Raw genomic sequence first — 55,584 nt, 5'->3', positions numbered from 1 at the left:
TCCTGAGAAGAGCGGTTGTGGCTTTACCTTTGGTGATGGCTGCCACGGTTCGGACAGTAAATTCAACCTGTTCAACAGCCGTCGCATTGATGCCATTGATGTTTCAGTGAAAACGGAGCCGCACCCATGATTGAGCTGGTCGTTATTTCCCGTCTGTTGGAATACCCGGATGCTGCTCTGTGGCAGCATCAGCAGGAGTTGATCGAGGCGCTGCAATCGTCAACGCACTTCACGGCGTCTCAGTCACAAGGTGTTATCGATTTTCTGCAGCAGTTGACCTCGCAGGATCTGCTGGATGCCCAGGCAAACTACAGCGAACTGTTTGATCGGGGGCGCGCCACCTCATTGCTCCTCTTCGAGCACGTACACGGCGAGTCCCGCGACCGTGGACAGGCGATGGTCGATCTGCTGGCGCAATACGCCCGGCAAGGTCTGGAGTTGGACAGCCGCGAGTTGCCGGATCACCTGCCGCTCTATCTGGAGTATCTGGCGCAACTGCCGCCGGCGGAAGCGTTGGGCGGATTGCAGGACATTGCGCCGATCCTGGCGCTGCTGAGCGCTCGTCTGCAACAGCGCGACAGTCACTACGCGATGCTGTTTACACCGCTGATCGAACTGGCGAATACCGCTATCGATCAACAAAAAGTGGCTGAAAAAATCGCTGATGAAGCGCGTGATGATACCCCGCAGGCGCTGGATGCCGTCTGGGAAGAAGAGCAGGTGAAATTCTTTGCCGAACAGGGGTGTGGCGAATCTGACATTGCTGCGCATCAACATCGCTTCGCTGGCGCTGTCGCACCGCAGTACCTGAATATCACAACCGGAGGACAGCAATAATGCACTTCCTGAATATGTTCTTCTTTGATATGTACCCGTACATTGCCGGGACGGTGTTTCTGGTGGGGAGCTGGCTGCGTTATGACTACGGCCAGTACAGTTGGCGTGCCGGTTCCAGCCAGATGCTGGACCGCAAAGGAATGGTGATTTGGTCAAACTTGTTCCATCTGGGGATCCTCGGCATCTTCGCCGGGCACTTCCTGGGGATGCTGACGCCGCACTGGATGTACGAATCCTTCCTGCCCATCGAAGTGAAACAAAAAATGGCGATGATTGGCGGTGGGGCCAGCGGTGTGATGTGCCTGGTGGGCGGTATCATGCTGCTGAAACGCCGACTGTTCAATCCGCGGATCCGCGCGACATCCACGGCGGCCGATATTCTGATCATGACTTTGCTGATGGTGCAGTGTGCGTTGGGGCTGTTAACAATTCCTTTCTCCGCACAGCATATGGATGGCAGCGAAATGATGAAGCTGGTGGGCTGGGCCCAGGCCGTGGTGACGTTCCACGGCGGGGCTTCCGCGCATCTTGACGGGGTAGCGTTCATCTATCGTGTGCATCTGGTGCTGGGGATGACGCTGTTTGTGCTGTTCCCGTTCTCGCGGCTGGTGCATATCTGGAGCGCGCCCGTTGAATATCTGACGCGCAAATATCAGATTGTCCGCGCACGCCGCTAACTGGACCGTGTTTTGATTCCAACCCCGCACTCGCGGGGTTTTTTTTCACCCCAACCCTGGTTGTTACCTGCGGCGGCAAAAAGAATCAATACGCCGCCCATCAGTTGTGTGGCATTGAGCGTATGACCAAAGACCAGTTTATCGACCACAATCGCAATCACGGGATAAATGAAGGAGAGCGATCCTGTGATGGGAGTTGGCAGCTTCTGGATCGCGCTGTAGAGCAACTGGTACATCACGCCGGTGTGTACGATCCCAAGAGTAAATAGGATAAGCCACGGATAGTCGGCGGAAAACACAGGTCTGCCGGTCAGTGGCAACAGGAGAACAACCCCGGTTAACACCTGGATAAAGGCAATATGCTGCGGCGCTATCCCGGTGAGTTTGCGGGTGATGATTGCAGTTAGCGCATAAAAAAAAGCGGCGCTCAGGGCCAGCACAATACCAGAAAACCACTGTGCGGAGTGGCCGGACGTGAGCTCGCCGGAGAGCAGAATCACCACCCCTGCGAAGGCCAGAAAAAGCCATCCCCATTTGACCAGGCTGACCCGCTCACCCAGCGCCATCCCCATTAAGACCAGCATGAACGGCTGCGTATTGTAGACCACTGTCGACAGGCCAATCGAGATACGACTATAGGCGGCGAACAGCAATAGCCAGTTGACGACCAGGGCGATACCGCCCGCAATGGCTAATGCCAGCGTGACTTTAGTCAGCGGACTAAAGGGCTGTTTACTGGCGCGTATAAAGATAAACAGTGTGAGTGCGCCGATCAGGCATCGCCAGAAAACCACTTCCGTGACCGGTAATCCCGACAGCAAAACGAATGCGCCAATGGAACCGGAAATCAACATCGCCAGGCTCATCTGCCAGACGCCTTTTTGCCTGTTATTCATAAATCACCTCCTGAATGATGGCCCATATTGTCGAAAATGGCAGGCCACTTTTACAGAGATGATGTAAGGTGAAATTTGCGTATGACGTTTATTAATTAGGTAAAACCAATGGAAAACCTTATCGATGAGATCGACCGACAAATTCTGGCGTGTCTGGTGGAAGATGCGCGGATGTCGCTAAAAGTATTAAGTGGTCGCGTCGGGCTGTCGTCACCCAGCACGGCAGAAAGACTCAAGCGCCTGGAAGAAAGGGGGGTGATTGAGGGGTACGCGGCGCAGGTGAATCTGGCGGCGTTAGGGTATACCTTGCAGGCGCTGGTACGTGTTCGGCCATTGCCGGGGTTATTACAGAAGGTGGATAAGTACATTCAGGCGATGCCCGAATGTATCGAGAGCGATAAGGTCACCGGGGAGGATTGTTTTGTTATCCGGCTGGTGGTGCGCTCCATCGAACAACTGGATACATTGCTGGATGGTTTAGCGGAATACGCACAGTGCAACACCTCGATTGTGAAAAGCTCGCCGGTCAAACGCCGGTTGCCGCCCGTGTAATGATTTTAAAGCCTCGATGCGTTGCGTTTATTCGACCTGCGGGCGGCTAGCCCTGATAAGCGCAGCGGATCAGGGAAATGTTTGTTTGCGCTGCTCCACGCCCTTCGGGTCGTTGCCTGCGGCAACGCTTTCTCGCTGCGCTCGAATCGAACCTTAGTCGAAGCTTCTCATCCTTCCCTGCATGGGGAGGATATGTGCATTGAGGATTTGATTTGGCAGCGTGCTAGATGAAGTGATGGTGGTGGGGGAAGGATTCGAACCTTCGAAGTCGATGACGGCAGATTTACAGTCTGCTCCCTTTGGCCGCTCGGGAACCCCACCAGGGGTAATTCATATTGTCTGGAACTGCTTTGAAGATGGTGGTGGGGGAAGGATTATTCGTCGCTTCGCTCCTCACCCTTCGGGCCGTTGCCTTTGGCAACGTTGTCTCGCCTTCGCTCGACTCGAACCTTAATCGAAGGTTCTCACCCTTCCCGATAAGTGCAAACTTCGCAAACTCTCACCGGTGTTACCACATTGCAGTGGTCAATAATGGTGGTGGGGGAAGGATTCGAACCTTCGAAGTCGATGACGGCAGATTTACAGTCTGCTCCCTTTGGCCGCTCGGGAACCCCACCACGGGGCAATGCTTATACTGGCCTGCCTCCGTTTCAGGAAGCGGGGCGCATCATACCAAATGACGCGCCGCTGTAAAGCTTTCCTTCAACGAAACTGAACCGTTTGCGTACTTTTCATCCGTAACGGATTAAAGCTAATCAATTCATTCCGTTAGCGATTAAAGAATAATCGTTCTGTTACCGTAAACGAAGACACGTTGCGCCAGCACCTGATACAGCGCACGGCTCAGCACATTCTTTTCAACATCGCGGCCCGCACGCATCATATCTTCGGCAGTGTAAGTATGATCGACGTGAATGACGTCCTGCATAATGATTGGACCTTCGTCCAGATTATCGTTTACATAGTGTGCCGTCGCGCCGATGATTTTTACACCGCGCTCATAAGCCTGGTGGTAAGGACGCGCGCCGATAAATGCCGGCAGGAACGAATGGTGAATATTGATAATTTTATTCGGAAAACGGGAGACAAAGCCCGGCGTCAGTACACGCATGTACTTCGCTAACACCACATAATCCGGTTGATGTGCTTCAATGGCTTGCGCCATCTGCTCATCGTGCTCTTCGCGGGTTAACCCTTCATGGCTGACCAGTTCAAACGGAATATCAAAGCGCTCAACCAGCGAACGCAGCGTTTCATGGTTGCCGATGACCGCTGCAATATCAATATCCAGCCCGCCGTAGTTGGCTTTCATTAATAAGTCGCCAAGGCAATGTGCTTCTTTGGTCACCAGAATGACCACGCGACGCTGTCCCGCGGGGTTCAGTTCACGGACAGAACCTTCCGGCAGCGCGCTGTCCAGGTCGGCCAGCAGGGTAGAGTCGTTAAAAATACCTTCCAGCTCGGTACGCATGAAAAAGCGACCGGTGCGGTGATCAACAAACTCGTTGTTTTGCACGATATTGAGTTCGTGTTTGTAACAAATGTTAGTAATCCGCGCGATGAGACCTTTTTGGTCAGGGCAAATGGTGCGTAATACTTTACGTTGTAATGAATGCATTGCCGGGTAAATCCTGTTGATGGTGTTTGCTATGAGTTATCGCTGGGCGTATTGCCCGCAGCACTTTTTGAATTTCTTACCGGACCCGCATGGACACGGATCGTTACGGCCAAATTGCGGACGTGTGCCGTCAATATAATACCACCGGCCGTTCTCCTTTAAGAATCTGGAACGCTCAATAATTGCTCCCGCTTTGCCATCTTCATTGAAACGGGCAATAAAACTGACGTAACCTTCTGTGTCGTTTTTTCCGCTGGCATGTTCGAACACCGTCAAACCCAGCCACTGGGTACGGTTGAAACCGGCTTCAATGTCTGGACGAAACGTGGCGGCATGGCAAGTCGGGTGCCAGGTGCTAATTAAATAGTCGACGTCTTTCATCACAAATGCGCTATAACGGGAGCGCATAAGATGTGATGGATCTGGCGCAACCTGTGAGCCAGACAGATAAGGCTGGCAACATAGGCTATACTCGACTGCGCTACCGCAGGGACAGAGTTGAGACAAAATCGGCTTCCTGTACAAAAATAACGGCACTATAAGCCAGAGTAGCGTTATGTTAACTGAGCTGTAGCTTCGTGGCTACGCCAGTCGTTCCGGGGGACAAAAATCCAGGTAATGAGAACGGTTAAAATTGGGTTGGCGCTGGGATCAGGGGCCGCCAGAGGCTGGTCACACATTGGTGTGATAAACGCATTGCAACACGCAGGGATCAAGATTGATGTCGTGGCGGGGTGCTCTATTGGTTCCCTTGTGGGCGCCGCGTACGCCTGCAATAAACTCCCCAGACTGGAAGCGTGGGTACGCTCTTTCAGTTACTGGGACGTCCTCAAACTTATGGATCCGTCGTGGCGACGCGGTGGATTATTACGCGGCGAACGTGTTTTCAACCACTATCGGCAAGTCCTGCCCGAAACGCTGTTCACTGATTGTCAGTTGAAATTCGGTGCTGTAGCAACCAACCTCAGCACCGGGCGAGAGCTATGGTTTACCGAAGGCGATCTTCATCTGGCGGTGCGCGCATCGTGCAGTATGCCAGGTCTTATGTCGCCCGTTGCCCATAATGGCTATTGGCTGGTCGATGGCGCGGTGGTGAATCCCGTTCCTGTCTCCCTGACACGCGCGCTGGGGGCGGATATCGTTATTGCCGTCGACCTGCAGCATGACGCGCATTTGATGCAGCAGGATTTAGTGTCGACGACGTTGATGGAAGAGGCGCAAGAAGGCGATGAGAGTGACGAGTTGCGCTGGCATGAACGTCTTCGGGACAGGCTAAGTAAAATGAAGGCCCGGCGCACTGTTATTGCACCGACGGCAATGGAAATCATGACCACCTCCATTCAGGTGCTTGAGAATCGACTTAAGCGCAACCGAATGGCCGGCGATCCCCCTGATATTTTAATACAGCCACTTTGCCCGCAAATTTCGACCCTTGATTTTCATCGGGCAGAGGCGGCAATCGCTGCGGGGCAACTTGCTGTTGAAAAGAAAATCGATGAACTACTACCGTTGGTAAGGACAATAGACTAAGTATGTTTTTTTTATTCGAGTTCAGCAAATTCTGACAGGCGATTATTGATAGATCATGCCACTATTTATTTATCGTCGGGCAGGGGAGATAAGATGACGCAGCCGTTAGCAGGAAAACAGATACTGATCGTTGAAGACGAACCCGTCTTCCGCTCGCTGCTGGATTCCTGGCTCTCATCTCTGGGAGCGGAAACACTGGTCGCGGATGACGGTGTCTCAGCGCTCGAACAACTGGACAGGGCTTCCCCTGATCTCATGATTTGCGACATCGCCATGCCGAGAATGAATGGCCTTAAGCTTGTCGAACATTTGCGCAATAAAGGCGATCAAATGCCGGTGCTCGTCATTTCTGCAACCGATAACATGGCAGATATTGCGAAGGCGCTGCGTTTAGGGGTGCAAGACGTTTTACTTAAGCCGGTTAAAGATCTTAATCGTCTAAAAGAGACCGTGTTCGCCTGCCTCTATCCCAATATGTTTAATTCGCGTGTCGAAGAAGAAGAACGTTTGTTCCAGGATTGGGATGCACTGGTTGAAAATCCCCAGGCTGCCGCCAAACTTTTACAGGAATTACAGCCGCCGGTTCAGCAGAAGATGTCGGGTTGCCGGGTTAATTACCGCCAGCTAGTGTCTGCCGATCAACCCGGTCTGGTGCTTGATATTGCGCCAATCTCGTCACACGATCTGGCTTTTTATTGCCTTGATGTGACACGCGCAGGCAATAATGGTGTTCTGGCAGCATTATTACTGCGTGCATTGTTCAACGGCTTACTTCAGGAACAGTTATCACATCAAAATCAAAAACTCCCTGAAATGGGCAGCTTGCTTAAGCAGGTGAACCAGTTGCTGCGCCAGGCAAATTTGCCCGGACAGTTCCCTTTGCTGGTTGGGTATTATCACAGCGAATTAAAAAACCTTATTTTAGTGTCGGCAGGCCTTAATGCGACATTAAATACTGGCGAACACCAAATTCAAATCAGTAACGGCGTACCGTTGGGTACTTTAGGAAATACGTATCTGAACCAATTGAGTCAACGGTGCGATGCCTGGCAATGTCAGGTATGGGGTGCCGGTGGCCGTCTGCGTTTAATGTTGTCTGCGGAATGAGCAATCGCAACGTATTACGCAGATAGCTTTACCTCCTTTTTAAAGCGAGTGGTACTATCCCCACAGTTTTGCGTATTAATCCTAATTAAACGTTATAGCGTCCTTTTCAGACCAGGTCATTACGATGGTACTGATATACTCAGATGCGAATTAATTCATGAACATGCTCAAAGCGTGAACAGACCAGGAGATTTTCAATGGCTGCCATAAATTCGAGAGTGACTAAAGCAGTTATCCCGGTTGCGGGATTGGGAACCAGGATGCTGCCGGCGACAAAGGCGATTCCTAAAGAAATGTTACCGTTGGTTGATAAGCCATTAATTCAGTATGTCGTGAATGAGTGTATCGCTGCGGGTATTACCGAAATTGTTCTGGTTACGCATTCGTCGAAAAATTCTATCGAAAACCATTTCGATACCAGCTTTGAGCTTGAGGCCATGCTGGAAAAACGTGTGAAACGTCAGCTACTGGAAGAAGTTCAGGCTATTTGCCCGCCGCACGTCACCATTATGCAGGTCCGTCAGGGACTGGCTAAGGGGCTTGGACACGCGGTGCTGTGCGCGCATCCGGTTGTAGGAAATGAACCGGTGGCGGTTATTCTTCCTGACGTTATTCTGGACGAATTCGAATCCGATCTTTCCCAGGATAACCTGGCGGAAATGATCAAGCGTTTCGACGAAACCGGAGCCAGCCAGATTATGGTTGAGCCGGTTGCCGATGTGACTGCATACGGTGTTGTTGACTGTAAAGGCGCTGAACTCAAACCGGGTGACAGCGTACCGATGGTCGGTGTGGTTGAAAAACCGAAAGCGAATGTCGCGCCGTCTAATCTCGCTGTTGTAGGCCGTTACGTCCTCAGCGAAGAGATTTGGCCGCTGCTGGCGAAAACGCCTCCGGGAGCAGGTGATGAGATTCAGTTGACCGACGCCATCGATATGCTTATCGAGAAAGAAACCGTCGAAGCTTATCACATGAAAGGCAAAAGCCATGACTGCGGTAATAAGCTGGGTTATATGCAGGCTTTCGTAGAATATGGTATTCGCCATAATGTACTTGGCGAAGAATTTAAAGCCTGGCTGGAAGACGTTGTCGGTGTCGCTAAAGCGTAACCTGATTTAGTCCCAGAGAATAAAGCCGGATTGATGATTATCACTCCGGCTTTTTTATTGCCTGCAGACACCTTTGGAGTGACCGACCAGAAGCCTGGAGAAATCTTTGTACAAAGTGGGAATATCGATACGGGACATTGGTGAGCAAATAGTATCAGCAATGCACGTTTATCTTCATCGTTACAGAATATTGCTCAGCAAGAATGGCTAAAAAAGTGGTCAAAAAAAATCCCGCCATTGGCGGGATTCTTCATAAAGGCTTAGGATTATTCCTGGATCAGGAAGTCTTCCAGTTGTTTACCTTGTTCGTCCATCGCTTTTTTGATTACTGCTGGAGTACGGCCCTGACCAGTCCAGGTTTTAGTTTCACCGTTTTCATCAACGTAGCTATATTTAGCCGGACGTGCAGCGCGTTTAGCTTTAGTTCCGGTTTTAGCTGCGACCATGCTGTTCAGCAGTTCATTCGGATCAATACCATCAGCAATCAGCATTTCGCGATATTGTTGCAGTTTGCGAGTGCGTTCTTCGATTTCAGCAGCTGCAGCGCTTTCTTCTTCACGACGCTCGTTAACTACGACTTCTAATTTTTCCAGCATTTCTTCGAGCGTTTCCAGAGTGCATTCTCTTGCCTGCGCACGAAGAGTACGGATGTTGTTCAAAATTTTAAGTGCTTCGCTCATTGTAGTAATCTCAAACTTATATTGGGGTGGTTTGTTGGGCTAATAATAGAGCGTTAATTTGAGTAGTGCAATAGGTGAGAATGTAAGGAATTCAAATTTCCTCTTTATTTACCTCATTTTTAAAAAACGCTAACTTAAATTTTCCTTGAACAACCGCACAAAAAAACCATATAGAAAGCATTATCACCCGAACGGCTCAGGTGTTTAATCAGCGCTTTTAACTGATTAATCTCATACGAATTATAGTTTCGATGGATAAATATCAACCTTTTTTATTAGGGTTCACAACAGCGTCGTTTCGCATAAAACATTAATAATTTCTTGAGCCTGGCGCAGAGGCTTCTTCTTTTTTATGCCCTTGTGAGGCACGGTGTGCTTATTGTCTGTTTCTTTGTCAGCAACAGCTTATGAGAGAAAAATAGCGTGAAGTATATCGCTGAAATCATGTCTGGCAGGTAAGTAAAGTGTACGTCCGGCGTTCCGGGTAGCATGTTAAAATATGATACAATCCTGCCGAGGAATATCACACTTTGATTGGGGTCTTGCGGGCGATGGCTCAACTTTATTTCTACTACTCAGCGATGAATGCCGGAAAATCCACGGCTTTATTGCAGTCTTCCTACAATTATCAGGAGCGTGGCATGCGCACGCTGGTCTATACCGCGGAAATTGATGACCGCTTTGGGGCAGGGAAGGTAAGTTCACGTATTGGCTTATCGTCGCCGGCGCGTCTTTTTAACCAAAATACATCCCTTAAAGATGAAATTAATGCGGAGCACCAGCGCGAGCCTGTCCACTGCGTTTTAGTTGATGAAAGTCAATTTCTAACCCGTCAGCAGGTATATCAGTTGTCCGATGTTGTCGATGAACTTGATATTCCCGTGCTCTGTTATGGATTAAGAACGGATTTCCGTGGTGAGTTGTTTATCGGTAGCCAATATCTCCTGGCGTGGTCAGATAAACTGGTTGAACTAAAAACGATCTGTTTCTGCGGACGTAAAGCCAGTATGGTGCTGAGACTTGATCAGGCGGGTCGGCCTTATAATGAGGGTGAGCAAGTCGTTATTGGCGGTAATGAGCGCTATGTGTCCGTTTGCCGTAAACATTATAAAGAGGCACTCACAGAAGGCTCTCTGTCTGCTATTCAGTCGCGCGTAAGAGGATAGCCCAACTATAGCTATGCGTGCTGCTGATTGAATACAGGCATAAAAACAGCGCTCACAAGCCTCAGGCTTTGCGCCTGGGACAATTAAGAGCGTCGTGTAGTGCATATCACCTTTGTGCGGTACTAATCGCTTGTACAGCGATATCAGGGCACATGGTCTGGCTGTTGGGTAGTTAGTCAGTGTGCCTGTCCGAACTCTCTCTATCTCACCCCGCCTCCTGTCTGCTCAGGCGTATCTGTGCGTGCGAAAATACTCGCATAGCCAATATCAGCCAGCCAATGACGTCTGTGGGATGTTTACACCTACGGCTGTGGACTTAAGTCGATTCGACAGAAATAGTCTGCTGGTAGCAGGAGAATGAGGCGGGTAGAGCGCGGTTAGAGATTACATCAAGGCATGTTGAAAATGTAAAAAAGCCCCATCAAAGAAATGATGGGGCTTTTGTCGTTTACCCGCCGGATCGTTCAACTGATCATCTTGCTTAACTGACAGGTGTTAGCCATCAGGCAGGTTATCGTAGCCGGGACAATTAAGCGGTTTTCTTCGCTTTTTTGTCTGCTTTATCCGCTTTTACTGCTTCGACTTTCACTTCTGCTGGCGCGCCTTCTTTGAACTCGCGTCCGTAGTAGGTATCCAGCAGGATTTGTTTCAGCTCGGAGATCAGCGGGTAACGCGGGTTAGCACCGGTACACTGGTCATCGAACGCATCTTCGGACAGTTTGTCAACGTGAGCAAGGAAGTCAGCTTCCTGAACGCCTGCTTCACGGATTGACTTAGGAATGCCCAGTTCAGCTTTGATGGTTTCCAGCCATGCCAGCAGTTTCTCAATTTTCGCAGCAGTACGGTCACCAACAGAAGTCAAACCCAGATGGTCAGCGATTTCTGCATAACGACGACGAGCCTGCGGACGGTCGTATTGGCTGAATGCAGTCTGTTTAGTCGGGTTGTCATTCGCGTTATAACGGATAACGTTGGAGATCAACAGGGCGTTCGCCAGACCGTGCGGAATATGGAACTGTGAACCCAGTTTATGCGCCATGGAGTGGCACACACCCAGGAAGGCGTTCGCAAACGCGATACCCGCGATGGTAGCAGCACTGTGTACACGCTCACGTGCAATCGGGTTTTTAGAACCTTCATGGTAAGACGCTGGCAGGTTTTCTTTCAGCAGTTTCAGAGCCTGCAGAGCCTGACCATCGGAGAACTCAGACGCCAGTACAGAAACGTAAGCTTCCAGCGCGTGGGTTACCGCATCCAGACCACCGAATGCACACAGTGATTTCGGCATGTCCATGACCAGGTTCGCGTCAACAACCGCCATATCCGGGGTCAGAGCATAGTCTGCCAGCGGATATTTCTGGCCAGTGGCATCGTCAGTGACAACTGCGAACGGCGTCACTTCTGAACCTGTACCGGAAGTGGTGGTGATAGCAACCATTTTCGCTTTCACACCCATTTTCGGGAACTTGTAGATACGTTTACGGATATCCATAAAGCGCAGCGCCAGTTCTTCGAAGTGAGTTTCCGGATGTTCGTACATGACCCACATGATTTTCGCGGCATCCATCGGGGAACCACCACCCAGCGCGATGATCACGTCAGGTTTGAAGGAGTTCGCCAGCTCTGCGCCTTTACGTACGATAGTCAGTGTCGGGTCAGCTTCAACTTCGAAGAAGACTTCTGTTTCTACGCCAGCCGCTTTCAGAACAGAGGTGATCTGGTCTGCATAACCGTTGTTGAACAGGAAGCGGTCAGTCACGATCAGCGCGCGTTTGTGACCATCAGTAATCACTTCATCCAGCGCGATTGGCAGAGAGCCACGGCGGAAGTAGATAGATTTCGGAAGTTTATGCCACAACATGTTTTCAGCTCGCTTAGCAACGGTTTTCTTGTTGATCAGGTGTTTCGGACCAACGTTTTCAGAGATGGAGTTACCACCCCAGGAACCACAACCCAGAGTCAGGGAAGGTGCGAGCTTGAAGTTATAAAGGTCACCGATACCACCCTGAGAAGCCGGGGTATTGATCAGGATACGTGCGGTTTTCATTTCCGCGCCGAATTTCTGCACGCGAGCCGGCTGGTTATCCTGGTCGGTGTACAGGCAAGAGGTGTGACCGATACCGCCCATGGCAACCAGTTTCTCTGCTTTGACTACCGCATCGTCAAAATCTTTCGCACGGTACATTGCCAGAGTCGGAGACAGTTTTTCGTGAGCGAACGGCTCGCTTTCGTCAACAACAGTCACTTCACCGATCAAAATTTTGGTCGTTGCAGGAACAGTGAAACCTGCCAGTTCAGCAATTTTGTATGCCGGTTGGCCAACGATGGCGGCATTCAGCGCGCCATTTTTCAGGATAATGTCCTGAACGGCTTTCAACTCTTTACCCTGCAGCAGGTAGCCGCCGTGGGTAGCAAAACGTTCGCGAACAGCGTCGTAAACAGAATCAACAACCACTACTGACTGTTCGGAAGCACAGATAACACCATTGTCGAAGGTTTTAGACATCAGAACAGAAGCGACAGCACGTTTGATATCAGCGGTTTCGTCGATAACAACAGGTGTGTTGCCTGCGCCTACGCCGATAGCCGGTTTACCGGAGCTGTATGCTGCTTTCACCATGCCCGGGCCGCCAGTTGCGAGGATCAGGTTGATGTCAGGGTGATGCATTAATGCGTTAGACAGTTCAACAGATGGTTGATCAATCCAGCCAATCAGATCTTTTGGCGCGCCTGCAGCGATAGCAGCCTGCAGAACGATATCAGCCGCTTTGTTTGTTGCATCTTTAGCGCGCGGATGTGGAGAGAAGATGATTGCGTTACGAGTCTTCAGACTGATCAGCGACTTGAAGATTGCAGTAGAAGTTGGGTTAGTTGTTGGAACGATACCGCAGATGATACCGATAGGTTCAGCGATGGTGATGGTACCAAAAGTGTCATCTTCCTCAAGGACACCACAGGTCTTCTCATCTTTATAAGCGTTGTAGATATATTCAGAAGCAAAGTGGTTTTTGATCACTTTATCTTCGACGATACCCATGCCGGATTCGGCAACGGCCATTTTAGCGAGAGGGATACGGGCATCAGCGGCAGCCAGGGCGGCGGCGCGGAAAATCTTGTCAACTTGCTCTTGAGTAAAGTTGGCATATTCACGCTGGGCTTTCTTCACGCGTTCAACGAGTGCGTTAAGTTCAGCGACATTAGTAACAGCCATAATGCTCTCCTGATAATGTTAAACTCTTTTAGTAAACCAGCTGTCCGAAACGACAGTATAGACAGACCGGGTGCAGGTTGCGTAAATTACAGAAAAACAAGTAGTTAACGCCTTGCCCAACCTAACTGATTTACTGAAAGAGCCTCAACGAAACATCATTCAAACTGATGGTTCTACTCCCTGACGACGTCTCCAAGAGTACTCACTTCTGAGTACCGATTACGTGATCTAAATCAAGTTACAGCAAAGCTGACACCTTTCAGCAGGCTGTTTTTGGGCATTTGTATCAAATGTTAATGATAAAAGGGCGGCGCCAACTAACATTATCATAATTAGTACAAATGCATAACATGCCGGGATGTAAGGAAGATGACAGGATTTAGGGTGAGTTGTGCTGCAAATAATCGTATATTTAGCAGGGGCTTATTGTTTCTATACTTTCTTCTTTGCCTTGCACTGCTGCGGAGCACTCTGTGACTCAAACATTGTTTGACTTTCCAACCTGGTCTAAGTTTTTCATCGGCCTGTTCGCGCTGGTAAATCCCATCGGTATTATTCCAGTCTTTATTAGTATGACCAGTTATCAAACGGCTGGGGCGAGGAACAAAACTAATCTTACCGCTAACCTTTCCGTTGCCATCATTCTCTGGACGTCGCTTTTTCTGGGGGACGGGATTCTTCAGTTATTTGGTATTTCGATTGACTCGTTTCGTATCGCCGGGGGGATCCTGGTGGTAACCATAGCGATGTCGATGATCAGCGGTAAACTGGGTGAGGACAAACAAAACAAGCAAGAGAAATCAGAAACGGCGATCAGAGAGAGTATCGGCGTTGTGCCGCTGGCTTTACCCTTAATGGCAGGGCCGGGGGCCATCAGCTCGACTATTGTCTGGGGGACGCGCTACCACAGCGTGGAGTACCTTGCTGGATTTTCAGTGGCAATAGCCCTTTTTGCTTTTTGTTCCTGGGGCGTGTTCCGCATCGCACCCTGGCTGGTGCGCCTGCTTGGGCAAACCGGGATTAACGTGATTACCCGTATCATGGGTTTATTGCTGATGGCACTCGGTATTGAATTCATCGTTGCAGGCGTTAAAGGGATATTCCCGGGTTTACTACACTGACTTGCTTCCTGGTCAAATAATGCTGCGCAGGGCGTTGGAAACGCAGCATTATCAGGAAATCATATAACTAAAGTCAGAAAAAACCATAAATATAATAAATCAACATGATTTAAATAAGTGCTTTTATTTCAGTGGATTACATTCCGTTACATTGCCAGGTGATGATAAATTAATCCACCGACACTGTTATTTCCCTCACACGATACTCTGGGGCTTGCTGTCAGATAATTGAAATGATATTAGTAATTTCGTCGCTCAGGCAGACAAATGTGCTAGATAATAATCGAATGTTGATTTTTTGTGCAAAAAACGCGCAATCGTATTACGAATGTAACAACAGCGACGAATCACTATCTATCTGCATGATTGAAAAGACTAATTTTTTACCAGAGCACGGCTGTGCGTTCTTACAACGCTGATGAAAGCGCGAATAAAAGAGAATTAGTTAACAAATTTGCAAATTGTATTGGCGACGTAATGGGCCATTTGGTACTTTCCGGCCCTGTATTTATCTTAAGAATCTTCGCAGATGAGAATTATTTTCAAATACAAATCTCGTCCTGCAAAAGTAACAGGCGTCTCGACAGGGGAGACGTATAACGATATCGACGTAAGGGCGCCATCCGAGCGGCTCGTAAGAAATAAAGTCGGTGATAGCAAGCAGTAAAACGATGCCTGACAGCAGCCAAAAGCTCCTGCGCTGTACAGGCCCCCTTTAGGGGACAAAACAGGCTGGCATTAATGTCAGTAATTATAATGAGTGGAGTATCAACACAATGTCCATCATCACAAAAAAAAGTCTCGTAGCGGCGGGCGTTCTCTCCGCGCTAATTGCAGGTAACGTAGCCATGGCGGCGGATGTTCCTGCAGGCGTTCAACTGGCAGAGAAGCAAACGCTGGTTCGTAATAACGGTTCGGAAGTACAGTCTCTTGATCCGCATAAAATTGAAGGCGTGCCGGAATCAAACATCAGCCGCGATCTGTTTGAAGGTCTGTTAGTCACAGACGTTGAAGGCCATCCGAGTGCCGGCGTCGCTGAAAAGTGGGAAAACAAAGATTTCAAAGTCTGGACCTTCCATCTGCGTAAAGACGCGAAATGGTCCGACGGCTCGCCGGTTACGGCACACGACTTCGTTTATAGCTGGCAGCGTCTGGCAGATCCAAAAACTGCATCCCCTTACGCCAGCTACCTGCAATATGGTCACATTGCGAATATCGATGATATCATTGCCGGTAAAAAACCGACCTCAGACCTGGGCGTAAAAGCGCTTGATGACAATACCTTTGAAGTGACGCTGAGCGAACCGGTTCCTTATTTCTACAAACTACTGGTACACGCCTCTGTATCGCCCGTTCCTAAAGCCGTTGTCGAGAAATTCGGTGATAAATGGACGCAGCCCGCGAATATCGTGACTAACGGTGCGTACAAACTGAAAGATTGGGTTGTCAACGAACGTATCGTGCTTGAGCGTAATACCAATTACTGGGATAACGCGAAAACGGTAATTAACCAGGTAACTTACCTGCCTATTTCCTCAGAAGTGACTGACGTTAACCGCTACCGCAGCGGTGAAATCGACATGACCTATAACAACATGCCGATTGAACTGTTCCAGAAACTGAAACAAGAAATTCCAAAAGAAGTCCACGTCGACCCGTACCTGTGTACTTATTATTACGAAATCAATAACCAGAAAGCGCCGTTCACTGACGTTCGTGTTCGTACCGCGCTGAAACTGGCTCTGGATCGTGACATCATCGTCAATAAAGTGAAGAACCAGGGCGATTTGCCAGCCTACAGCTACACCCCGCCATACACTGACGGTGCAAAACTGGTTGAGCCGGAATGGTTCAAATGGTCACAAGACAAACGTAACGCAGAAGCGAAAAAACTGCTGGCAGAAGCAGGCTACACGGCTGACAAGCCGCTGACTTTCAACCTGCTGTACAACACCTCTGACCTGCATAAAAAACTGGCTATCGCGGTTGCTTCTATCTGGAAGAAAAACCTGGGCGTAGACGTCAAGCTGGAGAACCAGGAGTGGAAAACCTTCCTCGACAGCCGCCATCAGGGCACCTTTGACGTGGCGCGTGCAGGCTGGTGTGCGGACTATAACGAACCGACATCCTTCCTGAATACCATGCTGTCTGACAGCTCCAACAACACCGCGCACTATAAGAGCCCGGCCTTTGATAAGCTGATTACCGACACGCTGCAAGTCACCGACGAAGCGCAACGTACGGAGCTTTACACCAAGGCTGAACAGCAGCTCGATAAAGACTCTGCGATTGTCCCGGTGTATTACTATGTGAACGCCCGTCTGGTGAAACCGTGGGTGGGTGGTTATACCGGTAAAGACCCGATGGATAATATCTACGTTAAAAACTTGTATATTATCAAGCATTAATGGCAATGAGTGGGGCAGGGTAATCCTGCCCCACAGTGTCTTATTTCATCGCACTACAAAGGCACAGGCCAGAAGGTACGGGCAATGTTGAAATTTATCCTACGTCGCTGTCTGGAAGCGATTCCGACGCTATTTATTCTTATTACTATCTCATTCTTTATGATGCGTCTTGCGCCGGGTAGTCCTTTTACCGGTGAGCGTACGCTGCCGCCAGAAGTCATGGCGAATATCGAAGCGAAATATCATCTGAACGATCCGATTCTGACCCAGTACGCCAGCTATCTGAAACAGCTCGCGCACGGTGATTTTGGGCCGTCATTTAAATACAAAGATTACACGGTGAATGATCTGGTCGCGGCCAGCTTCCCTGTTTCTGCGAAATTAGGCGCTGCGGCGTTTTTACTGGCGGTGATTTTTGGCGTGAGTGCGGGCGTCATTGCCGCGCTGAAACAAAATACCAGATGGGACTATTCCGTGATGGGGCTGGCGATGACCGGGGTTGTGATACCGAGCTTCGTTGTCGCTCCGCTGCTGGTGATGATTTTCGCCATCACGCTTAAATGGTTACCCGCCGGGGGATGGAATGGCGGCGCGCCAAAATTCATGATCCTGCCGATGGTCGCATTATCTCTGGCCTATATCGCCAGTATTGCGCGCATAACGCGTGGCTCGATGATTGAAGTACTGCATTCAAACTTTATCCGTACCGCACGAGCGAAAGGCTTACCGATGCGCCGCATTATTTTCCGCCATGCGCTGAAACCCGCATTGTTGCCCGTGCTTTCCTATATGGGGCCTGCTTTCGTCGGTATTATCACAGGCTCAATGGTTATCGAAACGATTTACGGTTTACCTGGTATCGGCCAGTTGTTTGTGAATGGCGCATTGAACCGCGATTACTCGCTGGTATTAAGTTTGACCATACTGGTAGGGACGTTAACTATTGTATTTAACGCGATTGTCGATGTGCTGTATGCCGTTATCGATCCGAAAATTCGTTATTAACACTGGAGTACGCCATGATGTTAAGTAAAAAAAACAGCGAGGCGCTGGAAAACTTCAGTGAAAAACTGGAAGTAGAAGGTCGCAGTCTGTGGCAGGATGCACGACGTCGCTTTATGCACAACCGTGCAGCGGTCGCCAGCCTTGTCGTCTTGTTCTTTATCGCGCTTTTCGTGACCCTGGCGCCGATGCTATCGCAGTTTAGCTATTTCGATACGGACTGGGGCATGATGTCCAGTGCGCCTGATACAACCTCCGGGCACTATTTCGGGACGGATTCATCCGGCCGCGATCTCCTGGTGCGCGTAGCCATTGGTGGGCGTATTTCGCTTATGGTCGGTATCGCTGCCGCGCTGGTTGCGGTTATCCTGGGAACACTTTACGGATCACTGTCCGGTTACCTCGGGGGTAAAGTGGACTCTGTGATGATGCGTCTGCTTGAGATCCTCAACTCATTCCCGTTTATGTTCTTCGTTATCCTGCTGGTGACTTTCTTCGGGCAAAACATCCTGCTCATTTTTGTCGCTATCGGTATGGTTTCCTGGCTGGATATGGCGCGTATCGTCCGTGGTCAAACGCTGAGTCTCAAACGTAAAGAGTTTATCGAAGCGGCTCAGGTAGGCGGTGTATCGACGGGCAATATTGTCATTCGCCATATTGTTCCCAACGTACTGGGTGTCGTGGTGGTGTATGCCTCGCTATTGGTGCCGAGCATGATTCTTTTCGAATCGTTCCTGAGCTTCCTTGGTTTGGGGACGCAAGAGCCATTAAGCAGTTGGGGCGCATTGCTCAGTGATGGCGCAAACTCGATGGAAGTTTCCCCGTGGCTACTGCTGTTTCCTGCAGGCTTCCTGGTGGTAACGTTATTCTGTTTCAACTTTATCGGCGATGGGCTGCGTGATGCTCTCGACCCGAAAGATCGTTAAGGAGTGCTGTTATGAGCAAGCATGAAACCTCATTGGCGCCACAGGCGCAGCAGCATTCGGGCATTCTTCTGGATGTTAACGATCTGCGTGTGACATTTAAAACCCCGGACGGTGACGTTACGGCGGTAAACGACCTGAACTTTAGCCTGCGTGCCGGTGAGACTCTCGGCATTGTGGGTGAATCGGGTTCGGGTAAATCTCAGACCGCATTTGCACTGATGGGCCTGCTGGCATCGAACGGGCGTATTGGTGGTTCGGCGAAATTCAATGGCAAAGAGATTCTGAACTTGCCTGAGCATGCGCTGAACAAATTGCGTGCCGAGCAGATTTCCATGATCTTCCAGGACCCGATGACCTCACTGAATCCGTATATGCGGGTCGGTGAGCAGTTAATGGAAGTGCTGATGCTGCATAAAGGCATGGGTAAGGCCGAAGCATTTGAAGAGTCGGTCAAAATGCTCGACGCCGTGAAAATGCCGGAAGCGCGCAAGCGTATGCGCATGTACCCGCATGAGTTTTCCGGCGGGATGCGCCAGCGCGTAATGATTGCTATGGCATTAATGTGCCGGCCAAAACTGCTCATTGCCGACGAACCGACTACCGCGCTGGACGTGACCGTACAGGCGCAGATCATGACGTTACTCAATGAGCTTAAACGTGAATTCAACACTGCCATTATCATGATCACCCACGATCTCGGCGTTGTAGCAGGCATCTGTGACAAAGTGCTGGTGATGTACGCCGGGCGTACTATGGAATACGGCGTGGCGCGCGATGTGTTCTACCATCCGGCGCATCCCTATTCGATCGGTCTGCTCAATGCGGTACCGCGCCTCGACGCCGAAGGTGAAGAGTTGCTGACCATCCCTGGTAACCCGCCGAACCTGCTGCGGTTGCCCAAAGGGTGTCCGTTCCAGCCGCGTTGCCCGCATGCGATGGAAATCTGTAACAGTGCTCCGCCGCTGGAGGAGTTTGCCCCAGGACGTTTGCGCGCCTGCTTTAAGCCGGTGGAGGAACTGGTATGAATGCCGTCACAGAAGAAAGAAAAGTACTCCTGGAAATTGCTGACCTGAAAGTCCATTTCGACATAAAAGACGGTAAGCAATGGTTCTGGCAGCCATCCAAAACACTGAAAGCGGTAGACGGCGTTACGCTGCGTCTGTATGAAGGGGAAACCCTTGGCGTGGTGGGCGAATCCGGTTGCGGGAAGTCGACCTTTGCCCGTGCGATTATTGGGCTTGTCAAAGCAACTGACGGCAAAGTGGCCTGGCTGGGCAAAGATTTGCTCGGGATGAAGCCTGATGAATGGCGCGACGTGCGCAGTGACATTCAGATGATTTTCCAGGACCCGCTGGCATCGCTGAATCCGCGTATGACCATTGGCGAAATCATCGCGGAACCGCTGCGTACTTATCATCCGAAAATGCCGCGTCAGGAAGTGCGTGACCGCGTCAAAGCCATGATGATGAAAGTGGGCCTGCTGCCAAACCTGATTAACCGCTACCCGCACGAATTCTCAGGCGGTCAGTGTCAGCGTATCGGCATTGCCCGTGCGCTGATCCTCGAACCGAAGCTGATTATCTGTGACGAACCGGTTTCTGCACTGGACGTGTCAATCCAGGCGCAGGTGGTCAACTTGCTGCAAAAACTGCAGCGGGAAATGGGGTTGTCGCTGATCTTTATCGCCCACGATCTCGCGGTGGTGAAGCACATCTCCGATCGCGTGCTGGTCATGTATTTGGGCCACGCGGTGGAACTGGGTACCTATGACGAGGTGTACCACAATCCGCAGCACCCTTATACCAAAGCGCTGATGTCTGCTGTACCAATCCCTGACCCGGATCTGGAAAAGAACAAGCAGATTCAGTTGCTGGAAGGGGATTTGCCTTCACCAATCAACCCGCCGTCGGGCTGCGTGTTCCGTACGCGTTGCCCGATTGCCGGACCCGAGTGCGCGCAGACGCGCCCGGTGCTGGAAGGTAGCTTCCGCCATGCGGTCTCGTGCCTTAAGGTTGACCCGCTCTAAATGAAAAAGGCTGACGAAAGTCAGCCTTTTCTTGTCTATAGAAAACCCCCAGCTAGGCTGGGGGTTCCGGAAAGCTTTCAGCTTTAAGCCAGTTATTAAAACCCCTTTTGATTTGTTAAAACAGCTTGCGGTCTGGCAACTGCAAAAGTTCAACAAGAAATCAAAAGGGGGTCCCGATGGGGGACGAAAAGAGCTTAGCGCACACCCGATGGAACTGTAAATATCACATAGTTTTTGCGCCGAAATACCGAAGACAGGCGTTCTACGGAGAGAAACGTCTGGCGATAGGCAGCATTTTAAGAAAGCTGTGTGAGTGGAAAAACGTACGGATCCTGGAAGCTGAATGCTGTGCAGATCATATCCATATGCTTGTGGAAATCCCGCCCAAAATGAGCGTATCCGGCTTTATGGGATATCTGAAAGGGAAAAGCAGTCTGATGCTTTATGAGCAGTTTGGAGATCTGAAATTCAAATACAGGAACAGGGAGTTCTGGTGTCGGGGATACTACGTGGATACGGTAGGGAAGAACACAGCGAAGATACAGGAATACATAAAGCACCAGCTTGAAGAGGATAAAATGGGTGAGCAGTTGTCGATCCCTTATCCGGGCAGCCCGTTTACGGGCCGTAAGTAAGGAAGTTTGATGCAAATGTCAGATCGTATGCGCCTGTTAGGGCGCGGCTGGTAACAGAGCCTTACAGGCGCATCTGAAAAACCTCCGGCTATGCCGGAGGATATTTATTTTTACTACTCGCGCCAGAGAATGTGGCATAACTTATGATCTTTCTCGCGACAGAGCAGTACGCGGGCAAAGACATCGTTGATTTCGCCACCGTCGCTATCCGCGAGGCCAATCACCACCTCGGCGAAAAAGTCCGGGTTCAGATCGTAATCAACATGCTCTTGCCAGTCTTCGCTGGGATCAAACAATTCCGCACCGCCACGCTCTTCAAACTGAAGATTGAACAGAATGATATCTGCCGGGTCGAGATTATCCGCCGCAAGTTCGAGAAAAATATCGTAAGCCTGCTCCAGCGTTTCGTCTTCGCTCAGGCGGTTGTTCAGATCCATTTCCATAATGACTACCTGTTTAATATCATTTGGGCACGTTTTACAGCAATGGGCTAAAGAAGTAAAACAGTCGTTCTGCAATCCGGTGCCAGAACGGTCGTTTAACCCACAGTCGTGCGTCCAGCAAGCGAGACCGCGAAATATAATCATCCTGCACGGCGGCCAGATCGCTGCCAAAGCCGGTATCGTCGATAACCAGTGTAATCTCAAAATTAAGCCACAGACTACGCATATCAAGGTTCACTGTTCCCACGAGGCTTAACTCGCCATCGACCAGCACGCTTTTCGTATGCAGAAGTCCGCCTTCAAACTGATAGATTTTTACCCCCGCAGCCAGTAGTTCGGTGAAAAAGGCCCGGCTTGCCCAGCCAACCAGCACCGAGTCATTCTTACGCGGCAGGATAATACTGACGTCAACGCCTCGTTGCGCGGCGGTACAAATGGCATGCAGAAGATCATCGCTGGGGACGAAATAGGGCGTCGTCATAATCAGGTATTCGCGCGAGGCATAAACCGCGGTCAATAATGCCTGGTGAATAAGGTCTTCCGGGAACCCCGGACCAGAGGCAATGGTGTGGATTGTGTGCCCGCTGGCCTGCTCAAACGGCATGATATTGGCATCCGGTGGCGGTGGGAGGATGCGTTTCCCGGTTTCTATCTCCCAGTCGCAGGAGTAGACGATCCCCATCGCAGTAGACACCGGGCCTTCCATCCTTGCCATTAAATCGACCCATTGACCGACGCCTGCATCCTGTTTGAAGAAGCGGGGGTCCACCATGTTCATACTGCCGGTATAGGCGATGTAATTATCAATAAGGATCATCTTGCGGTGCTGGCGCAGGTCCATCCGACGCAGAAACACACGCATCAGATTAACTTTTAACGATTCGACCACTTCAATACCTGAATTGCGCAGCATGCCGGCCCACGGACTGCGGAAGAACGCCACGCTGCCTGCTGAATCGAGCATTAAACGGCAATGCACACCACGGCGGGCCGCCGCCATCAAGGATTCGGCGACCTGATCGGCCATTCCTCCTGGCTGCCAGATATAAAACACCATCTCGATGTTATGGCGGGCTAGCTGAATGTCGCGGATCAATGCCTGCATCACGTCATCTGAGGAGGTGAGCAACTGGAGCTGATTACCTTTCACGCCCGCAATGCCCTGACGCCGTTCGCAGAGTTTGAACAGAGAAGTGGCGACGCTGCTGTTTTCAGTCGCGAAAATATGGTGATACGTCTTAAGGTCTTTTAACCACTTGGCAGTGGATGGCCACATTGCACGAGCGCGCTCAGCTCGGCGCTTACCAAGATGTAGTTCCCCAACGGACAGGTACGCAATAATCCCCACCAGAGGGAGAATATAAATAATCAGCAGCCATGCCATGGCAGAAGGGACCGCACGGCGCTTCATTAGGATGCGCAACGTTACACCAGCGATGAGCAGCCAGTAGCCCAAAATGATCAGCCAACTCACAACCGTGTAGAAGGTTGTCATAACAAAAAATCCTTTTGAAAATCTGATATAAGGAGTTTACGCATAAGGACTCATCTGGCAAACAAAAACGGCGCTGAAAAGGACTGGTCTGGTGACGTCCAGGGTTTATAATGGGGGTTCTTTGTTAAGAAAGAGTCGTAGAAATGAAGCGTAGTAGAACGGAAGTGGGGCGCTGGCGTATGTCCCGGCAGGCCAGTCGTCGCAAGGCGCGCTGGTTGGAAGGGCAGTCCCGTCGCAATATGCGTATCCACGCGATAAGAAAGTGTATTCTTAATCGGCATCGCAACGCGTTAGTTTTTGATTTTTACGGGTTCTGATGGTTCTGGGCACCTTTATGGTGCCCATTGTTTTTTTATCGCTTTATCAAAAAGGGTGAATACTGCATGTCTGTTATTGATAGTTTGATTGCTTTTACCCTTGCGGCGACGCTGCTGACGCTCACACCGGGTCTCGATACCGCACTAATTTTACGTACTGCTGCGGTGGAGGGCCGGAGTCAGGCATTTAAAGCAGCCTTCGGCATTAACACCGGTTGTCTCATCTGGGGGGCTGCCGTTGCCTTCGGCCTTGGGGCATTAGTTGCGGTGTCGGAACTGGCATACTCTATTCTCAAATATTGTGGCGCTGCCTATTTATGCTGGCTGGGCGTGAATATGCTCATTCGCCCGCGTAGCGCTGTTTTCTCTGTTGCGGGTGAAGATAAAAAGCAGAACTGGTTTATTCGTGGCATGTTAGGCAATGTACTGAATCCCAAAATGGGTATTTTCTACGTCTCTTTTTTGCCACAGTTTATTCCGCATGGGCAGCCGCTTATTATTTGGACATTTGGCCAGGTGATGATTCATGTGGTGCTGGGAACCATATGGTCAACAACGTTAATCGCGGCGACGCGCCCACTGTCATCATTTTTACGTAAAGAAGCCGTTATACGCTGGATGGATCGCACAACCGGCGTTGTGTTTTTGCTCTTCGCAACCCGCCTTGCGCTAAGTAAACGTTAATTTCGCCTTTGGATAACCATGAATAAAGAAGCCATTATTTTTCTCGCCCTGGCGATCGTCAGTGAAGTCATTGCGACTACTGCGCTTAAAAGTTCCGATAGCTTTACCCGCCTGGTGCCCAGCATCATCAGTATTGTTGGCTATTGTATTGCATTCTGGTGTCTGACAATCCCAATGCGCACTATACCTACCGGGGTGATTTACGCCGTCTGGTCCGGGGTAGGGATTGTATTAATTGGTACAGTGGGCTGGATTATTCACGGGCAGAAACTGGATTTTCCGGCGATGCTGGGGATGGGGTTAATTATTGCCGGCGTGGTTATTATTAATTTGTTTTCAAAAACGATTGCCCATTAAAACGGATAAATCAAAGGGGTATTATGACGCTTACCCCTTTGTTATTTCTGACAGTCAGAACACTTTCTTAAACGGCTTAACGATGACGTGCTGGTAAACACCTGCCGCGACGTACGGGTCCGCGTCGGCCCAGGACTGCGCCGCTTCCAGAGATTCAAATTCAGCGATGACGGTTGAACCGGTAAAACCCGCCGCACCCGGATCGTTACTGTCTACGGCTGGCATAGGGCCTGCCGTTAATAAACGCCCTTCGTCATGCAGCAATTGCAGACGTGCCAGATGAGCCGGGCGCACGGAAAGGCGTTTTTCGAGGGAATCAGCGACGTCCTGTGAAAAAATTACATAAAGCACGGGTAGGGCTCCTTCATCATGAGAAAACAACTACGTTATGTGAATCCATAAATGCCTGCAACGCAAAGATGATGGTGCGTGAATATCCTCTTTCAGTGTGCGCTTTTTTTAACCGTATGCGCGCAAAAACCGGGGTAGATGCGATGGCTGGTTGAATATGATTGCTATTTGCATTTAGAATCTAGCTTTGCTTTTTCAACTGAAACGATTATGACTTCAATGGCCCTTGATTTACCCCGTCGCTTTCCCTGGCCGACACTGTTGTCCGTCGGTATGCATGGCGCTGTCGTGGCGGCCATCTTGTATGCCTCGGTACATCAGGTTATTGAATTACCGGCACCCGCTACGCCGATTACGGTGACCATGGTGACACCGGCAGAGCTGGAGCCGCCACAGGCGGTGCAGCCACCACCAGAACCTGTTGTGGAGCCGGAACCCGAGCCGGAACCCGTTCCCGAGCCGCCAAAAGAAGCGCCGGTGGTGATCCACAAACCTGAACCGAAGCCAAAACCTAAACCGAAGCCGAAACCGGAGAAAAAAGTCGAGCAGCCTAAGCGTGAAGCAAAACCGGTAGAACCCCGCCCGGCGGCACCGGTAGAAAGTAACGCACCGCCACGCCCGGCGATGAATAACGCGCCAGCTATCGCCACCAAACCTGTGCCATCGGTACCGGCAGGCCCGCGCGCATTAAGCCGCACCCAGCCTCAATATCCGCCGCGTGCACAAGCCTTACGTATCGAAGGACGTGTTCGCGTGAAATTTGACGTATTGCAGGATGGACGTATCGACAACGTGGAAATTCTTTCAGCGCAGCCGGCGAATATGTTTGAGCGCGAGGTGAAAACGGCCATGCGTAAATGGCGTTATGAACCGGGTAAGCCGGGCACCGGCATCACGGTTAACATTATCTTCCGTATGGACGGTGGCGCGACAATGGATTAAGCAAGGAAGCCTCCAGATGGAGGCTTTTTTTATGCCTGCACGGGCAGTGGTCGCGGTTTGCCGTCGTTATCCACGGCAACATAAATAAACAGTGCGTCCGTGGCTTTATAACGTTGACCAATAGGTTCTGAGGCAACCTTTTTAATCCAGACTTCGACGTTGATGGTAACCGACGTATTACCGCGTTTCACACAGCGCGCATAACAGCACACCACATCGCCCACAGCGACCGGGCGCAGGAAAGTCATACCATCGACGCGGACAGTGACGACGCGTCCGTGAGCGATCTCTTTAGCAAGGATTGCTCCGCCCATATCCATCTGCGACATCAGCCAGCCGCCAAAAATATCACCGTTTGCATTGGTGTCTGCCGGCATTGCCAGTGTGCGCAGAACAAGTTCGCCCTGCGGTGCATCCTGAGTGTTAGACATGGTTATCTCATCAATAAAGAAGGGGGAATTCTGGCGGGATGCTACTATGGATTTATGGCTGAAAACAATTAGATAAGCTGATATGTAGAAAAAAAACCGGGCAGTGCCCGGTTTTTTTATGTGCCACTCAGGGTTTATCGTTTCAGGGATAAGCAATATATCCCGCCGGGGCAAACGCTGGTGTCTACCAATTCAACTCAGGTCATAATAAAAACGGCATGAAACCTTAGTCTCTTCACGATTTAAGAAGGACTGTTGCTACGCGATTATCTGAATTAGTAGCCCCTGCGCACGTCATTGAAAAACTGCTGGGGCATCAGATTGAAGAGTGATGGTCAGATACAACCTGCATGGTTATATGGACGATCAGTATGAAGGGTTAGGTATCTGGCAGCATCATTTAACAACCATCATTGGCTATGGTCTTTGACCAGGCGAACCGATTTGATGACTCAAGGGCATGGGCACTGCAAAAAATGGTAGGTATTCAGTGTATATCTGTAATTATGCTTTATTCAGATAAATCTTAAGATTATTCTACGGACTGTTTATGAAAAGGAGGTTGTAATGCTTGACAAGTATATACCGAATACAATCGAAGAGAATAATCGAGCAGAAGTGGTAAAAGCAGCATTAGAAATTGCAAGGGTATCTGTTGGACGCTATGACGCTGCTGCGGCATGCAAAGCAGATAGAGAAATGCAACATGTTGCACAGCAAATTAAAGCTCTCACTGATGCTATAGCTGATGCTTTAAAAGTGTCGTAATTCTGACATTTCAGTCGATTGCAGCCTCGCTATAGCGGGGTTTTTATTGCATGCATGCATCTTAACGAGATCTTTCTGTTGTGAGCCTGGGGAACGCTGTGCTTCCAGGGCCGCCTAATGGCGGGCATTTAATAGAGCCCAACGGGTTCCTGAAATGCTCAATTTAATTTTTTCAATCAAATCTGCGGTGACATCAATTCCTTTAAGATCATCTTTTACAGTATCTACATTGCCGTTTACGTCCATGTTTTCCAGAAGATTATCGTAGGCAAAGAGGCTCTGCTCTAGACTGATAATTGTCACATTACCGTGCATAGTTCCTGGCCTGGTACTGATTTTGCGTTCACGGATGATCCATTCTATATGCTGTTTTACCTTTTTTATTTCGTAACATATATAAATAATCCTCTTCCATAATAGGGGCTTGTTAATGGCACTCAACGCAAAACAGGGCAGGTTCTGTCGCGAGTACCTCATTGATTTAAACGCCATGCAAGCAGCTATTCGGCTGGGTACAGCGTCAAAACTGCAAACCGTATTGCTGCCCAGAACGTGTCAAAATTTGACATCCTAAACAGGATCGCCGCTCTAAAAGTGAAGCGGCAGCGAAGTTGTCGGTATTGATGCTGATTGTGTGCTCCGGCGTTTGGTTGAAATCGACCAGATGGATATTCTGGACTTCCTCAATCAGGCTGGGAACCTGAAAGCGATTCGCCTGTGGCCACGGTCGTGGCAAACCACGCTTACCGGACTCGAAATCGCAAGATAAGCCTGGTATTCTTAGCGCGTTTGCGTCTGGGCGAATCGCCCGCAATGAGTACCTTCATTCAGACAGATTCAAAGAAGATGAACTCCTGAAATGTCGAACGAAAAGGTTAAATAAGGGGCTGGAAGGGAGGATTTTTGTTGGCGGAGGGGCGAGATAAAGACGACTGTCGCGATGTAATGAGTAGCAACATTATCAAAAAAGAAGCACGCTTCGTTTAATGTTGACACGATAGCGTGCTTATAAGATTTTTCACACACCAATAAAACAATTAATTCATTGAAATCATTGGTTTTAATTTTGAGTTATGGTTTATCGTCCTGCGGCATGTGACGATAGATATATACACCGCTTAATACGGTAAAGATAAGGGTCAGCGCTGTTAAGCCAAACACTTTGAAATTCACCCAGATATTTTGTGGTAGCCAGAAGGCGATATAAATATTGGCCAGACCACAAAGGATGAAAAATAGTGCCCATGCAAGGTTGAGGCGCTCCCATACTACTGGCGGCAGGGTGAGCTCTTTCCCAAGCATGCGCTGGATTAGTGGTTTTTTCATTACCCACTGGCTAAACAGCAACGCGCCGGCAAACAGGGCGTAGATAACCGTGACTTTCCATTTAATGAATTCGTCATTGTGGAAGAAAATCGTCAGTCCACCGAAAACGGCCACCAGTACAAAAGTAATCAGCGCCATTTTTTCGACTTTACGGTAACGCACCCAGCTATAAATCAGGACAACAGCTGTAGCGATGATCAAGGCTGTCGTCGCGGCATAAATGTCATACAGCTTGTAAAAAGCGAAAAACACTACCAGTGGGAGAAAATCAAGAAACTGCTTCATTCTACGGTTCCGTTAAATTGCCCGCTTTCGCAGGCGAAAAATCACTGACGTATCAGCATATACAGGCGAAACAGATAAATGAGCAAAGCGACAGATATCATGTTGCTCACCGTGTTTGCGACCACCGCACCGATTTCCGGCGTGAGAAACGCTAAATTATGTGCAAACATCAACAGTACGATTTTTGCCAGCAACCAGCCGATGACCGCAGGCGCAACCAGACGCATATTGTTCCAGCCCAGACGCATACTGCCGCGCATCGCCGAGAAGACGCCCGCGCGATCCTGAACCATCATCACCGGTGCGAACGCCAGCAAAATAGCCAGTAATACGCCGGGTACGAAGATGAACATCATGCCAATTTGCACCATAAAGGTTGTCAACATGAACAGGATAAACAGCGCGGGCAAAACCGGCGCACTGGCACCGATAGCACGAAGCGCGCTAACGCGTTGCCCTGCTGAGATCATCCGGATCATCATCAACGTGCTGCCCGCCAGGATGGCATTCCCGATCAAACCGGAGAAGGTGGCTGCCGCTGATAAGCGTAACAATACCTGCTGCTGTTCCGGCGTCATATTGCGGACCAGGTCGAACAACCCGGTGCTTTCCGCCAGATAATCACCTTCACCCAGGATCGAAAGCTGGGCGTCACTGGGCGAAAAGACGCGCCCTAACAGCACTGTAATAAATGCACATAGAAGTGCAATCAGTAAAATGGTAACAAACTGATTACGAAAAAAATTCCCCGTGTCACGGTAAACGGATTCTGCCGTGATAGACATGCACTCTCCTTGAGTTCTGCAATGTTAAATTCATCACAATTGTACCCTGAAAGCGTCATCGGTGGCAGCCTCCGTGGATGTATGGAAAAGCATATCTTTGTAAAGCGGTGGTAATCCGTAATACGCACGGGCGCGATCGCAGGCCTCATTGGCCTCATCATTCTCGCCGGACATCATAAATTCGCGGCACGGAGATGGTCGTTGCTCATAAATACGGCAACGTGCTGACTCACCCGGAATGCCTTCCAGCGCGACACAATGGCTTCGCTTCTGATTGGTTCCGCGCATACAGCGTAAAAAAGGGGTGACAGGCTCAGTCAGTTGAGCCGGTACGGAACCTCCAGCGTCATCCGCCTCGGCCCAGTAGAAAGAGACACGAAAATAAGCACAACAGGCTCCGCACGACATGCACGGGTTGAGATCACTCATGGCACACCTGCAATAACTACGCATCAATTCAAATTGTGAGTTCATTAAAGTAGACCCACGAACACGCATCGGCAAGAGAGGTCGGTAACGATTTTTTTGCCAAGCTTAAACGGCAAAATTGATGTGAATACAAAAACTAAGTGTGTGAACTGGCAACCAAAATTAACTCAGATCAATAAATGTTAAATTAACGAATGTAATGTGATCCAGATTGGATCACGATGTACTTATTTATAGGTATATTCACGGCGCCTATGAAAAACCACATACATGGAGTGGATATGAATAAATTAGCCGTGGCAGCATTGATCCTCAGCAGTCTTTCCGCAGGTGCGTATGCGCATGAAGCGGGTGAATTTTTCATGCGTGCCGGTTCCGCGACTGTGAGACCGACGGCGGGGTCGGATAATGTGTTAGGGAGTCTGGGAAGTTTTAACGTCGATAATAATACCCAGCTTGGCCTGACCATGACGTATATGGCAACGGACAACGTTGGCGTGGAATTACTGGCAGCGACCCCGTTTCGTCATAAAGTAGGAACCGGCCCAACCGGTAATATCGCAACCGTTCACCATTTGCCCCCAACGTTGATGGCACAGTGGTATTTTGGTGATGCCGCAAGTAAAGTCCGCCCGTATATCGGTGCGGGTATCAACTACACCATGTTCTTTGATGAAAAATTCAACGATACGGGTAAATCGGCTGGACTTTCTGATTTGAGCCTGAAAAATTCCTGGGGCGCGGCAGGACAGGTAGGGGTGGATTATTTAATTAACCGTAACTGGCTGATTAATGCCTCGGTCTGGTACATGGATATTGATACGGACGTTCGCTTTAAAGCGGGAGGCGCGCAGCAAAGCGTGAGTACGCGTCTCGATCCGTGGGTATTTATGTTTGCTGCTGGCTATCGCTTCTGACAGCTGCTATAGAAAACTGGCCGCATAAGGGTGGCCAGTTTTTATCAACGAGAAATTCAGTTAAGTTTTTTCAGCACACCGTACGATCCCCAATTGATGAGTATTGCGGCAATAACCCCTATAAGCCATGGAATACGTGAACCGGCAAAATAATAATGGCCTATATAACTGCCAAGGGTAAAACAGGTGAAAATCGTCGCAATTGTAAACCAGCCTCTTATCAATGCGGCTTTATTAAGCATATGGACATCCTTCCCATTAACGACATCAACGTCTGACGGATGATGAATACGCTACGTTGTTTACTGTCATCCGTGTCCCACATATCCGCGACATTATTAAACCTTAGCGTTATGCAGGCAATGCAGAATTGACCTGCGATAGCCGTCGTGAGTCAGGATTGTGTTGTAGTTAACAGTCAGCCACCGGATGAAAAAACGGGAAACGACAGGTCGCTGAAAACGAATAATAAGACAGACGCATCAGCAGAGAATGAGTGCTATTTGTGAAATGGGGCTGTGCAAGAGGGTGCAGACGCTGTTTCAGCTAGCGGTAAAAAACGCCCGGCGGTGGGCCGGGCGTCAGGAGGCATTACTGACGAGTGCCAGCTTTCATCGCCCGGACAAACGCGCCAAGTTCTTCGAGCATCAGGGCAGGTTTATCAAGGTTCTTCTCGATAATTTTGACGATAGCGGAACCTGATATTGCCCCGGCAGCGCCCGCATCAATAGCTGCGGTCACCTGGTCAGGCGCAGAGATGCCAAACCCTTGCAATGGTGGCGCAGCATGATACTCGGTCAGTTTTTCGACCAGATGGTGGAGCGGCAACGCGGCACGGTTTTCCGCCCCGGTAACCCCGGCACGGGAGAGTAGATAGGTATAACCGCGACCGTGCGAGGCGATTTGACGCAGCAACTCGTCATCGGCGTTTGGCGGGCAGATGAAGATCGGCGCGACATTATGACGCAGCGCGGCCTGACGGAACGGCGCAGACTCCTCCACTGGCACATCGGCGACCAGCACTGAGTCGACACCCGCTTTCTCGCACTGGGCATAGAACTCATCTATACCGCGGCTAAAGACGAGATTGGCGTACATCAGCAGACCAATCGGGATCGTCGGATGTTTCTGGCGAATCGCGGCCAGTATTTCAAAACACTGGCTCGGCGTTACGCCTGCGGCAAAGGCGCGCAGCGTGGCGTTTTGAATGGTCGGACCGTCTGCCAGGGGGTCTGAAAACGGGATACCTAACTCCAGTGCATCGGCGCCGGCTTCAATCAGCGTATCGATGATTTTCAGTGATTGCTCAGGTGAGGGATCGCCCAGCGTGACAAAGGGAACAAATGCACCTTCCTTGCGTTCCTTCAATTGTTTAAAAAGAGTCTCGTAGCGTTCCATCAGATTTCCCCTCGCGCTTTCAAAATATCGTGTACGGTGAAGATATCTTTATCTCCACGGCCAGACAGGTTAACTACCAGCAGTTGCTCTTTTTCCGGGTTCTCACGCATCATTTTTAGCGCATGGGCCAGGGCGTGGGAGGATTCGAGTGCCGGAATAATCCCTTCGTGGCGGCACAGCGTCTTAAAGGCTTCGAGTGCTTCGTCATCGGTAATAGAGACATAATCCGCACGACCGGTGCTGTTCAGATAAGCGTGCTGTGGCCCCACGGACGGGAAATCCAGCCCCGCAGAGATAGAGTACGACTCCTCGATCTGGCCTTCATCGGTCTGCATCATTGGGGATTTCATTCCGAAATAGATCCCCACGCGGCCATGCTTAAGCGGCGCGCCGTGTTCACCGGTCTCTATACCGTGGCCGGCAGGTTCGACCCCGATAAGGCCAACACTGGTCTCTTCAATGAAATCGGCAAACATGCCGATCGCATTGGAGCCGCCGCCCACGCAGGCGATGACGGCATCCGGCAGGCGGCCTTCTTTTTCGAGGATCTGCACTTTGGTCTCTTCACCGATCATCCGCTGGAATTCGCGCACAATGGTCGGGAAGGGGTGCGGGCCTGCGGCGGTACCGAGCATGTAGTGCGCAGTATCATAGCTGCCAGACCAGTCGCGCAGCGCTTCATTACAGGCATCTTTCAGGGTAGCGGAACCGCTATGTACCGGGATCACCTCAGCGCCCATTAAGCGCATACGGAAGACGTTTGGCGACTGACGCTCCACATCTTTCGCACCCATGTAGATGCGGCATTTCAGGCCGAGCAGGGCGCTGGCGAGCGCCGATGCCACACCGTGCTGACCGGCACCGGTTTCGGCGATGATTTCCGTTTTACCCATCCGTTTGGCCAGCAGCGCCTGTCCTAATACCTGGTTGGTTTTGTGTGCGCCGCCATGCAGTAAATCTTCACGCTTCAGGTACAGGGTGGTATTGGTCCCTGCGGTAATGTTCTGGCATTTGGTCAGTGCGGTCGGACGACCGGCGTAGTTTTTCAGTAAATCGGTGAACTGCGCCTGAAACTCAGGATCTTTTTGCGCGCTGACAAAGGCTTCTTCAAGCTGACGCAGTGCAGGCATCAGGATTTGCGGCACATACATGCCACCAAACTCACCAAAATACGGATTTAATAATGTCGTCATGGTTTTCTTCCTTAATAAGCGCGTAAAGTTCGGAATACCGAGGCCACTTTATCGGCGTCTTTTTTCCCGGGTTCAGACTCTACGCCTGAATTGAAATCGAGTCCTGCACAGCCGGTTTTGGCCGCTTCCACGCAGTTATCTGCGCCAAGGCCGCCTGCCAGCAGTACGTTGTCCAGCGTTTGCCCTGACAGCAGGCTCCAGTCAAAACGCTTACCGCTACCGCCCTGGCCGTTATCAAACACATACTTATCGACATGGTCCAGGTCGCGGGCCGGCAGGGTGTCGCCCACGCTCAGTGCCTTCCAGATTTGTACACTATCCGGCAACTGCTTACGCAACGTGTCGATATAGTGCTGGTCTTCACTGCCGTGTAACTGTACGGCGACTAACCCCAGTTGCTCCACGTTGGCCGACACGGTTTCGACCGGCGCATTACGGAACACACCAACGTACTGGAGCGGTGCGCCCGACATGACCGTGCGGGCCTGGGCGACGTTGACGGCACGAGGGGAAGAGGCGACGAAAATCAGACCGCCATAAATCGCTCCCGCTTCATAAGCGACCAGCGCATCTTGCGGGCGCGTCAGGCCGCAAACTTTGTTCTCGCCAAGCAAGACGCGTTTAACGGTGGCGTCCAGATCGTCATGAGACATCAGCGCGGAACCAATCAGGAAACCATTGGCGAAATGGCTCAGTTCACGAACCTGCGCATAAGTGTTAATCCCTGATTCGCTGATAACCGTTACCCCTGCGCCGAGGCGCGGAGCCAACTGACGTGTACGATTCAGATCGATGGACAGATCGCGCAGGTCGCGGTTATTGATGCCGACCACTTTTGCCCCAAGCGCGATAGCGCGTTCCAGCTCTTCTTCATTGCTGACTTCGGTCAGTACACCCATGCTCAGGCTGTGGGCTACGGCAGAGAGCTGGCGGTATTGCTCATCATCCAGTACCGAGAGCATCAACAGACAGGCATCGGCCTGGTAAAAACGCGCCAGATAAATCTGGTAAGGGTCGATAATGAAGTCCTTACACAGAATCGGCTGATGCGCGATCTGGCTGACAACAGGCAGGAAATCAAAACTGCCCTGGAAATATTTCTCGTCGGTCAGTACGGAGATGGCCGACGCATGATGTTTGTAAACGCCGGCGATACGCGCCGGGTCGAAATCATCGCGAATCACCCCTTTTGACGGGGATGCTTTTTTGCATTCCAGGATAAACACGGTGCGCGTACCCTGCAGGGCGTCGTAGAAGCGACGGGTGCTCGGCACCACGTCATTCTGAAAACTGGCCAGCGGCTGCAGCTCCTTGCGGGCGGCTACCCAAATCGCCTTATCCGCGACGATTTTTGCTAATACGGTTTGCATTCTTTACCCTCTTGCCGCAAGTGCGGTGACTTTGTCATAGGCGGCGCCGCTGTGCAGCACCTGCATAACTTTTTGCGCGTTAGCTTGCAAATCCTCTTCACCATGTAAACGCATCAACATGGCGACATTTGCAGCGACGGCGGCCTCATGGGCGGCTTCACCTTTACCTTGTAGTAAGCGTGTCAGAATGTCACGGTTTTCTTCCGGTGTGCCGCCTGCCAGTTGCTCCTGGTGATAGGGCGTCAGACCGAAATCAGCAGCGGTAAGCTGGTAGCTTTTGATCTCGCCGTCACGCAATTCAGCCACCATCGTTGGGGCATGCAGTGACACCTCATCCATCCCACCGCTGTGCACAACGGCCGCACGTTGATAGCCCAGAACACGCAGGGTTTCGGCAATGGGTAACACCAGTTCCGGGCTGTAAACACCGATCAACGCCAGCGGCGGGTGCGCCGGGTTAATTAATGGCCCCAACACGTTAAACAAGGTGCGCGTTTTAAGCTGCTGGCGCACCGGCATCGCGTGGCGGAACCCGGTGTGATACTTCGGTGCAAATAAGAAACAGACCCCCAGTTCATCCAGCGCAGTGCGGGATTTATCCGCATTCATATCCAGATTAATGCCGAAGGCTGCCAGTAAATCTGATGAGCCGGAACGGCTGGAAACGCTGCGGTTACCGTGTTTGGCAACCTTAAGCCCGCAGGCCGCCGCCACAAAAGCGCTGGCGGTTGAAATATTGATACTGTTGCTGCCGTCGCCACCGGTGCCCACGATATCGGCAAACGGATAGTCCGGACGTGGGAACGGCGCGGCATTTTCCAGTAGCGCGGTGGCCGCCCCGGCGATTTCATTAGGGTGTTCACCACGCACTTTCATACTGACCAGCGCTGCGGCCAGTTGTTCAGGCTTCAGCTCGCCGCGCACCACGGCAGAGAAAAGCTGGTGGCTTTCCTGCTGGCTCAGGGTTTGCGCCTGATACAGTTTTTCCAGTACTGGTTGCAGGGTATTGGTCTGCTCCAGTTTCTGCAGTGCCCAGGCCAGGGTTTGTTCCAGCAAGCGGGCGCCTTGCGAAGTCAGAATGGATTCCGGATGGAACTGGAAGCCACACACGCGATCCGCATCGTGACGCACGGCCATCACCATGCCATTAAAATGCGCGTTGATGGTTAACCCTGCCGGAATGTTGCTGCCCACCAGTGAATGGTAGCGCGCCACTGGCAGCGGGTTCGCCAGCCCGGCAAACATGGCCTGACCATCATGTTCAATGCTTGAGGCTTTACCGTGCAGAATTTCGCCTGCCTGCCCGACATAGCCGCCATAGGCTTCTACAATCGCCTGATGTCCCAGACAGATGCCGATAATCGGCAGTTTGCCGCGCATACGGGTCAGCAACTCAGGCATGCAGCCTGCTTCTGACGGCGCGCCCGGTCCTGGTGAGAGCATCAGCACCGGGTTTTTCATGGTCGCCAGGCGGTCAATAAGGGTTTGCGCCGGAACATGGTTACGGTAAATCACCACGTTATGCCCGCTGGCGCGTAACTGATCCGCCAGGTTATAGGTAAATGAGTCGATGTTATCGAGCAGCAGAATGTCAGCCATCAGAATGTCTCCTGAGCGTTATGCGCTTTAGCAATGGCGCGCAGAACCGCGCGGGCTTTATTACGTGTTTCATCGGCTTCTGATTGCGGTACTGAATCCAGTACCACGCCAGCGCCTGCCTGAACGGTGGCGACACCGTCTTCAACCCAGGCAGAACGAATCACAATGCAGGTATCCAGGTCGCCGTGGGCGGTGAAATAGCCCACCGCGCCGCCGTAACTGCCACGACGGGAGCCTTCTGCATCAGCAATAAGCTGCATGGCGCGTACTTTTGGGGCCCCACTGAGTGTGCCCATGTTCATGCAAGCGCGATAGGCGTGGAGCACGTCCAGATCCTGTCGCAGTTCACCGACCACACGCGAAACCAGATGCATAACGAAGGAGTAACGATCGACTTTGGTCAGATCTGCCACATAGCGACTGCCTGGAGTACAAATGCGCGCCAGATCGTTACGCGCGAGGTCAACCAGCATCAGGTGCTCGGAAAGCTCTTTATGGTCAGTACGCATTTCGAGTTCAATACGGCTGTCCAGGTCGCGATCCAGGGAACCGTCGGCGCGACGTCCGCGTGGGCGAGTCCCGGCGATCGGGTAGATTTCAATCTGGCGTGAGGTGGCATCATATTTGAGCGAGCTTTCCGGCGAGGCGCCAAACAGGGCGAAGTCGCTGTCCTGCATAAAGAACATGTACGGGCTTGGGTTGCTCTTTTTGAGCACTTCATAGGCGGCCAGCGGTGACGGGCACGGCAGGGTGAAACGACGAGACGGCACGACCTGAAAAATCTCACCGGCACGAATCGCTTTTTGCATCTGGCGCACAACCGCGCCGTATTCTTCATCGCTCTGGTTGCATTCGCAGCGCATATCGCTGACGGATTCAACTGGCAATGGCCCTGGTGGCACGTTTAATTGTTCATGCAGGGTTTCAATTCGTTGAGTCAGTCGCGCTTTTTCGTCAGCATCGGCGGAAAACAGGCTCACCTGAATGCGGGTGTGACGCTTCTGATGGTCGATCACCAGTAAGGTTTCTGCCAGATAAAAGCAGTAGTCCGGGCAGCGACGGTCATGGCTCAGGGCGGGTAAATCTTCGAATCCGGCCACCAGGTCGTAGGCAAACAGGCCGCCGAAGAACATGGCTTCACGCTCATCGGCAGGGACATCGACCAGCCCCTGTAACAGACGGAAGGCATCGAAAACAGAGAGTGAACACAGGCGAGCGTCTTCGTCGAGCAGGGTGCTGACGGGCGGAAAACGTAATACGCGAGCATCGGCCCGGACGGTGTTTTCTACACCTGCCGGAAGCGCGGCATCCAGCAGCGGTAACAGAGACGCGCCGTTTTGCGTTAACGCCTCAATAGTGACAGTGTCACCCAGCGCGGTAATGCGCAGCGCGCTATCCACCAGCAGCAGGCTTTTTAAATCGTTTTTGCTGTCTATATCGGCAGATTCCAGCAATAAAGTTGCCGGGCGTGCACCACACAGTTGATGGAATAACGCGGTCGGGTTCTCCCGGTACAGCGCGTTGCTGGTGAGCAATTCGAGTGTCGGTTTTTGCGTTTGCATAGTTGCTCTCATAAATGTGTTCAAAAAAAAGCCCGCTCAGTTAGCGGGCCGGGTATCGGTGTGCTGAATACGCACGTGAAACACTGCCCAATGTCAGGGAGTGCGCCACCAGCGGTTTACGGAAATATGCATATTCATCAGTGATACCTCGTGGAGTGAACTTGCGTACTAGTTAACTGGTTCGTGCGAGGAAAGTCAACCCTCGATTTCAGAAAATCGCCGCAGAACGTTATGATAGGGCACAGTTATTGTTTTATCGGCCACGGGAGCCGCTTTTGAGCGACACGAATTACGCAGTGATTTATGACCTGCACAGCCACACCATTGCCTCCGATGGCATCCTGACCCCACAAGAACTGGTCCACCGTGCGGTTGCAATGCGCGTAGGGACCCTGGCGATTACCGATCACGACACTACCGCCGCCATTCCCGCTGCGCGTGAAGAAATTGAACGTGCCGGGCTGGCACTCAAACTCATTAGCGGTGTGGAGATTTCCACCGTCTGGGAAAACCACGAGATCCACATCGTGGGGCTGAATATGGATATCGAAAACCCGACGCTGTGTACATTTTTACAGGATCAGCATGAACGACGCCAGCAGCGCGGCAGGCTGATTGCCGAGCGGCTGGAAAAGGCGCATATTCCGGGCGCATGGGAGGGCGCGCAGCGACTGGCGCAGGGGGCTGCCGTCACGCGTGGCCATTTTGCCCGCTTCCTGGTGGAGTGCGGCAAAGCCACAAATATGGCAGATGTATTCAAAAGATATCTTGCGCGCGGGAAAACCGGATATGTTCCACCGCAGTGGTGTACAATAGAACAAGCTATTGAAGTGATTCATCATTCTGGCGGAACGGCGGTCCTGGCCCATCCGGGTCGATATGATCTCTCCGCTAAATGGTTGAAAAGACTGCTGGCGCATTTTGCCCAAAGCGGCGGAGAGGCGATGGAAGTTGCCCAATGCCAGCAGGCTCCCAATGAGCGTAAACAACTCGCCGAGTATGCCCGCCAGTTTGGTTTACTGGCCTCGCAGGGATCGGATTTCCATCAGCCATGTCCATGGATTGAGCTGGGGCGCAAGCTTTGGCTACCGGCTGATGTTGAGGGCGTCTGGTGCAAATGGGAGCTGCCGCAAAACAGTGAAGAGAGGGAAGTATGAGTCAGTTTTTTTATATTCATCCGGAAAATCCTCAACCGCGCCTGATTACCCAGTCCGTTGAGATTGTCCGTAAAGGTGGGGTGATTGTTTATCCTACCGATTCCGGGTATGCGTTAGGCTGTAAGATCGAAGACAAAGGGGCGATGGAGCGGATTTGCCGTATCCGTCAACTGCCGGATGGTCATAACTTTACCCTGATGTGCCGCGATTTGTCTGAGCTATCGACCTATGCGTTCGTCGATAATGTGGCTTTTCGTCTGATCAAAAATAACACCCCAGGTAACTACACCTTTATCCTGAAAGGAACGAAAGAGGTGCCGCGTCGTCTGTTACAGGAAAAACGTAAAACCATTGGTCTGCGTGTCCCGGCGAATCCGATTGCGCTGGCGTTACTCGATACTCTTGGCGAGCCGATGCTCTCTACCTCGCTGATGTTACCTGGCAGCGAATTTACCGAGTCCGATCCGGATGAAATTAAAGACCGTCTGGAAAAGCTGGTGGATTTGATTATCCATGGCGGCTATCTGGGACAACAACCGACAACGGTGGTCGATCTTACCGACGATGCCCCGGTTGTTATTCGTGAAGGCGTCGGCGACGTTAAACCTTTCCTATAATGAAGCAAGCCGCTATACTACGCGGCCATTTCACAGGCGCCGCAGTGGCCTGATGACCTTATTCGACGCCTGTGAAGGCGACACCCGAGGAAGCTCTATGAGCGAAAAGTTACAGAAAGTGCTGGCGCGAGCTGGCCACGGCTCCCGCCGTGAAATCGAAACCATCATCGAAGCAGGTCGCGTGAGCGTAGACGGCAAGATTGCCACGCTGGGCGATCGCGTTGAAGTGACCCAGGCGCTGAAAATTCGCATCGACGGTCATCTTATCTCGATAAAAGAGTCCGCTGAACAAATCTGCCGCGTGCTGGCGTATTACAAACCTGAAGGTGAGCTGTGCACGCGTAACGATCCGGAAGGCCGTCCGACCGTTTTTGATCGTCTGCCAAAACTGCGCGGCGCCCGTTGGATTGCGGTTGGACGTCTTGACGTCAACACCTGTGGTCTGCTGCTGTTCACCACCGACGGTGAACTGGCGAATCGCCTGATGCACCCAAGCCGTGAAGTGGAACGTGAATACGCGGTGCGCGTATTTGGCCAGATTGAAGAGGCCAAGGTGCGTGAACTGTCTCGTGGCGTTCAACTGGAAGATGGTCCGGCAGCATTCAAAACCATTAAATTCAGCGGTGGTGAAGGGATCAACCAGTGGTATAACGTGACCCTGACCGAAGGGCGTAACCGCGAGGTGCGTCGCCTGTGGGAAGCGGTTGGCGTGCAGGTTAGCCGCCTTATTCGTGTGCGCTACGGCGACATTCCACTACCGAAAGGATTGCCGCGCGGTGGTTATACCGAACTGGATCTGGCCCAAACCAACTACCTGCGTGAGCTGGTAGGGTTGCCGCCGGAAACCGCATCAAAAGTGGCGGTCGAAAAAGATCGTCGCCGCATGAAAGCCAATCAGATTCGTCGTGCGGTGAAACGCCACAGCCAGGTGTCAGGCAATCGTCAGGCACCGGGTAGCCGTCGTTCCGGTGGGCGTAACAGCAACGGCTAATTCCCTGATGTTTCCGGTTACCTTGCCGGAAACGTCCTCTTGTTCCCGCATATTATAATTTTCGCCATGCTGCGCTGGAAAAGCGTGACGCTGTCACATGTGTGGCGAGTTTGATGGTTGAACAAATCATTGGCATGGCAGCAGTGCCGCATTGCTACGCTGCTGCCAGCGGTGTCTTAATAGTCGATACCGATCTGTGCCTTGACGCCCGCTTCGAAAGCATGTTTTACCGGGCGCAGTTCACTGACCGTATCGGCAATTTCCAGGATATCGCGATGACAGCCGCGACCAGTGATGATCACCGTCTGGTTTGCCGGGCGGTTTTCCAGCGCATCAAGAACGGTTTCCAGCGGCAGGTAATCGTAGGCCACCATATAGGTCAACTCGTCGAGCACCACCATATCCAGCGATTCGTCCGCCAGCATACGCTGCGCATGTGTCCATACCTCAAGGCAGGCGGCAGTGTCACTCTCGCGGTTTTGCGTGTCCCAGGTGAACCCGGTTGCCATCACCTGAAATTCGACCCCATGCGGTTCCAGTAAATTACGTTCACCATTAGGCCAGGTGCCTTTAATAAACTGAATGGCGCCGACCTTCTTTCCGTGGCCGACGGCTCGTGCGGCGGTGCCGAATGCAGCGGTGGTTTTGCCTTTACCATTGCCGGTAAAAACGATAATGATGCCGCGCTCTTCCTGCGCCGCCGCCACGCGGGCATCGACTTTATCTTTCACCCGCTGCTGGCGTTGCTGGTAACGTTCTTCACTCATTGTGATATCCCCGGTTTTCGTCCTGGCTGAGCATCAAAGCTCATGCCTGTTTTGCGACGGCTGTCATCGGCCATCAGCCATAGATAGAGCGGCATAATATCGGCTGGCGTTTTTAATTTCTGCGGATCTTCGCTCGGGAAGGCGCTGGCGCGCATCTGCGTCCGCGTACCGCCCGGATTTATGCAATTGACCCGTAAACGGTTTTGGTACTCCTCAGCCAGCACTTGCATCATGCCTTCGGTGGCAAATTTAGAGGCGGCATAGGCACCCCAATTTGCACGACCCTGGCGGCCAACGCTCGACGATGTGAAGACCAGCGAGCCGCTTTCCGCTTTGAGTAATAAAGGAAGGAGTGCCTGGGTCAAATAGAAAGTGGCGTTGACGTTAACCTGCATTACGTTATCCCAGACGGCAGGCTGCTGTTCGCTCATTGGGCAAACATCACCCAGCACGCCAGCGTTATGCAGCACACCGTCCAGTCGCGGGTAGTGTTGCGTTATCTCGTTGGCGAGACGCTGACAATCATCGGGTGTACAGGTCGCCATGTCCAGCGTGTAGAGGCTGGCGGCCTGGCCGCCTTCGGACGCTATCTGTCCGGAAACGGCCTGGAGTTTGTCTTCGTTACGCCCCAGTAAAATGACGCGTGCGCCGTAGCGGGCATAAGTCAGCGCCGCTTCTTTGCCGATGCCGTCACTGGCGCCGGTGACCAGAATAATGTGGTTTCGCAACAGGTCGCGTTGTGGCTGGTAATGCACGCTAACTCCTTGGTCTCAACCCGTTTTTAAATCGTGTTGGCTTTATGCCTGAAACAGAAAGCGATTTCAATCAGTCTGGCAGAGAGTCTCCCGTGCGTTGGGATAATGTATAGCGGAATGTGCTGAAACTGGTCGACTGAATATCCGAAAGGGTGGCAATGCGAGACGCGCCAGAAAGGCTCATGTACACTGAATGCGATCGTTAAGTGGCTGAACCAAGGTGGAATGCGTGGAATTACTGTCTGAATATGGTTTGTTTTTAGCCAAAATTGCGACTGTGGTGGTCGCGATTGTGGTGGTCGCAATTCTTATTGTTAATCTGACACAGCGCAAACGTCAGCGGGGAGAATTACGTATTACCCGCATGAGCGAAGAATATAAGGAAATGCAGGAAGAGATGGCTGTGGCGTTGCTGGACAGCCAGCAGCAAAAGCTGTGGCATAAAGCCCAAAAGAAAAAAGCCAAACAGGATGCAAAAGCGGCAAAGGCCAAAGCAAAATCTGGCGACATGGCCTCAGCGGGCAAACCACGCGCCTGGGTGCTGGATTTTAAAGGCAGTATGGATGCCCATGAAGTTGGCGCGCTGCGCGAAGAGGTAACCGCAGTGTTGACGCTGGTGAAACCAGAAGATCAGGTGGTTCTCCGTCTGGAAAGCCCCGGCGGCGTTGTTCATGGTTACGGGCTGGCTGCGTCGCAGTTGCAGCGTCTGCGCGATAAGCAGGTTCCGCTCACTGTCGCGGTCGATAAAGTCGCCGCCAGCGGCGGTTATATGATGGCCTGCGTGGCGGACAAAATTGTTGCGGCGCCGTTTTCTATTATTGGATCGATTGGCGTTGTGGCGCAGATCCCCAACTTCAATCGCTTCCTGAAAGGTAAAGAGATTGATATCGAACTGCATACCGCCGGGCAGTTCAAACGCACGCTGACTCTGTTGGGTGAAAACACTGAAGAGGGAAGGCAGAAATTCCGCGAGAGCCTTAATGAAACGCATGACCTGTTCAAAGGCTTTGTGCATCAGATGCGCCCGCAACTGGATATCGAACAGGTAGCGACCGGCGAGCACTGGTATGGTTCACAGGCACTGGAAAAAGGACTGGTCGATGCGGTCGGTACCAGCGATGAACTGCTGCTGGGGCTGTTTGAGAGCCATGAGGTCATTGGCTTGCGCTATCAGCAGCGCAAAAAGCTTATCGACCGCTTTACCGGAAGTGCTGCAGAAAGCGCAGATCGTTTGCTGATGCGCTGGTGGCAGCGCGGACAGAAACCGCTGATGTAAGGCGAGTACAAACAAAAACGCGAGGCCATGGCCTCGCGTTTTTGTTTAATCGATCAGATGGTATTTTTCAGACAGTTCATGCGCCAGATATTTGAACATATTGAACACCGCAGTGCTTTTCCCGGTCGGCAGCCCCTGTTCATCCAGAAAATACTCGCCGCTGAACACCAGCACCCCGTTGCGCTGGCTTACGCCGGTTGCTTCAATGCCGGACAGTGTGTCTTCATGGTCGCGGATAAGTTGGTTTGCCAGCTCAAGCAGAGACTGACGATCGATAGGTTGCTTAGTCGGCTCCATTTCGCCCCTCCTTAAAAATTTAACAAGTTTACGCCCCACGCGGCCCAGGGGCAAATTTTCCCTGCGCAGGCAAGGGGTTTCCCGTTACGGTAGTGCTGGCGTGATTCGAATTTGCATGCTAATAAAGTTGCGTAACAAATTTTATCAGGTACAGTGTGACCCTTTCGTCAATCTGGCAACAGATTTGCTTGACATTCGACCGTAAAATCGTCGTGCTGTATCGTAAACTAGCGAAAAAGCCTGTTAACTCAATCATCTGCTAGCGATTACTTTCGCTTATGGTCAAGAAAAGGGTTGATATCCATTGTCGCCACCGCAATATCATTGGCTCGTCGCCAGCGGAAGGTGAATCAATGTGCGACGTATTCCTGGAAGAATTTTATTAGGTAAAGGTGAATATGGGTAAAGCTCTCGTCATCGTTGAGTCCCCGGCAAAAGCCAAAACGATCAATAAGTATCTGGGTAATGACTACGTGGTGAAATCCAGCGTAGGTCATATCCGCGATTTGCCGACCAGTGGCTCAGCACCTAAAAAGAGCGCTGACTCTGCCTCCACCAAAACGGCTAAAAAGCCTAAAAAGGATGAACGCGGCGCTCTCGTCAATCGCATGGGCATTGACCCATGGCACAACTGGGATGCGCACTATGAAGTGCTTCCCGGAAAAGAGAAGGTGGTTTCTGAGCTGAAATCGCTCGCTGAAAAAGCCGACCATATCTATCTCGCAACCGACCTTGACCGCGAAGGGGAAGCCATTGCATGGCACCTGCGGGAAGTGATCGGTGGCGATGAAACGCGCTATAGCCGCGTGGTGTTTAACGAAATCACCAAAAATGCGATTCGCCAGGCGTTCGAAAAGCCGGGCGAGCTGAACATTGATCGTGTGAATGCTCAGCAGGCGCGGCGCTTTATGGACCGCGTGGTGGGTTACATGGTTTCTCCACTGTTGTGGAAGAAGATTGCCCGTGGCCTGTCAGCGGGCCGTGTTCAGTCGGTTGCTGTGCGTCTGGTGGTTGAGCGTGAACGAGAAATTAAAGCCTTCGTTCCGGAAGAGTACTGGGAAGTTGATGCTAATGCCGCAACGCCGGGTGGCGATTCTCTGCCACTCCAGGTGACGCACGAAGGGGATAAACCTTTCCGTCCGGTTAACCGCGAACAAACGATGGCGGCGGTTAGCCTGCTCGAAAAAGCCCGTTACACGGTGCTTGAGCGGGAAGACAAGCCGACCAGCAGCAAGCCGGGCGCACCGTTTATTACTTCCACATTGCAGCAGGCGGCAAGTACTCGTCTTGGCTTCGGCGTGAAGAAAACCATGATGATGGCCCAGCGTCTGTACGAAGCGGGTTACATCACTTATATGCGTACTGACTCCACCAACCTGAGTCAGGATGCGGTCAGCATGGTGCGCACCTTTATTGGTGATAAGTACGGCAAAAAATACCTGCCGGAAAATGCCAACCAGTACGCCAGCAAAGAGAACTCTCAGGAAGCGCACGAAGCGATTCGTCCCTCCGATGTTGGTGTTGAGGCTGACGCCCTTAAAGATATGGAAACTGATGCGCAGAAACTGTATCAACTGATCTGGCGCCAGTTTGTCGCCTGTCAAATGACGCCGGCGCAATACGACTCCACCACCATTACCGTGGGCGCGGGTGATTATCGCCTGAAAGCACGCGGTCGCATTTTGCGTTTTGATGGCTGGACGAAGGTGATGCCAGCGCTGCGCAAAGGCGATGAAGACCGTACGCTGCCAGCGGTAAATACGGGTGATGTCCTGTCGCTTATCGACCTGACACCAGCTCAGCACTTTACCAAACCGCCTGCACGTTTTAGTGAAGCGTCACTGGTTAAAGAGCTGGAAAAACGTGGCATTGGCCGTCCGTCAACGTATGCGTCGATCATTTCGACCATTCAGGACCGTGGCTATGTGCGCGTGGAAAACCGTCGCTTCTATGCGGAAAAAATGGGTGAAATTGTTACCGACCGTCTGGAAGAGAACTTCCGTGAGTTGATGAATTACGATTTCACCGCGCAGATGGAAGACCGTCTCGACCAGGTGGCAAACCACGAAGCGGAATGGAAGAAAGTACTGGACAGTTTCTTCGGCGATTTCTCCCGTCAACTTGACCAGGCAGAAAGAGATCCGGATGAAGGCGGCATGCGCCCGAATCAGATGGTGCTTACCAGCATTGATTGCCCGACTTGCGGTCGTAAGATGGGGATCCGTACTGCCAGTACCGGGGTGTTCCTCGGTTGCTCCGGTTATGCACTTTCACCAAAAGAGCGCTGTAAAACCACCATTAACCTGGTGCCGGAAAACGAAGTATTGAACGTGCTGGAAGGCGACGACGCGGAAACCAATGCGCTGCGCGCCAAACGCCGTTGTACTAAGTGCGGTACGGCGATGGACAGCTACCTGATCGATCCGAAACGTAAACTACATGTTTGCGGTAATAACCCGACCTGTGACGGTTATGAAATCGAAGAGGGCGAGTTCCGCATAAAAGGTTATGACGGCCCGGTGGTTGAGTGTGAAAAATGTGGCTCTGAAATGCACCTGAAAATGGGGCGTTTCGGTAAGTACATGGCCTGTACCAACGACGACTGCAAAAACACGCGTAAGATCCTGCGTAATGGCGAAGTCGCGCCACCGAAAGAAGATCCGGTTCCGTTGCCGGAACTACCGTGCGAAAAATCTGACGCGTATTTCGTTCTGCGTGACGGCGCCGCCGGGGTTTTCCTTGCGGCTAACACCTTCCCGAAATCGCGCGAAACGCGTGCACCGTTAGTGGAAGAGTTATATCGCTTCCGCGATCGTTTGCCGGAAAAACTGCGTTATCTGGCGGATGCGCCGCAGCAGGATCCGGAAGGGAATAAGACCATTGTCCGTTTTAGTCGTAAAACGAAACAGCAGTATGTTGCGTCGGAAAAAGACGGCAAAGCGACAAACTGGTCGGCGTTTTACGTTGATGGGAAATGGGCGGAAGCCAAAAAATAACGCTGTAAGATTAATAGCTTAAATTGAGGGCCGGTTATCCGGCCCTTTTTTTATAACCCGGTTATTATTTTTTGTTCGAATCTATACATAGATGATATAAATGTTATAGTGGTTATAGTTAAATCCTTTTTTATTATGAAATCGTCTTAAACGATTGCCCGTTTGCGCGAATTTGGATGGTCTTTCATGAAATTACAGCAGCTTCGCTATATCGTTGAAGTGGTGAACCATAATCTCAACGTCTCCTCAACGGCTGAAGGCCTTTATACCTCTCAGCCAGGCATCAGTAAGCAAGTTCGCATGCTTGAAGATGAACTGGGGATCCAGATCTTTGCCCGCAGCGGTAAACACCTCACGCAGGTAACGCCAGCCGGACAGGAAATCATCCGTATTGCCCGCGAAGTTCTCTCTAAAGTTGATGCCATTAAATCGGTGGCGGGGGAACATACCTGGCCGGATAAAGGCTCGCTCTATGTTGCGACCACCCATACGCAGGCGCGTTATGCTTTACCCAACGTGATTAAGGGATTTATCGAACGTTATCCCAGGGTCTCGTTACATATGCATCAGGGATCGCCAACGCAAATTGCGGAAGCTGTCTCCAAAGGTAATGCGGATTTTGCTATCGCTACCGAAGCACTGCATCTCTATGACGACCTGGTGATGCTTCCGTGTTATCACTGGAATCGCTCGATTGTGGTTACCCCGGATCATCCTCTGGCAGGTAAGCCGTCGGTGTCGATTGAGGAGCTGGCGCAATATCCGCTGGTGACATACACCTTTGGTTTTACCGGGCGTTCTGAGCTGGATACCGCCTTCAACCGGGCAGGGCTGTCGCCGCGTATTGTCTTTACGGCGACCGATGCGGACGTTATCAAAACCTATGTGCGTCTGGGGCTTGGTGTAGGGGTCATTGCCAGTATGGCGGTCGACCCGCTATCTGACCCGGATTTGGTGAAACTGGATGCGCAGGAAATTTTCAGCCACAGTACGACCAAAATCGGTTTTCGTCGCAGCACGTTCTTGCGCAGCTACATGTATGATTTCATTCAGCGCTTTGCGCCACACCTGACGCGTGATGTGGTTGACGCCGCCGTGGCGTTACGCTCGAACGAAGATATTGAGGCGATGTTTAAGGACATTAAACTTCCGGAAAAATAATCGTTAACGGGGTGGCCTTTTATAGTAAAAGGAGCCCCTTAACCTTCCCTAAGTCGAATTATTGTTATCATTCTCTTATTTCCCTCTCATACTTTTGCCTGATTGATTTTCACTTCCGTTACATAATCTGTCATAAATTTGCGACAAACATAGAAACTAAATTGCCCCTTCGCAAATTTTTCACTTCAATAATTTATTTGCGGTCAAAAGATTAAATATTCTTTGAACAGGATGCGTAAATTCACTAGCTTTTCGGCTAAAGTTTCTTTAGGATTTATCTCATCCATGATTAATTGTACCGATTGTTGGTGCCTAAAATGATAAGTGATGTCGATTGTACGAGGTTAGCAATGCCATCAGGAAGCGAAGAACCGCAAAGGGACCCGCAGCTCAAGCGTAAAGCGTGGCTGGCGGTATTTCTGGGTTCTGCCGTCTTTTGGGTAGTGGTTGCGTTAATTATCTGGAAATTCTGGGGTTAAAATGGCTGTGACAGGTCGCTCTGAGCCAGTGAAGCAAGTGTGTCATCCGCATGACAAACCGAAAGCAGCGAAACCGCAAGCTTCAACTAATGTTCCGGCGTCCTGGAAATTGACGCCACAGCAGCAAGCGTTTATTGACATCTTCGCGGAAGACGAAGTGCCAAAACAATAATTGTTATCATTAGAATTAGCGGGGTAATTATCTCGTCATTCTGATGTGTATTTGTGTACTGTTAAATAAATACACCACAGCAATAATAAATTGCGTCTCAACGCAGCTTCAATGAATACATTCTTTGGTGTGTATATGATGAATAATCGCCGTTCTGTAAAATACTGGTCATGGATGAGCGCGTTTTCTTTTTCCCTGTTGTTTTGGGGGGAGCTCATCAGGATATGGTTATCCTAATCAATTGAAAAACCTCGCTCAGGCGAGGTTTTTTGCTTTTACGCTCCAGTACTTGCCCGCCTGACCTCAAGATTTAGCCTTTTGGGTTGTTATAAAAACGTTACGACATGTTTGTGTTATCTTTAATACAGACCCTGTTAAGCATCAGGGTTTCGCTATCCCTGTTATTAAGGAGGAGCTTATGTCGTCGACCCTACGCGAAGCCAGTAAGGAAACGTTGCAGGCAGAGAATAAAACGTATCACTACTACAGCTTGCCGCTGGCCGCAAAGGAACTTGGGGATATTGCGCGTCTACCCAAGTCGCTAAAAGTATTACTCGAAAATCTCCTGCGCTGGCAGGATGACGATTCTGTCACTGAAGAAGATATCCGTGCCCTTGCGGGATGGCTGAAAACAGCCCATGCCGACCGTGAAATCGCTTACCGTCCTGCCCGCGTTTTGATGCAAGACTTTACCGGTGTCCCGGCGGTGGTCGACCTTGCCGCCATGCGTGAGGCGGTTAAACGCCTTGGTGGCGATACCGCTAAAGTGAATCCACTTTCCCCCGTTGATCTCGTTATCGACCACTCCGTCACTGTCGATCATTTTGGTGATGACGACGCTTTTGAAGAGAACGTTCGACTTGAAATGGAACGTAATCACGAGCGCTATGTTTTCCTGCGCTGGGGACAGCAGGCGTTCAGCCGTTTTAGCGTCGTACCGCCGGGAACCGGAATTTGCCACCAGGTCAACCTGGAATATCTGGGCAAAGCGGTATGGAGCGAATTACAGGATAAAGAGTGGGTGGCGTATCCGGATACCCTGGTGGGAACCGACTCGCATACCACGATGATCAACGGTCTCGGTGTGCTGGGATGGGGTGTCGGGGGGATTGAAGCGGAAGCGGCTATGCTGGGCCAGCCCGTCTCCATGCTGATTCCTGATGTGGTGGGATTCAAACTGAGCGGTAAATTACGCGAAGGGATCACCGCCACAGACCTCGTTTTGACCGTAACCCAGATGCTGCGCAAGCATGGTGTAGTGGGCAAATTCGTTGAGTTTTACGGTGATGGCCTGGACTCGCTTCCTCTGGCTGACCGGGCGACTATCGCCAATATGGCGCCGGAGTATGGCGCGACCTGTGGCTTTTTCCCGATTGATGGCGTAACGCTTGAGTACATGCGTCTTAGCGGGCGTAGCGAAGAGCAAGTAAGCCTCGTTGAAGCTTATGCCAAAGCGCAGGGGATGTGGCGTAACCCAGGCGACGAGCCCGTATTCACCAGCACGCTTGAGCTGAACATGAATGATGTTGAAGCCAGCCTGGCCGGGCCGAAACGTCCCCAGGACCGTGTGGCCCTGGGAGATGTGCCTAAAGCCTTTGCTGCCAGTACTGAACTGGAACTCAATACCGCCCAGAAGGATCGTAAGCCAGTAGAGTACGTGTTCAAAGGTGAAAAACATGAACTTCCTGACGGCGCGGTAGTGATCTCTGCGATTACCTCTTGCACCAACACATCCAACCCAAGCGTCTTGATGGCCGCGGGTTTGCTGGCAAAAAATGCGGTAAAAGCCGGGTTAAAACGCCAGCCATGGGTGAAAGCCTCACTGGCGCCAGGCTCGAAAGTGGTCTCCGATTACCTCGCTCAGGCGAAACTAACGCCGTATCTCGATGAGTTGGGATTCAACCTGGTTGGGTACGGCTGTACTACCTGTATCGGTAACTCCGGGCCGCTGCCAGAACCTATCGAGCAGGCCATCAAGCAGGGGGATCTCACAGTTGGTGCGGTGCTCTCGGGTAACCGCAATTTCGAAGGGCGCATCCATCCACTGGTGAAAACCAACTGGCTGGCATCACCGCCGCTGGTGGTGGCATATGCGCTGGCGGGTAATATGAACATCAATCTGGCCACGGATCCGCTGGGCCACGATCGTAAAGGCGATCCGGTCTATCTGAAGGATATCTGGCCATCCAGCCAGGACATCGCCCGCGCCGTCGAGCAAGTCTCCACCGATATGTTCCGTAAAGAATACGCAGAAGTTTTCGAAGGGACAGCAGAATGGAAGGCGATTCAGGTGGAAAGCTCGGACACCTACGACTGGCAGAGTGATTCAACTTATATTCGGTTGTCTCCGTTCTTTGAGGATATGGAAGCGATTCCGAAACCGGTTGAGGATATTCACGGTGCGCGCATCCTGGCGATGCTCGGCGACTCCGTCACCACCGACCATATCTCACCGGCGGGTAGCATCAAAGCCGATAGCCCCGCAGGTCGTTATTTGCAAAGCCACGGCGTCGAGCGGCGGGATTTTAACTCATATGGCTCGCGTCGCGGTAACCATGAAGTCATGATGCGCGGCACATTTGCTAATATTCGCATTCGTAACGAAATGGTCCCCGGTGTGGAAGGGGGGATGACCCGTTATTTACCGGGTGAAGAAGTGGTTGCAATCTATGATGCAGCGATGCGCTACCAGCAGCAGGGTACGCCGCTTGCGGTCATTGCCGGTAAAGAGTACGGTTCCGGCTCCAGCCGTGACTGGGCGGCGAAAGGGCCGCGCCTGTTGGGTGTTCGGGTGGTCATTGCGGAGTCTTTCGAACGTATCCACCGCTCAAACCTGATTGGGATGGGCATCTTACCGCTCGAGTTCCCGCAAGGCGCAACACGTAAAACGCTGGGGCTGACCGGGGAAGAGAAACTGGATATCGCCGGGCTGAATCAGCTTAAACCCGGTGCGACCATTCCGGTGACGTTAACCCGCCCTGACGGTACGCAAGAGGTGGTGAATTGTCGCTGCCGCATTGATACGTCCACAGAACTGACCTACTACCAGAATGACGGCATTCTGCATTATGTGATCCGCAATATGCTGCATTAAACGTCCGCTATGCCGGGTGGCTGCGTGACAGTTACCCGGCATATTCAGTGTTATTCGCTCAGCAGATGACCCATCTTCGCGGCTTTGGTATCGAGATAGTGCGCATTTTTCGGGTTACGCCCGACAATTAGCGGCACACGTTCAACGATATTGATTCCGGCCTCGGTGAGGATCTCGACTTTGAGTGGGTTATTGGTCAACAGACGTACTTCATCCACACCCAGCAGTTTGAACATATCGGCGCACAGGGTGAAGTCGCGTTCGTCGGCGGCAAATCCTAGCTGATGGTTTGCTTCCACAGTGTCGTAACCCTGATCTTGCAGCGCATAGGCGCGAATCTTGTTGAGCAGACCAATATTACGACCTTCCTGGCGGTGGTACAGCAACACGCCCCGGCCTTCCTCGGCAATGTGCGTTAATGCCGCTTCGAGCTGGAAACCGCAATCGCAGCGTAAGCTGAACAGCGCGTCGCCCGTCAGGCATTCCGAATGGACTCGTGCCAGAACCGGTAACTGCCCGGAAATATCCCCAAAGACAAGTGCAACATGATCCTGCCCGGTTGCCAGTTCTTCAAAACCCACCATCAGGAAATCGCCCCATGGGGTTGGCAGTTTGGCTTCTGCCACGCGTTTAAGCTGCATGTGATTCTCCAGATTTATGCTGGCCGTCAGACGATTGGCCTTTTGTATAACGTCATTTTGCCACAATGCGCTTTACATCACTAACCACCTCCTGACGCATTGCTGTTAAAACGCACAATTCAGGCACTTTTCCCGAAAATGTTATTTATCAGTTATGATTGTGAAGCCACTGATCAAAGGAGAAGAGATGTTTTCTATTGCAAAGCGCACGACAGTCGGTGCGGGAATACTGTTAATTATGCCGGTTGTTGTATGGATATCAGGCTGGCGCTGGCAGCCTGGGGAAAGCAATGGATGGCTGCGCGCAATGTACTGGATGACGGAGACCGTGACCCAACCCTGGGGCATTATCACCCATGTGATTCTCTGCGGCTGGTTTTTGTGGTGCCTGCGTTTTCGATTAAAAGCGGCGCTCATGCTGTTTGCTATCCTGGGCTGTGCGATCCTTGCGGGCCAGGGGGTGAAATCCTGGGTGAAAGAACGAGTGCAGGAACCCAGGCCATTTGTGGTCTGGCTTGAAAAAACACATAATATTCAATCCGATGAGTTTTACCGCCTGAAACGTAAAGCGCGAAGCCAACTCGTGGAAACACAGTTGATCAATCAGGCGACTATTCCTGAGTTTTTACGTAAACACTGGCAAAACGAAACGGGGTTTGCATTCCCCTCTGGCCATACCATGTTTGCTGCCAGTTGGGCGCTCCTTGGTGTCGGTTTGCTTTGGCCTCGTCGTCGTACCTGGACCATTGCCCTATTACTGCTGTGGGCCACAAGTGTCATGGGGAGCCGATTACTGTTGGGCATGCACTGGCCTCGCGATCTGGTTGTCGCGACACTCATCTCGTGGATGCTGGTGACGATTGCCTCCTGGCTTGCGCAACGCCTGTGTGGACCCCTGACGCCACCCGTCGAAGAGAAGCAGGAAATCGCTGAAAGGGAGCAGGAAAGTTGAAATTCTGCATTTAGACCCTAAATCAGTATGAGGTGTTACGCATTTCCGTTTCCCGCCAGACGCTAAAATGGTAGTTTATAAGGCTGGATGCAGTCAGTTGAACATAACTTATTCGCTCATAACCACATAACGGGAAGTAATGTGAAATATTTACTCATTTTCTTATTGGTGCTGGCGATTTTTGTCGTTTCGGTCACGCTTGGTGCACAAAACGATCAGCAGGTGACCTTCAATTATCTGCTCGCCCAGGGCGAATATCGCATTTCAACATTACTGGCTGTTCTTTTTGCTGCTGGTTTTGTCATTGGTTGGCTGATTTGTGGTCTGTTCTGGCTGCGCGTGCGCGTTTCTCTGGCGCGTGCGGAGCGGAAAATTAAACGACTTGAGCATCAACTCGCGCCTGCTACCACGGCTGCTGTGAATCCCGGTACGCCGGTAGTAAAGGAATAATCGTATATGTTGGAGTTGTTGTTTCTGCTGTTACCTGTTGCGGCTGCATACGGCTGGTACATGGGGCGCAGAAATGCTCAACAAACTAAGCAGGATGAAGCAAACCGGCTATCGCGTGATTACGTCGCCGGGATGAACCTGCTTCTGAGCAACCAACAAGACAAGGCGGTGGACCTGTTCCTCGACATGCTCAAAGAGGATACCGGCACTGTCGAAGCCCATCTTACCCTCGGAAACCTGTTCCGCTCGCGCGGCGAAGTCGATCGCGCTATCCGAATTCACCAGACCCTGATGGAAAGCGCGTCGCTCTCCTATGACCAGCGATTGCTTGCCGTGCAGCAACTGGGCCGAGACTACATGGCCGCAGGGATGTATGACCGCGCGGAAGATATGTTCAATCAACTTGTTGATGAGACAGATTTTCGTATCAGCGCGCTTCAGCAGCTCTTGCAAATTTATCAGGCGACCAGCGACTGGCAGAAAGCCATTGATGTTGCGGAGCGGCTGGTTAAGCTTGGTAAAGATAAGCAGCGAGGCGAAATTGCCCATTTTTACTGTGAACTGGCGTTACAGCAAATGGGGAATGACGATATGGACAAGGCGATGGCCCTGCTGAAAAAAGGGGCGGCCGCCGACCGCGATAGCCCGCGCGTGTCGATCATGATGGGACGCGTGTTTATGGCGAAAGGGGAATACGCCAAAGCGGTAGAGAGCCTTCTGCGCGTCATCGACCAGGATAAAGAACTGGTCAGCGAAACGCTGGAAATGCTGCAGGTGTGTTATCAGCATCTGGGCAAACAGGATGAATGGTCCGCGTTCCTCCAGCGCTGTGTCGAAGAGAACACCGGCGCAACAGCGGAATTGATGCTGGCGGAAATTATGGAAAACCGCGAAGGGCAGGATCCTGCGCAGATGTACGTCACGCGTCAACTGCAGCGCCATCCAACGATGCGTGTTTTCCATAAATTGATGGATTACCATCTGAACGAAGCGGAAGAAGGGCGCGCAAAAGAAAGCCTGATGGTACTGCGCGATATGGTAGGCGAGCAAATTCGCAGCAAACCGCGCTATCGCTGCCATAAATGTGGTTTTACCGCCTTTACGATGTACTGGCATTGTCCGTCATGCCGTGCCTGGTCTACCGTTAAGCCTATTCGTGGTCTCGACGGGCAGTAATATTAAAAAAAAGCGCACTTTAGTTACAACATACTTATGATTTCTTTCACTCGTCCGGTTTAGCACCGCGATCTCATCGCCTGGCAGGCGAAGAATGGAGCCTGTCAATTCCGCTTTAGCACAGGTAGAATGCTCGCCGTTTATTATTCGCGCCTGAGCGGGTGCCCTCATCAAAGAAGGTCTCATCATGACGTCTACTGCTTCATCTATTTCCCGCGCGTTAACGTCTTCTCCGGTCGTGGTCGCGCTTGACTACGATAACCGTGATAAGGCTCTGGCCTTTGTTGACCGCATCAATCCCCGTGACTGCAGGCTGAAAGTCGGCAAAGAGATGTTTACGCTGTTTGGCCCGGAACTGGTTCGCGACCTGCAACAACGCGGTTTTGACGTGTTTCTGGACTTAAAATTTCATGACATTCCAAACACGGCAGCACACGCGGTAAAAGCAGC

The 55,584-nt window shown here is 51.4% G+C and carries 58 protein-coding genes, 2 tRNA genes, 2 other RNA genes, 2 pseudogenes and 1 other annotated feature (2 of these 65 running past the window's edge); of the genes and pseudogenes, 37 read left to right on the top strand and 27 right to left on the bottom strand.

Annotation, left to right across the window (positions count from 1 at the left end):
• The 3 genes in view from narH to narI are tightly spaced (each overlapping or abutting the next) and all read left to right on the top strand, a layout consistent with a single transcriptional unit that may run on beyond the window.
• Positions 1-130 carry the 3' portion of a nitrate reductase subunit beta gene (gene narH / locus ACS0RQ_RS14815; RefSeq protein ID WP_039079176.1) on the top strand. Its footprint begins 1,409 nt before the window's first position, so only the last 130 of its 1,539 coding nucleotides appear in the window; its start codon lies off the left edge, out of view; it ends in the stop codon at positions 128-130.
• On the top strand, positions 127-837 hold the full coding sequence (gene narJ / locus ACS0RQ_RS14810) for a nitrate reductase molybdenum cofactor assembly chaperone (protein WP_271851216.1): 711 nt from the start codon (positions 127-129) through the stop codon (positions 835-837). The genes narH and narJ overlap by 4 nt, the downstream gene beginning before the upstream one ends.
• A complete protein-coding gene (narI, locus tag ACS0RQ_RS14805; RefSeq protein WP_271851215.1) occupies positions 837-1,514 on the top strand; it encodes a respiratory nitrate reductase subunit gamma in 678 nt (225 codons plus the stop codon). Before narJ ends, narI begins: the two co-directional genes overlap by 1 nt.
• On the opposite strand, the gene ACS0RQ_RS14800 is transcribed toward narI, so the two are convergent.
• A complete protein-coding gene (locus tag ACS0RQ_RS14800) occupies positions 1,511-2,410 on the bottom strand; it encodes a DMT family transporter (protein WP_271851214.1) in 900 nt (299 codons plus the stop codon). The two genes, narI and ACS0RQ_RS14800, sit on opposite strands and share 4 nt — an antisense overlap.
• Positions 2,411-2,518: 108 nt before the next feature.
• Between ACS0RQ_RS14800 and ACS0RQ_RS14795 the strand changes: the two genes are divergently transcribed.
• On the top strand, positions 2,519-2,962 hold the full coding sequence (locus ACS0RQ_RS14795; RefSeq protein WP_271851213.1) for an Lrp/AsnC family transcriptional regulator: 444 nt from the start codon (positions 2,519-2,521) through the stop codon (positions 2,960-2,962).
• Positions 2,963-3,025: 63 nt separating this feature from the next.
• Here the strand turns inward: ACS0RQ_RS14795 and ACS0RQ_RS14790 are convergent.
• From ACS0RQ_RS14790 to ACS0RQ_RS14765, 6 genes are all read right to left on the bottom strand, one after another.
• Positions 3,026-3,154, bottom strand: a non-coding RNA gene (locus ACS0RQ_RS14790) — RtT sRNA.
• A gap of 44 nt (positions 3,155-3,198) precedes the next feature.
• A tRNA-Tyr gene (locus ACS0RQ_RS14785) sits at positions 3,199-3,283 on the bottom strand.
• 36 nt (positions 3,284-3,319) lie between these two features.
• Positions 3,320-3,451, bottom strand: a non-coding RNA gene (locus ACS0RQ_RS14780) — RtT sRNA.
• 43 nt (positions 3,452-3,494) lie between these two features.
• Positions 3,495-3,579: transfer RNA gene (locus ACS0RQ_RS14775), tRNA-Tyr, on the bottom strand.
• A 158-nt stretch (positions 3,580-3,737) separates the two neighbouring features.
• Positions 3,738-4,580 (bottom strand): formyltetrahydrofolate deformylase, encoded by an 843-nt coding sequence (gene purU, locus ACS0RQ_RS14770; protein WP_271851212.1) that lies wholly within the window; start codon positions 4,578-4,580, stop codon positions 3,738-3,740.
• Between the two features lie 36 nt (positions 4,581-4,616).
• Positions 4,617-5,087 (bottom strand): YchJ family protein, encoded by a 471-nt coding sequence (locus tag ACS0RQ_RS14765; RefSeq protein WP_271851211.1) that lies wholly within the window; start codon positions 5,085-5,087, stop codon positions 4,617-4,619.
• A 111-nt stretch (positions 5,088-5,198) separates the two neighbouring features.
• Here ACS0RQ_RS14765 and rssA point away from each other — a divergent pair, with 111 nt between their 5' ends.
• From rssA to galU, 3 genes are all read left to right on the top strand, one after another.
• Positions 5,199-6,110, top strand: a complete 912-nt coding sequence (gene rssA, locus ACS0RQ_RS14760) for a patatin-like phospholipase RssA (protein WP_271851210.1) — start codon at positions 5,199-5,201, stop codon at positions 6,108-6,110.
• A gap of 93 nt (positions 6,111-6,203) precedes the next feature.
• Positions 6,204-7,217, top strand: coding sequence for a two-component system response regulator RssB (gene rssB, locus ACS0RQ_RS14755; protein ID WP_271851209.1), 1,014 nt, complete (start codon positions 6,204-6,206; stop codon positions 7,215-7,217).
• 197 nt (positions 7,218-7,414) lie between these two features.
• The gene (gene galU, locus ACS0RQ_RS14750; protein ID WP_039079167.1) at positions 7,415-8,326 is read left to right on the top strand and encodes a UTP--glucose-1-phosphate uridylyltransferase GalU; all 912 of its coding nucleotides are present in this window, start codon (positions 7,415-7,417) and stop codon (positions 8,324-8,326) included.
• A gap of 266 nt (positions 8,327-8,592) precedes the next feature.
• On the opposite strand, the gene hns is transcribed toward galU, so the two are convergent.
• Complete coding sequence (gene hns / locus ACS0RQ_RS14745) at positions 8,593-9,006, bottom strand: histone-like nucleoid-structuring protein H-NS (protein ID WP_039079166.1); 414 nt, start codon at positions 9,004-9,006, stop codon at positions 8,593-8,595.
• A gap of 551 nt (positions 9,007-9,557) precedes the next feature.
• Between hns and tdk the strand changes: the two genes are divergently transcribed.
• Positions 9,558-10,172 carry a thymidine kinase gene (gene tdk / locus ACS0RQ_RS14740; protein WP_271851208.1) on the top strand — a complete coding sequence of 205 codons (615 nt, stop codon included), beginning with the start codon at positions 9,558-9,560 and terminating at the stop codon, positions 10,170-10,172.
• 529 nt (positions 10,173-10,701) lie between these two features.
• Here the strand turns inward: tdk and adhE are convergent.
• Complete coding sequence (adhE, locus tag ACS0RQ_RS14735; RefSeq protein ID WP_271851207.1) at positions 10,702-13,383, bottom strand: bifunctional acetaldehyde-CoA/alcohol dehydrogenase; 2,682 nt, start codon at positions 13,381-13,383, stop codon at positions 10,702-10,704.
• Positions 13,384-13,856: 473 nt separating this feature from the next.
• Here adhE and ACS0RQ_RS14730 point away from each other — a divergent pair, with 473 nt between their 5' ends.
• The 7 genes from ACS0RQ_RS14730 to tnpA all read left to right on the top strand — a co-directional run bounded on the left by ACS0RQ_RS14730 (position 13,857) and on the right by tnpA (position 21,501).
• Positions 13,857-14,504, top strand: coding sequence for a YchE family NAAT transporter (locus tag ACS0RQ_RS14730; RefSeq protein WP_039079163.1), 648 nt, complete (start codon positions 13,857-13,859; stop codon positions 14,502-14,504).
• Between the two features lie 776 nt (positions 14,505-15,280).
• Positions 15,281-16,912 carry an oligopeptide ABC transporter substrate-binding protein OppA gene (gene oppA, locus ACS0RQ_RS14725; protein ID WP_039079162.1) on the top strand — a complete coding sequence of 544 codons (1,632 nt, stop codon included), beginning with the start codon at positions 15,281-15,283 and terminating at the stop codon, positions 16,910-16,912.
• A gap of 84 nt (positions 16,913-16,996) precedes the next feature.
• A complete protein-coding gene (gene oppB / locus ACS0RQ_RS14720) occupies positions 16,997-17,917 on the top strand; it encodes an oligopeptide ABC transporter permease OppB (RefSeq protein ID WP_039079161.1) in 921 nt (306 codons plus the stop codon).
• Positions 17,918-17,931: 14 nt separating this feature from the next.
• Positions 17,932-18,840 (top strand): oligopeptide ABC transporter permease OppC, encoded by a 909-nt coding sequence (oppC, locus tag ACS0RQ_RS14715; RefSeq protein ID WP_193796042.1) that lies wholly within the window; start codon positions 17,932-17,934, stop codon positions 18,838-18,840.
• 11 nt (positions 18,841-18,851) lie between these two features.
• The gene (locus tag ACS0RQ_RS14710) at positions 18,852-19,865 is read left to right on the top strand and encodes an ABC transporter ATP-binding protein (protein ID WP_071194071.1); all 1,014 of its coding nucleotides are present in this window, start codon (positions 18,852-18,854) and stop codon (positions 19,863-19,865) included.
• Positions 19,862-20,866: a murein tripeptide/oligopeptide ABC transporter ATP-binding protein OppF gene (gene oppF, locus ACS0RQ_RS14705; RefSeq protein WP_039079158.1), complete on the top strand. Its 1,005-nt coding sequence runs from the start codon at positions 19,862-19,864 to the stop codon at positions 20,864-20,866. The genes ACS0RQ_RS14710 and oppF overlap by 4 nt, the downstream gene beginning before the upstream one ends.
• 176 nt (positions 20,867-21,042) lie before the next feature.
• Positions 21,043-21,501 (top strand): IS200/IS605 family transposase, encoded by a 459-nt coding sequence (gene tnpA / locus ACS0RQ_RS14700; protein ID WP_038918153.1) that lies wholly within the window; start codon positions 21,043-21,045, stop codon positions 21,499-21,501.
• A 113-nt stretch (positions 21,502-21,614) separates the two neighbouring features.
• On the opposite strand, the gene ACS0RQ_RS14695 is transcribed toward tnpA, so the two are convergent.
• Entirely contained in the window at positions 21,615-21,944 is a 330-nt protein-coding gene (locus ACS0RQ_RS14695) for an HI1450 family dsDNA-mimic protein (protein ID WP_039076909.1), read from the bottom strand.
• 34 nt (positions 21,945-21,978) lie between these two features.
• A complete protein-coding gene (gene cls, locus ACS0RQ_RS14690) occupies positions 21,979-23,439 on the bottom strand; it encodes a cardiolipin synthase (RefSeq protein ID WP_271851962.1) in 1,461 nt (486 codons plus the stop codon).
• 143 nt (positions 23,440-23,582) lie between these two features.
• On the opposite strand from cls, the gene ACS0RQ_RS14685 reads away from it, so the two are divergent.
• The 3 genes from ACS0RQ_RS14685 (at position 23,583) to ACS0RQ_RS14675 (ending at position 24,797) form a co-directional block, all read left to right on the top strand.
• Positions 23,583-23,756 carry a YciY family protein gene (locus ACS0RQ_RS14685; RefSeq protein WP_125124753.1) on the top strand — a complete coding sequence of 58 codons (174 nt, stop codon included), beginning with the start codon at positions 23,583-23,585 and terminating at the stop codon, positions 23,754-23,756.
• A gap of 66 nt (positions 23,757-23,822) precedes the next feature.
• Entirely contained in the window at positions 23,823-24,440 is a 618-nt protein-coding gene (locus ACS0RQ_RS14680; protein WP_271851961.1) for a LysE family translocator, read from the top strand.
• An 18-nt stretch (positions 24,441-24,458) separates the two neighbouring features.
• A complete protein-coding gene (locus ACS0RQ_RS14675; protein WP_271851960.1) occupies positions 24,459-24,797 on the top strand; it encodes an SMR family transporter in 339 nt (112 codons plus the stop codon).
• A 54-nt stretch (positions 24,798-24,851) separates the two neighbouring features.
• Here the strand turns inward: ACS0RQ_RS14675 and ACS0RQ_RS14670 are convergent, their stop codons facing one another.
• Positions 24,852-25,148 carry a YciI family protein gene (locus ACS0RQ_RS14670; RefSeq protein ID WP_039076911.1) on the bottom strand — a complete coding sequence of 99 codons (297 nt, stop codon included), beginning with the start codon at positions 25,146-25,148 and terminating at the stop codon, positions 24,852-24,854.
• Between the two features lie 210 nt (positions 25,149-25,358).
• On the opposite strand from ACS0RQ_RS14670, the gene tonB reads away from it, so the two are divergent.
• Positions 25,359-26,090, top strand: coding sequence for a TonB system transport protein TonB (tonB, locus tag ACS0RQ_RS14665; RefSeq protein WP_271851959.1), 732 nt, complete (start codon positions 25,359-25,361; stop codon positions 26,088-26,090).
• 29 nt (positions 26,091-26,119) lie between these two features.
• On the opposite strand, the gene yciA is transcribed toward tonB, so the two are convergent.
• A complete protein-coding gene (yciA, locus tag ACS0RQ_RS14660) occupies positions 26,120-26,521 on the bottom strand; it encodes an acyl-CoA thioester hydrolase YciA (RefSeq protein ID WP_193796047.1) in 402 nt (133 codons plus the stop codon).
• A gap of 162 nt (positions 26,522-26,683) precedes the next feature.
• Between yciA and ACS0RQ_RS14655 the strand changes: the two are divergent.
• Positions 26,684-26,951: pseudogene (locus tag ACS0RQ_RS14655) on the top strand (tyrosine-type recombinase/integrase); the annotation flags it as partial.
• A 137-nt stretch (positions 26,952-27,088) separates the two neighbouring features.
• The gene (locus ACS0RQ_RS14650; RefSeq protein ID WP_271851195.1) at positions 27,089-27,289 is read left to right on the top strand and encodes a hypothetical protein; all 201 of its coding nucleotides are present in this window, start codon (positions 27,089-27,091) and stop codon (positions 27,287-27,289) included.
• Between the two features lie 114 nt (positions 27,290-27,403).
• Here ACS0RQ_RS14650 and ACS0RQ_RS14645 read toward each other — a convergent pair whose 3' ends face one another.
• Positions 27,404-27,604 (bottom strand): hypothetical protein, encoded by a 201-nt coding sequence (locus tag ACS0RQ_RS14645; RefSeq protein WP_271851194.1) that lies wholly within the window; start codon positions 27,602-27,604, stop codon positions 27,404-27,406.
• Positions 27,605-27,719: 115 nt separating this feature from the next.
• Between ACS0RQ_RS14645 and ACS0RQ_RS14640 the strand changes: the two are divergent.
• Positions 27,720-28,049 (top strand): annotated as a pseudogene (locus ACS0RQ_RS14640) (terminase small subunit); the annotation flags it as partial.
• 311 nt (positions 28,050-28,360) lie between these two features.
• On the opposite strand, the gene ACS0RQ_RS14635 reads toward ACS0RQ_RS14640, so the two are convergent.
• From ACS0RQ_RS14635 to ACS0RQ_RS14625, 3 genes are read right to left on the bottom strand one after another with little or no spacing between them, the layout of a single operon-like run.
• Positions 28,361-28,900, bottom strand: coding sequence for a septation protein A (locus tag ACS0RQ_RS14635; protein ID WP_039076913.1), 540 nt, complete (start codon positions 28,898-28,900; stop codon positions 28,361-28,363).
• A gap of 41 nt (positions 28,901-28,941) precedes the next feature.
• Positions 28,942-29,685, bottom strand: a complete 744-nt coding sequence (locus tag ACS0RQ_RS14630; protein WP_271851193.1) for a YciC family protein — start codon at positions 29,683-29,685, stop codon at positions 28,942-28,944.
• Between the two features lie 33 nt (positions 29,686-29,718).
• Positions 29,719-30,114 (bottom strand): YkgJ family cysteine cluster protein, encoded by a 396-nt coding sequence (locus tag ACS0RQ_RS14625; RefSeq protein WP_039076915.1) that lies wholly within the window; start codon positions 30,112-30,114, stop codon positions 29,719-29,721.
• A gap of 281 nt (positions 30,115-30,395) precedes the next feature.
• Here ACS0RQ_RS14625 and ompW point away from each other — a divergent pair, with 281 nt between their 5' ends.
• Positions 30,396-31,031: an outer membrane protein OmpW gene (ompW, locus tag ACS0RQ_RS14620; RefSeq protein WP_071194075.1), complete on the top strand. Its 636-nt coding sequence runs from the start codon at positions 30,396-30,398 to the stop codon at positions 31,029-31,031.
• Positions 31,032-31,087: 56 nt separating this feature from the next.
• On the opposite strand, the gene ACS0RQ_RS14615 is transcribed toward ompW, so the two are convergent.
• The 6 genes from ACS0RQ_RS14615 to ACS0RQ_RS14590 form a co-directional block, all read right to left on the bottom strand.
• A complete protein-coding gene (locus ACS0RQ_RS14615) occupies positions 31,088-31,273 on the bottom strand; it encodes a hypothetical protein (protein WP_271851192.1) in 186 nt (61 codons plus the stop codon).
• Positions 31,274-31,622: 349 nt separating this feature from the next.
• Positions 31,623-32,429 carry a tryptophan synthase subunit alpha gene (trpA, locus tag ACS0RQ_RS14610; RefSeq protein WP_271851191.1) on the bottom strand — a complete coding sequence of 269 codons (807 nt, stop codon included), beginning with the start codon at positions 32,427-32,429 and terminating at the stop codon, positions 31,623-31,625.
• Complete coding sequence (trpB, locus tag ACS0RQ_RS14605; protein WP_079497527.1) at positions 32,429-33,622, bottom strand: tryptophan synthase subunit beta; 1,194 nt, start codon at positions 33,620-33,622, stop codon at positions 32,429-32,431. Before trpB ends, trpA begins: the two co-directional genes overlap by 1 nt.
• Before the next feature lie 11 nt (positions 33,623-33,633).
• Positions 33,634-34,992 carry a bifunctional indole-3-glycerol-phosphate synthase TrpC/phosphoribosylanthranilate isomerase TrpF gene (gene trpCF / locus ACS0RQ_RS14600; protein ID WP_271851190.1) on the bottom strand — a complete coding sequence of 453 codons (1,359 nt, stop codon included), beginning with the start codon at positions 34,990-34,992 and terminating at the stop codon, positions 33,634-33,636.
• Positions 34,993-34,995: 3 nt separating this feature from the next.
• On the bottom strand, positions 34,996-36,591 hold the full coding sequence (trpD, locus tag ACS0RQ_RS14595) for a bifunctional anthranilate synthase glutamate amidotransferase component TrpG/anthranilate phosphoribosyltransferase TrpD (RefSeq protein WP_271851189.1): 1,596 nt from the start codon (positions 36,589-36,591) through the stop codon (positions 34,996-34,998).
• Entirely contained in the window at positions 36,591-38,153 is a 1,563-nt protein-coding gene (locus ACS0RQ_RS14590; protein WP_271851188.1) for an anthranilate synthase component 1, read from the bottom strand. The genes trpD and ACS0RQ_RS14590 overlap by 1 nt, the downstream gene beginning before the upstream one ends.
• A gap of 22 nt (positions 38,154-38,175) precedes the next feature.
• Positions 38,176-38,270 (bottom strand) — a sequence feature (Trp leader region).
• A gap of 158 nt (positions 38,271-38,428) precedes the next feature.
• Here ACS0RQ_RS14590 and rnm point away from each other — a divergent pair.
• From rnm to rluB, 3 genes are all read left to right on the top strand, one after another.
• The gene (gene rnm, locus ACS0RQ_RS14585; protein ID WP_271851187.1) at positions 38,429-39,310 is read left to right on the top strand and encodes an RNase RNM; all 882 of its coding nucleotides are present in this window, start codon (positions 38,429-38,431) and stop codon (positions 39,308-39,310) included.
• On the top strand, positions 39,307-39,927 hold the full coding sequence (locus ACS0RQ_RS14580; protein WP_271851186.1) for an L-threonylcarbamoyladenylate synthase: 621 nt from the start codon (positions 39,307-39,309) through the stop codon (positions 39,925-39,927). The genes rnm and ACS0RQ_RS14580 overlap by 4 nt, the downstream gene beginning before the upstream one ends.
• A 97-nt stretch (positions 39,928-40,024) precedes the next feature.
• A complete protein-coding gene (gene rluB, locus ACS0RQ_RS14575) occupies positions 40,025-40,918 on the top strand; it encodes a 23S rRNA pseudouridine(2605) synthase RluB (protein ID WP_039076925.1) in 894 nt (297 codons plus the stop codon).
• Between the two features lie 176 nt (positions 40,919-41,094).
• Here the strand turns inward: rluB and cobO are convergent, their stop codons facing one another.
• Together cobO and ACS0RQ_RS14565 are read right to left on the bottom strand one after the other, a co-directional pair.
• Complete coding sequence (gene cobO, locus ACS0RQ_RS14570; RefSeq protein ID WP_271851185.1) at positions 41,095-41,685, bottom strand: cob(I)yrinic acid a,c-diamide adenosyltransferase; 591 nt, start codon at positions 41,683-41,685, stop codon at positions 41,095-41,097.
• Positions 41,682-42,440 (bottom strand): YciK family oxidoreductase, encoded by a 759-nt coding sequence (locus ACS0RQ_RS14565; protein ID WP_271851184.1) that lies wholly within the window; start codon positions 42,438-42,440, stop codon positions 41,682-41,684. The genes cobO and ACS0RQ_RS14565 overlap by 4 nt, the downstream gene beginning before the upstream one ends.
• Before the next feature lie 229 nt (positions 42,441-42,669).
• Here ACS0RQ_RS14565 and sohB point away from each other — a divergent pair, with 229 nt between their 5' ends.
• Positions 42,670-43,716, top strand: a complete 1,047-nt coding sequence (gene sohB, locus ACS0RQ_RS14560) for a protease SohB (RefSeq protein ID WP_271851183.1) — start codon at positions 42,670-42,672, stop codon at positions 43,714-43,716.
• Positions 43,717-43,761: 45 nt separating this feature from the next.
• Here sohB and ACS0RQ_RS14555 read toward each other — a convergent pair whose 3' ends face one another.
• On the bottom strand, positions 43,762-44,013 hold the full coding sequence (locus tag ACS0RQ_RS14555; protein WP_039076929.1) for a YciN family protein: 252 nt from the start codon (positions 44,011-44,013) through the stop codon (positions 43,762-43,764).
• 398 nt (positions 44,014-44,411) lie between these two features.
• Here ACS0RQ_RS14555 and topA point away from each other — a divergent pair, with 398 nt between their 5' ends.
• The 6 genes from topA to acnA all read left to right on the top strand — a co-directional run bounded on the left by topA (position 44,412) and on the right by acnA (position 51,915).
• Positions 44,412-47,009 carry a type I DNA topoisomerase gene (gene topA, locus ACS0RQ_RS14550; RefSeq protein ID WP_039076930.1) on the top strand — a complete coding sequence of 866 codons (2,598 nt, stop codon included), beginning with the start codon at positions 44,412-44,414 and terminating at the stop codon, positions 47,007-47,009.
• 186 nt (positions 47,010-47,195) lie between these two features.
• Positions 47,196-48,170: an HTH-type transcriptional regulator CysB gene (cysB, locus tag ACS0RQ_RS14545; protein WP_271851182.1), complete on the top strand. Its 975-nt coding sequence runs from the start codon at positions 47,196-47,198 to the stop codon at positions 48,168-48,170.
• 317 nt (positions 48,171-48,487) lie between these two features.
• Positions 48,488-48,649, top strand: a complete 162-nt coding sequence (locus ACS0RQ_RS14540) for a YmiA family putative membrane protein (protein WP_075203587.1) — start codon at positions 48,488-48,490, stop codon at positions 48,647-48,649.
• A 1-nt stretch (position 48,650) separates the two neighbouring features.
• On the top strand, positions 48,651-48,821 hold the full coding sequence (locus tag ACS0RQ_RS14535) for a YciX family protein (RefSeq protein WP_271851181.1): 171 nt from the start codon (positions 48,651-48,653) through the stop codon (positions 48,819-48,821).
• A gap of 138 nt (positions 48,822-48,959) precedes the next feature.
• The gene (ymiC, locus tag ACS0RQ_RS14530) at positions 48,960-49,058 is read left to right on the top strand and encodes a small membrane protein YmiC (protein WP_334312449.1); all 99 of its coding nucleotides are present in this window, start codon (positions 48,960-48,962) and stop codon (positions 49,056-49,058) included.
• Positions 49,059-49,239: 181 nt separating this feature from the next.
• Entirely contained in the window at positions 49,240-51,915 is a 2,676-nt protein-coding gene (gene acnA, locus ACS0RQ_RS14525) for an aconitate hydratase AcnA (protein ID WP_271851180.1), read from the top strand.
• A 50-nt stretch (positions 51,916-51,965) separates the two neighbouring features.
• Here acnA and ribA read toward each other — a convergent pair whose 3' ends face one another.
• Positions 51,966-52,556 (bottom strand): GTP cyclohydrolase II, encoded by a 591-nt coding sequence (gene ribA / locus ACS0RQ_RS14520; protein ID WP_039076933.1) that lies wholly within the window; start codon positions 52,554-52,556, stop codon positions 51,966-51,968.
• Between the two features lie 187 nt (positions 52,557-52,743).
• Here ribA and pgpB point away from each other — a divergent pair, with 187 nt between their 5' ends.
• The 4 genes from pgpB to pyrF all read left to right on the top strand — a co-directional run.
• The gene (gene pgpB, locus ACS0RQ_RS14515; RefSeq protein WP_271851179.1) at positions 52,744-53,508 is read left to right on the top strand and encodes a phosphatidylglycerophosphatase B; all 765 of its coding nucleotides are present in this window, start codon (positions 52,744-52,746) and stop codon (positions 53,506-53,508) included.
• Between the two features lie 141 nt (positions 53,509-53,649).
• On the top strand, positions 53,650-53,958 hold the full coding sequence (locus tag ACS0RQ_RS14510; protein WP_039076935.1) for a LapA family protein: 309 nt from the start codon (positions 53,650-53,652) through the stop codon (positions 53,956-53,958).
• Between the two features lie 6 nt (positions 53,959-53,964).
• The gene (lapB, locus tag ACS0RQ_RS14505) at positions 53,965-55,134 is read left to right on the top strand and encodes a lipopolysaccharide assembly protein LapB (protein ID WP_271851178.1); all 1,170 of its coding nucleotides are present in this window, start codon (positions 53,965-53,967) and stop codon (positions 55,132-55,134) included.
• Positions 55,135-55,321: 187 nt separating this feature from the next.
• Positions 55,322-55,584 carry the start of an orotidine-5'-phosphate decarboxylase gene (gene pyrF / locus ACS0RQ_RS14500; protein ID WP_271851177.1) on the top strand. The gene runs 475 nt beyond the window's last position, so only the first 263 of its 738 coding nucleotides appear in the window; its start codon is at positions 55,322-55,324; its stop codon lies beyond the right edge, outside the window.

The organism is Phytobacter diazotrophicus (assembly GCF_052061655.1).
Lineage (GTDB): Bacteria > Pseudomonadota > Gammaproteobacteria > Enterobacterales > Enterobacteriaceae > Phytobacter > Phytobacter diazotrophicus.
The sequence above is the reverse complement of the archived record's forward strand: the minus strand, read 5'-3'. Positions and strand labels throughout refer to the sequence as shown.

Bases quoted from the DNA above. Each gene is read 5' to 3' on its own strand.
- narJ (WP_271851216.1), top strand. From the start codon at position 127: ATGATTGAGCTGGTCGTTATTTCCCGTCTGTTGGAATACCCGGATGCT.
- narI (WP_271851215.1), top strand. From the start codon at position 837: ATGCACTTCCTGAATATGTTCTTCTTTGATATGTACCCGTACATTGCC.
- ACS0RQ_RS14800 (WP_271851214.1), bottom strand. From the start codon at position 2,410: ATGAATAACAGGCAAAAAGGCGTCTGGCAGATGAGCCTGGCGATGTTG.
- ACS0RQ_RS14795 (WP_271851213.1), top strand. From the start codon at position 2,519: ATGGAAAACCTTATCGATGAGATCGACCGACAAATTCTGGCGTGTCTG.
- purU (WP_271851212.1), bottom strand. From the start codon at position 4,580: ATGCATTCATTACAACGTAAAGTATTACGCACCATTTGCCCTGACCAA.
- rssA (WP_271851210.1), top strand. From the start codon at position 5,199: ATGAGAACGGTTAAAATTGGGTTGGCGCTGGGATCAGGGGCCGCCAGA.
- rssB (WP_271851209.1), top strand. From the start codon at position 6,204: ATGACGCAGCCGTTAGCAGGAAAACAGATACTGATCGTTGAAGACGAA.
- galU (WP_039079167.1), top strand. From the start codon at position 7,415: ATGGCTGCCATAAATTCGAGAGTGACTAAAGCAGTTATCCCGGTTGCG.
- hns (WP_039079166.1), bottom strand. From the start codon at position 9,006: ATGAGCGAAGCACTTAAAATTTTGAACAACATCCGTACTCTTCGTGCG.
- tdk (WP_271851208.1), top strand. From the start codon at position 9,558: ATGGCTCAACTTTATTTCTACTACTCAGCGATGAATGCCGGAAAATCC.
- adhE (WP_271851207.1), bottom strand. From the start codon at position 13,383: ATGGCTGTTACTAATGTCGCTGAACTTAACGCACTCGTTGAACGCGTG.
- oppA (WP_039079162.1), top strand. From the start codon at position 15,281: ATGTCCATCATCACAAAAAAAAGTCTCGTAGCGGCGGGCGTTCTCTCC.
- oppB (WP_039079161.1), top strand. From the start codon at position 16,997: ATGTTGAAATTTATCCTACGTCGCTGTCTGGAAGCGATTCCGACGCTA.
- oppC (WP_193796042.1), top strand. From the start codon at position 17,932: ATGATGTTAAGTAAAAAAAACAGCGAGGCGCTGGAAAACTTCAGTGAA.
- ACS0RQ_RS14710 (WP_071194071.1), top strand. From the start codon at position 18,852: ATGAGCAAGCATGAAACCTCATTGGCGCCACAGGCGCAGCAGCATTCG.
- oppF (WP_039079158.1), top strand. From the start codon at position 19,862: ATGAATGCCGTCACAGAAGAAAGAAAAGTACTCCTGGAAATTGCTGAC.
- tnpA (WP_038918153.1), top strand. From the start codon at position 21,043: ATGGGGGACGAAAAGAGCTTAGCGCACACCCGATGGAACTGTAAATAT.
- ACS0RQ_RS14695 (WP_039076909.1), bottom strand. From the start codon at position 21,944: ATGGAAATGGATCTGAACAACCGCCTGAGCGAAGACGAAACGCTGGAG.
- cls (WP_271851962.1), bottom strand. From the start codon at position 23,439: ATGACAACCTTCTACACGGTTGTGAGTTGGCTGATCATTTTGGGCTAC.
- ACS0RQ_RS14685 (WP_125124753.1), top strand. From the start codon at position 23,583: ATGAAGCGTAGTAGAACGGAAGTGGGGCGCTGGCGTATGTCCCGGCAG.
- ACS0RQ_RS14680 (WP_271851961.1), top strand. From the start codon at position 23,823: ATGTCTGTTATTGATAGTTTGATTGCTTTTACCCTTGCGGCGACGCTG.
- ACS0RQ_RS14675 (WP_271851960.1), top strand. From the start codon at position 24,459: ATGAATAAAGAAGCCATTATTTTTCTCGCCCTGGCGATCGTCAGTGAA.
- tonB (WP_271851959.1), top strand. From the start codon at position 25,359: ATGACTTCAATGGCCCTTGATTTACCCCGTCGCTTTCCCTGGCCGACA.
- yciA (WP_193796047.1), bottom strand. From the start codon at position 26,521: ATGTCTAACACTCAGGATGCACCGCAGGGCGAACTTGTTCTGCGCACA.
- ACS0RQ_RS14650 (WP_271851195.1), top strand. From the start codon at position 27,089: ATGCTTGACAAGTATATACCGAATACAATCGAAGAGAATAATCGAGCA.
- ACS0RQ_RS14645 (WP_271851194.1), bottom strand. From the start codon at position 27,604: ATGCACGGTAATGTGACAATTATCAGTCTAGAGCAGAGCCTCTTTGCC.
- ACS0RQ_RS14635 (WP_039076913.1), bottom strand. From the start codon at position 28,900: ATGAAGCAGTTTCTTGATTTTCTCCCACTGGTAGTGTTTTTCGCTTTT.
- ACS0RQ_RS14630 (WP_271851193.1), bottom strand. From the start codon at position 29,685: ATGTCTATCACGGCAGAATCCGTTTACCGTGACACGGGGAATTTTTTT.
- ACS0RQ_RS14625 (WP_039076915.1), bottom strand. From the start codon at position 30,114: ATGAGTGATCTCAACCCGTGCATGTCGTGCGGAGCCTGTTGTGCTTAT.
- ompW (WP_071194075.1), top strand. From the start codon at position 30,396: ATGAATAAATTAGCCGTGGCAGCATTGATCCTCAGCAGTCTTTCCGCA.
- ACS0RQ_RS14615 (WP_271851192.1), bottom strand. From the start codon at position 31,273: ATGCTTAATAAAGCCGCATTGATAAGAGGCTGGTTTACAATTGCGACG.
- trpA (WP_271851191.1), bottom strand. From the start codon at position 32,429: ATGGAACGCTACGAGACTCTTTTTAAACAATTGAAGGAACGCAAGGAA.
- trpB (WP_079497527.1), bottom strand. From the start codon at position 33,622: ATGACGACATTATTAAATCCGTATTTTGGTGAGTTTGGTGGCATGTAT.
- trpCF (WP_271851190.1), bottom strand. From the start codon at position 34,992: ATGCAAACCGTATTAGCAAAAATCGTCGCGGATAAGGCGATTTGGGTA.
- trpD (WP_271851189.1), bottom strand. From the start codon at position 36,591: ATGGCTGACATTCTGCTGCTCGATAACATCGACTCATTTACCTATAAC.
- ACS0RQ_RS14590 (WP_271851188.1), bottom strand. From the start codon at position 38,153: ATGCAAACGCAAAAACCGACACTCGAATTGCTCACCAGCAACGCGCTG.
- ACS0RQ_RS14580 (WP_271851186.1), top strand. From the start codon at position 39,307: ATGAGTCAGTTTTTTTATATTCATCCGGAAAATCCTCAACCGCGCCTG.
- rluB (WP_039076925.1), top strand. From the start codon at position 40,025: ATGAGCGAAAAGTTACAGAAAGTGCTGGCGCGAGCTGGCCACGGCTCC.
- cobO (WP_271851185.1), bottom strand. From the start codon at position 41,685: ATGAGTGAAGAACGTTACCAGCAACGCCAGCAGCGGGTGAAAGATAAA.
- ACS0RQ_RS14555 (WP_039076929.1), bottom strand. From the start codon at position 44,013: ATGGAGCCGACTAAGCAACCTATCGATCGTCAGTCTCTGCTTGAGCTG.
- topA (WP_039076930.1), top strand. From the start codon at position 44,412: ATGGGTAAAGCTCTCGTCATCGTTGAGTCCCCGGCAAAAGCCAAAACG.
- cysB (WP_271851182.1), top strand. From the start codon at position 47,196: ATGAAATTACAGCAGCTTCGCTATATCGTTGAAGTGGTGAACCATAAT.
- ACS0RQ_RS14540 (WP_075203587.1), top strand. From the start codon at position 48,488: ATGATAAGTGATGTCGATTGTACGAGGTTAGCAATGCCATCAGGAAGC.
- ACS0RQ_RS14535 (WP_271851181.1), top strand. From the start codon at position 48,651: ATGGCTGTGACAGGTCGCTCTGAGCCAGTGAAGCAAGTGTGTCATCCG.
- ymiC (WP_334312449.1), top strand. From the start codon at position 48,960: ATGAATAATCGCCGTTCTGTAAAATACTGGTCATGGATGAGCGCGTTT.
- acnA (WP_271851180.1), top strand. From the start codon at position 49,240: ATGTCGTCGACCCTACGCGAAGCCAGTAAGGAAACGTTGCAGGCAGAG.
- ribA (WP_039076933.1), bottom strand. From the start codon at position 52,556: ATGCAGCTTAAACGCGTGGCAGAAGCCAAACTGCCAACCCCATGGGGC.
- pgpB (WP_271851179.1), top strand. From the start codon at position 52,744: ATGTTTTCTATTGCAAAGCGCACGACAGTCGGTGCGGGAATACTGTTA.
- lapB (WP_271851178.1), top strand. From the start codon at position 53,965: ATGTTGGAGTTGTTGTTTCTGCTGTTACCTGTTGCGGCTGCATACGGC.